This is a genomic window from Vibrio sp. OY15 (assembly GCF_000742455.1).
In the GTDB taxonomy this organism is placed as follows: domain Bacteria; phylum Pseudomonadota; class Gammaproteobacteria; order Enterobacterales; family Vibrionaceae; genus Vibrio; species Vibrio alginolyticus.
The window spans coordinates 230,686-287,582 of the sequence record NZ_JPIL01000006.1 but is presented as its reverse complement, the minus strand read 5'-3'; the positions used below and the strand labels follow the sequence as shown (position 1 = coordinate 287,582).

The window sequence follows — 56,897 nt, the reverse complement described above, 5'->3', positions numbered from 1 at the left end:
CCACGGTACTGCATTAGATCTGGCAGGGACAGGTCAAGCGGATACAGGGAGTTTCCGAACAGCGCTCACGCATGCGATAGATTTGGTAGAGAAGAAACAATGAGAAATGATGTCCATTTAGGACACAAAGCGCGTAAACGTTTTGGTCAAAACTTCCTGAACGATCCATACATTATTGATGGAATCGTATCAGCGATTAACCCAAAACCAGGTCAAAACCTGGTTGAAATCGGTCCTGGTCTTGGTGCAATTACTGAGCCAGTAGGTCGTGAAGTAGATAAGTTCACAGTTATCGAATTAGACCGCGATCTGGCAGAACGCCTACGTACTCACCCTGAACTGGCGGATAAGTTGACCATCCATGAGGGTGACGCTATGCGTTTTGACTTCACTCAATTAGTGAAGCCAAACAACAAGCTGCGCATTTTTGGTAACTTGCCATACAACATCTCTACACCATTGATGTTCCACCTTTTTGAGTTCCATAAAGACATTCAAGACATGCACTTTATGCTGCAAAAAGAAGTGGTAAACCGCTTAGCCGCCGGCCCTGGCAGCAAAGCTTACGGCCGTTTAACGGTAATGGCTCAGTACTACTGTAAAGTGGTACCAGTACTGGAAGTACCGCCAACGGCATTCGTTCCACCACCGAAAGTGGATTCTGCCGTTGTTCGTTTAGTGCCTTACGAAGAGCTGCCATGCCCGGCGAAAGATCTGCGTTTGCTCGATCGCGTTTGTCGTGAAGGCTTTAACCAACGTCGTAAAACCGTTCGTAACTGCTACAAATCGTTGTTAAGCACAGAAGTACTAGAAGAGCTAGGTGTTAATCCAAGCATGCGTCCAGAGAACCTGACGCTAGAACAATTCGTCGCAATGGCGAACTGGCTTGCGGATAACCCGCAGCACTAAGAACTCAAACAATGAGCCAAACCCTTGTAGGTTTGGCTTATTATTATTGGGATATTACGTTTCTGAGGAGTGCACATGGACGTCATTCAACCTTGCATCAAAATTCAAGTTCACACCAAATACATCGAAGAACAGTCCAACCCAGAGCTACAACGCTACGTTTTCGCTTATATCATCACCATCAAAAACCTTAGCCAACAAACCGTACAGTTAGTGAGCCGCCGCTGGCTAATCACAGACTCGAATGGCAAGCAAATGACGGTTGAAGGTGACGGAGTGGTAGGCCAGCAGCCCTTTATTCCAAGCAATGATGAATACACGTACAGTAGCGGAACAGCGTTAGAAACCCCTGTCGGCGTTATGCAAGGACACTACAAAATGCTGGATGAAAAAGGGCAAGAGTTCATCACCGAAATTGAACCATTTCGCTTGGCTGTTCCAAATGTTTTAAATTAGTAAATTGGAGATTCAGTGGCTACCTATATTGTTGGTGACATCCAAGGCTGTTTTGATGAATTGCAGCGACTACTAGAAAAAGTATCTTTCTCTGCGAAAAAAGACCAACTTTGGCTTGCTGGTGATTTGGTCGCCAGAGGGCCTAAATCATTAGAAACGTTACGCTTTGTGAAGTCACTTGGCGCAAGCGCAATCGTCGTGCTTGGTAATCACGACCTTCACCTTCTTGCAGTGGCTCACGGGATAAAAAAGGTCAAAGACAAAGATAGAACCGCACCTATTTTCACGGCCCCTGACAAAGAGGAACTACTGACATGGCTAGCTCAGCAACCTCTAATGGCCGAGCATGACGAGTTCGTGATGTGTCACGCTGGCATATCACCGCAGTGGAATCTAAAAACAGCGAGAAAGTGTGCCCGTGAAGTTGAGCGCATCATCCAAAGTGAAGAGCTGCCTTGGCTATTAAAAAACATGTACAGCAATCAACCTGATTCCTGGGATGACTCTCTACAGGGTTTGGACCGATACCGTTATATTATCAATGCTTTTACGCGGATGCGCTTTTGTTTCCCTGATGGTCGTTTGGATATGGATTGTAAATTGCCACCGCAACAAGTTTCCGGTAACGAACTTATTCCATGGTTTGAGGTGCCTGAACGTATCCACTTAAACAAAGCGGTGCTCTTTGGGCACTGGGCTGCACTGCAAGGTTATATGAACAGCGAAGTCATCGGGCTAGATACTGGCTGTGTTTGGGGCGGAAGCCTAACCATGATCCGTTGGGAAGATAAGAAAATTTTTACTCAGGATGCGTTAAGTTAAACACTGAATAACAGTCGATAATCCATAGTAGGAGGAATACCTGTCACTTAACACCTCCTGTAGGGTCATTCCAACGAGCCTTAACGAGACTAGAAATCTAATATCCTCGCGCTGCGAATAGATAGAAATACCTTTGACAACAAAGTACTCGTATAGAGGCTCCTGAATCTCGCTCTTTCGTCGCTTTTCAGGATGACGGTAGGTTGGGATGGCCGCTCGCTGTTATACGAACGGCATTACCGTATTAACTACGCGGTGTTAATCTCGAATTACTTTTCTAACACAGTAAAGCGCATGTTGTAGGCGTTTTTCTCATCGGCTTGATACATTTCTGAGTAAGTTTCCTTAAACTCGTCTCCCCAATCTGGGAACTGAGTATCACCATCAATGGCCGCTTCAATGTGTGTTACATACAGTTTATTGGCCATAGGCAGACAAGTGGTGTAAATCGCACCACCACCAATGATCATCACTTCTTCCACATCACCTGCGACTTCCAGAGCCTGCTCAATCGATGTTACGGTAGTGACACCTTCGATCTTTAGTGTCTCATCACGGCTAATAACAATATTCAAGCGACCAGGTAAAGGGCGACCAATAGACTCATAGGTTTTGCGTCCCATCACAACCGGTTTTCCCATGGTACAACGCTTAAACCAAGCGAAATCGGCGGGAAGGTGCCAAGGCATTTGATTGTCTTTGCCAATGATGCGATTGTCGGCCATCGCGGCAATCATACTAATGATCATGTTAGGTCCTTATACAATAGGTCTGCGGCGATAGAATAACAGCCCTGGAACCGCAAGACCAACTGCTAAACCTGCAATAATAAACATGGCCTTAAGAAAGTTTTCCATACAGGTTGCAACAAGCTCGGGTGAGTAGCCAACATGATTGATCTCTACCATAGCGATCATTGCTTTGTAAGCAAACACACCCGGCACCATCGGGATCAAAGCAGCCACAGTAAACACTTTTGGATGCGCGAGAAAACGGTGAGACCAGTACACACCGATCATCCCAACTAACGTCGCAGCAAAAAAGGTTGCCCACTCAATAGGAATGCCAAACTGCATCATCAAGTAGCGGCTACCATGACCAATCGCACCACCAACAGCGCAATACACTAAAGCTCTTTGTGGCACGTTAAAAACCAATGCAAATCCTACGGCGGGAATCGCCGCAAAAAACATGTCATTCAACAGGCCAAACATCAAATCAAATAAACTCATTAGATAGCCCACCCCCAAATTCCAGTTACACTCATCGCAGCAACGATCCCCAAACATGTCGCCAACGTTAGTAAACTAGCCATCACAAATCGAGCAATCCCCATATTAATGTGGCCTTTCAACATATCTGCGACAGAGTTAATGAGTGGGAAACCAGGTACAAGCATTAATACTGACGATGCCATTGCTACGGTAGGTAGATTACCGATTTGGTAAATTTCCGCCTGTGCTGAAATTAAGGTAGTCACAAAAGCGGTCGCAGCAAAGTTCAATAGAGGGTTGAAATGACGATGACCAATTTCTTGGCGAACGATCATGCCACCAGCTGAAGCTAAAAAGGTCATGATGAAGACTCCCCAATCACCACCAGCTAGATGACTGAATGCCGCACAAGACAAGCCAATCATAAACACCACCAACCAGCGGTTATAACGCTCTGGACTGATAGCGTTCAGCTTTTTCTGCGCCATGGTTGCATCGAGCAAACCACGTTCCATCATGATACAGATTCGTTGAATTTGCGTAATAACGCGCATATTGATGCCACGATCAGCGCAGCTTCGGGTGGTGGTGATGCAATGCCCATCCATTACCGTCGTCACAACCAATGCATTAGCTGATAGTGCTACCGCAACTTCATTCACCCCACAAGCAAGGCCAATACGACGCATAATATCGCTCACAAGAGTACTTTCAGCACCATGAGCGAGTAGCATTTGTCCGGCTTGGGCGACAAGACGAGAAATCGATCGTTGAGTAGATACCGCCAACTCTCTAGGCGGTATGGTTTCTAGAGTCATAAATAAGTCTAATTCCTTTTAGGGTGTTACTCATTCATACGCGCGAGGGCCAAACTAACCCTCAAAAAACACGACGTATCGGTTATTGTGCCGTAAATCACATCACCTAAATATGATTTAGATACAAAAAAAGCCGCAATAAATAATTGCGGCTTAATGAATTATAGGCAAACAGGCATTGTTTGACCGTTCTGATTAGTCACGAACGTAGACAACGTGACCGTCATCTTCTTCATCGTCCCAGTCATCCCAATCGTCGTCGTCATCTTCAGTGATAACGTCTTTACCCGCCATCGCATCTTTATGGTAATCATCCCACATGAAGTTAACTTTATCTTCTTCAGCCACTTCTTCCTCTTCGCGAGGTAGGTTATCCATAAAGTCAGCCAGTTTGTAACAAAGCTCTTTAGTACCGTTACGATTGATCGCCGAGATCTTAAAGTACTCGTCTTCCCAACCTAGTGCGTCTAAGATTTCTTGGATCTTCTCATTCGCTTCTTCTTCAGGCATTAGATCAACTTTGTTGAACACTAACCAGCGCGGCTTACTTGCCAGTTTTTCGCTGTATTGTTCTAGTTCATCAATGATCGTCAATGCATTTTGCACCGGATCGGACTGATCAATTGGCATAATATCGATCATGTGCAGCAATACTCGACAACGCTCTAAGTGCTTCAAGAATCGAATACCAAGGCCAGCGCCATCTGCTGCACCCTCGATCAAACCAGGGATGTCTGCAACAACAAAACTTTTCTCTGGTACGACACTTACGACACCCAAGCTTGGGATCAAAGTCGTGAATGGGTAATCAGCGACTTTCGGTTTTGCTGCTGATACTGCGCGGATAAAGGTTGATTTACCGGCATTAGGTAGACCAAGCATACCCACATCAGCAAGAAGCAATAGCTCAAGGCGAATTTCGCGTACTTCACCTTTTGTACCCAATGTTCTCTGACGAGGCGCGCGGTTTACTGAAGATTTGAAACGCGTGTTACCTAGACCGTGCCAACCGCCTTTTGCGATCATCACTTTCTTACCGTGTTCAGCAACTTCCGCCACGATTTCATTTGTGTGGATATCCACAGCGCGCGTACCCACAGGTACACGAAGAACGATGTCTTTACCACGCTTACCTGTACAGTTACCACCGCGACCGTTTTCACCACGCTCAGCTTCGTAGAAGCGCTGGAAACGGTAATCAATCAGGGTATTTAGGTTTTCATCGGCTTGGATATAAACATCACCACCGTCACCGCCATCACCGCCATCAGGGCCACCTTTAGTGATGAATTTTTCACGCCAGAAACTGACAACGCCACTACCGCCATCACCAGCCTGAACTTTTACTACCGCTTCATCTACGAACTTCATCTTTTACTCCGACTACTTCGTGCGTGGATTAAATCTTACTATGTCATCCGACAATTTTAGCAGATGACAGATCTAAGCTCCCAGATTCAAATCGCTTAGGATCTTAGCGAGAAACTTCGATATGTCGACTGCCACAAATAAAAAACCCCGCCGATTCGGCAGGGCTTTTGAATTCAGCTTAAAGCTATTAAGTAATTTGGTTAAAAACCTAATTACTCAGCTTCGATGCTTACAAACTTACGGTTCTTAGGACCTTTCACTTCGAACTTCACTTTACCTTCAGTAAGAGCGAATAGAGTGTGGTCTTTACCGATACCTACGTTGTTACCAGCGTGGAACTTAGTACCACGTTGACGAACGATGATGTTACCTGCAAGTACAGATTCACCACCGAAACGCTTAACACCTAGACGTTTGCTTTCTGAATCGCGGCCGTTACGAGTAGAACCACCAGCTTTTTTGTGTGCCATTGTTAAACTCTCCTAATAGATTAAGCGTTGATACCAGTGATCTTCACTTCAGTGAACCACTGACGGTGACCCTGTTGCTTACGAGAGTGCTTACGACGACGGAACTTAACGATTTTAACTTTATCGCCACGACCGTGTTGTACAACTTCAGCAACAATTTTGCCGCCCTCTACAAGAGGAGCACCAACTTTGATGTCTTCGCCGTTAGCAACAAGAAGAACTTTATCAAATTCTACAGTTGCACCAGTTTCAACGTCTAATTTCTCTAAACGAAGAGTTTGACCTTCGCTTACACGGTGTTGTTTACCACCAGATTGGAAAACAGCGTACATATTTTACTCCGCTTTTTCCGCACAGCCTTTCTTGAGGGTGTGCGCTAAACTAATCATCAATAGGGCGCAGATTCTACAGAATAGATGCTCCTATGACAAGCCATATTTTGAAAAAATTGGCGAAAAGCTAATCGCCAAAGAAAAGTGCGGCAATCATGCCCTTTAGTAATGTATTAATCAACGTTTTTTAGTGTATTATTCGACAATTATATAAATCGAATAAGCCTTGCAGGGTCTAACTTCAGCCGGATATACGATGGATTTTAAAACTATCCAAGCGCTTACTGCCGATGACATGGCAAAAGTGAATGAAACAATTCAAGCCCAACTTAATTCTGATGTCTCTTTAATCAACCAGCTCGGTTTTTATATCGTGAGTGGTGGAGGCAAACGTCTAAGACCGCTTTTAGCGATACTGTCAGCCCGTGCACTTGGTTACCAAGGCAATGGTCATACAATGGCAGCTGCGTTTATTGAGTTCATCCATACAGCGACTTTGCTGCATGATGACGTGGTAGATGAATCAGACATGCGCCGTGGTAAAGCCACTGCGAATGCAGCATTTGGCAATGCGGCTAGCGTATTAGTTGGGGACTTTATCTATACACGCTCATTTCAGATGATGACGGAACTAGGATCCATGAAGATCCTTAAACTAATGAGCAATGCCGTAAACGTGATCGCCGAAGGTGAAGTACAGCAGTTGATGAACTGTAACGACCCTGACACGACAGAAGAAAGCTACATGCAAGTCATCTACTCTAAGACTGCGCGCTTATTTGAATCCGCAACTCAAATCGGTGCAATCTTAAATGATGCTCCTGAGCATGTGGAAATCGCAATGCAAAATTACGGTAAGTATCTAGGCACTGCGTTTCAGCTCATTGATGACGTCATGGATTACACTTCTGATGGCGAAGACATGGGTAAAAATGTGGGTGATGACTTGGCCGAAGGCAAGCCAACTTTGCCTCTACTCCATGCTATGCGTAATACCACACCAGAAAACGCCATCATGATTCGTGAAGCAATTGAGAAAGCGAATGGCATGGATCGCTTAGAAGAAATTCTTGCGGTCATGAAAGAAGCGGGCTCTCTGGAATACACAACGCAAAAAGCTCTAGAAGAAGCAGACAAAGCAATCGCAGAACTATCAGTGTTGCCAGAGTCTGAATACAAACAAGCGCTTGTTACTCTGGCTCATGTCGCAGTACAACGCACGAAGTAATCAATAGCTACCCATAACGCAAGACTTATAGCAAAAAGGAAGAGCATGCTCTTCCTTTTTTACGTTTGATACCTAATGACGACGCCGGAGGCGCTAGTAATATCTGTCACTACCGCCATGCAGTTGTGGATCATCTTCTATTTCATCAAAGCTAACGGCGAGCTGCTGTTCAGTCCCTTGTTTGGACAACAATACCGTCTCTGCTTCATGGTCGACCACTAATATCGTACCGACGCCTTGTTGGCACTCAACAACCATGCCTTTACGGATTCGACTCGCTTCCATCATCTTCTCCTTCACTACGTGGTTTTATTCGACCATTTTTACGAAGTTGAGAAATCAAGGATCAAAAAAGCCGATCAAAATGATCGGCTTTTTTCTTATATAGGCTTTCTAGATTACTTTGCGAATTCAACACCAATGTTGATGTCGCCATTTAGTGTTTCTAGCATACCGTCTAATGCAGACTTTTCGTAATCGCTGAGTTTGCCGTAGCTTAGTACTTCTTCAACGCCTTCTTTACCCAGTTTCACAGGTTGCGCGAAGTAAGTCGCGTGTTCGCCGTCGCCTTCAACGTAAGCGCACTCAACTACGCCTTCTTCACCTTGAAGAGCACGAACCAGAGACAGACCAAAGCGACATGCAGCTTGGCCCATTGATAGTGTTGCACTACCACCACCCGCTTTAGCTTCTACAACTTCAGTACCTGCATTTTGAATACGTTTCGTTAATGCTTCTACTTCTTCAGCTGTAAACTCAACACCTTCTACTTGAGACAGTAGAGGTAAGATCGTTACGCCAGAGTGACCACCAATAACTGGCACGCGAACGTCACCTGGATCTTTGTCTTTAAGCTCAGCAACAAACGTTTCTGAACGGATAACATCCAACGTTGTTACACCAAATAGACGACGCTTATCATAAACACCCGCTTTTTTAAGAACTTCAGCAGCAATTGGCACTGTTGTATTTACAGGGTTTGTGATGATACCAACACAAGCTTTCGGACAAACAACCGCAATCTTCTCCGCTAGCGATTTAACGATACCAGCGTTTACATTAAATAGATCCGCACGATCCATACCTGGCTTACGCGCAACACCAGCAGAAATTAGCACAACATCCGCGCCTTCTAGTGCTGGAGTAGGATCTTCACCAGCGTAACCTTTGATAGAAACTGGCGTAGGGATGTGGCTAAGATCAGCGGCCACACCAGGAGTTACTGGAGCAATATCATATAGGGCTAGATCAGAACCAGCAGGAAGACGGTTCTTAAGTAGAAGGGCCAGGGCTTGACCGATGCCACCAGCGGCACCAATAACGGCTACTTTCATGTAGTTCTCCTTGAGAGTATTTCTCTTATAAACGTATTCGTAGGGTAGTTTGTAACCAACTTAAATAAAGCTATCGGAATCACAACTTGATTACAATCAATTAACGCTAGCTTTGCGACCTCGCGCAACTCGCTGTTACCGTGCTACAAATGGGGCTTGGATTATTCTTTTATTCTGTTGAAATGACAAGGAATTCAAGAAAACAGATACAGCCCTACTTCAGCGCGCTAAAGAATTCTATGTGGTATATAGTTTACAGTGACGCATCTAACATAATCCTGGGACTCTTTGGCACCGCCTGAATATATATGCGAGAATATGCAAAATTGCTGACCCGTAATAAGAGATTTGTAATGACTATGCGCAATTCAGAAAAACAAGACAACTTAGTTCGCGCCTTTAAAGCCCTGTTAAAAGAAGAAAGCTTTGGCTCACAGGGCGAGATTGTTGACGCACTCAAACAGCAAGGGTTTGAGAGTATCAACCAATCTAAAGTCTCACGTATGCTGACTAAATTTGGCGCCGTCCGTACGCGCAATGCAAAAATGGAAATGGTTTACTGTCTTCCTGCTGAGCTAGGTGTACCAACAGTCAGCAGCTCTCTGCGTGAACTGGTGCTAGACATCGATCGTAATGCAGCGTTAGTGGTAATTCACACCGGCCCAGGTGCAGCACAGTTGATTGCTCGCTTGCTTGATTCACTCGGTAAATCCGAAGGTATTCTTGGCGTTGTCGCGGGTGACGATACCATTTTCATTACGCCAACCATGGCAATTACGACTGAGCAACTCTTCAAATCAGTGTGCGAGCTGTTCGAATATACTGGTTAAGTTCTATAAAGCTTCAATCAGCTAACTCATTGTGGGTTATAAAAGAAGTCTCATTTTGTAGCCCATAATTTATGTAAATTTTTTGCTTACTCCGATCATTCTTTAATCACCTGTTTTGTGATTAACATCACGCAATTGATCTTTTTCATTTCAGTCACCAAACGTTAATTAAGTAATTGTTATAAAAAGAATTAAATCACAAATTGAATCCTATCCCCTGATACAAAATTCAGACTTATCAACTATAACATTTAACAATTGGATAATTTTCTGCCTATTTTTTGTTATGATTCGCTCGCTTTTTCAAACGATTGGATTGAAAAAGGTGCCGTTTCCAAATAGGAAACTCCAGAAGTGATTTATGGTTATTTCCGGGTAAATAATGAATATAAGGAAGGGAAATTCATGGCATTTAACAAACTTCTCAAAGTAGGCGCTATCGCTGCAGCCGTAATGGGCGCAGGCGCAGTTAACGCTCAAGAGTTTATTACCATCGGTACTGGCTCTGTGACAGGTGTTTACTACCCAACTGGTGGTGCTATCTGTAAGTTGGTAAATAAAGGTCGTAAAGACCACAACATCCGTTGTTCAGTAGAATCGACTGGTGGCTCAATTTACAACGTTAACACTATCCGTGCAGGCGAATTAGATTTTGGTATCGTGCAATCGGATTGGCAGTACCACGGCTACAACGGTACGAGCAAGTTTGAAGAACAAGGCCCGTACAAGAAGCTACGCGCAATGTTCTCTCTTCATACAGAACCTTTCAACATCATTGCGCGTGCAGATTCAGGTATTGAAAACGTTGAAGACCTGAAAGGTAAGCGTGTAAACATCGGTAACCCAGGCTCTGGTGACCGTGCAACGATGGGCGTTGTCATGGAAGCGATGGGGTGGACAAACGACAGCTTCAAATTGGCGTCTGAGCTAAAAGGCTCTGAACGCTCTCAGGCACTTTGTGATAACAAAATTGACGCCTTCATTTACATGGTCGGCCACCCGAACGGTTCAATCAAAGAAGCAACCACATCATGTGATGCGAAGCTAGTTTCAGCAACAGGCCCTAAAATCGATAAAATTGTTGCCGACAACCCATACTACGCCTTTAGCTCAGTACCGGCTGGTATGTACCGCGGTACAGACAAAGACGTAAACAGCTTTGGTGTTGCAGCAACAATGGTAACGACCTCTGATGTTTCAGACGATGTCGCTTACAACGTGGCAAAAGCTGTGTTTGAAAACTTTGATACCTTCAAACGTCTACACCCTGCATTCGCAAACTTGAAGAAAGAAGACATGGTGAAAGCTGGTCTTTCTATTCCTCTTCACCCAGGTGCAGAAAAATACTACAAAGAAATGGGTCTAATTAAGTAATTTCCTCAGACTCTACATACAGGCAGGAAAGAATATTTTCTGCCTGTTTGAGCATACAGGTTGTAGCACGTTCTAACTGTATGCTTCATTCGCCAGTTTTCTTCTGATAACTGCGAGCTCATACCCAAGAAAACTTAAACGCCGCCTAACAGAGTATCCAACAATCAACACTTTGAGTTCAGGCAGCAAAATACTCGAAAGCAAACTTCGCTCCATTCACTACACTGATAGAGGCGAAGTGTGGTTCTCGATAAAAATCAGACAGGACCATCAATAATAAGGAAAAAGTACATGGCGACGAATCAAGCTCCGTCACAAGATGTGCAAGAAATGGTGGCTCAGGCAGACACAGGTGCACGTAGCCCTTCGGGAATGCAAGGACGAATCCTTTGGTTTGTTCCTCTGTGTTGGTCACTATTTCAATTATGGTACGCATCCCCGTTACCATTTATTTTCAATTTTGGCGTACTGAACGACACGGAAGCGCGATCTATCCACCTTACTTTCGCGATCTTTTTGGCTTTCACTGCTTATCCAGCGATGAAGAATTCTCCTCGCGATCATATCCCTCTTGTTGATTGGATACTCGCGTTGGCTGGCAGCTTTTCAGCAGCCTATATATACCTTTTTTATACCGAGCTAGCAGGACGCTCAGGCGCACCGACAACGGTTGATATCGTTGTTGCTGTTATCGGTATGCTCCTCCTTTTAGAAGCAACACGCCGAGCACTTGGTCCACCATTAATGGTCGTGGCTGCTGTTTTCCTTACTTACACCTTTGCAGGCCCTTACATGCCTGACGTTATCGCGCACAAAGGGGCAAGCTTGAACAAGGCCATGTCTCACTTGTGGCTAACAACTGAAGGCGTATTTGGGGTTGCGCTAGGTGTTTCTACCTCTTTTGTCTTCTTGTTTGTATTGTTTGGAGCAATGCTGGAACGCGCTGGTGCTGGTGCTTACTTCATTAAAGTTGCCTTCTCGTTACTTGGCCATATGAAAGGTGGTCCAGCTAAAGCGGCCGTTGTTGCATCAGGTTTATCTGGTCTGGTTTCTGGTTCTTCAATCGCAAACGTAGTAACAACTGGCACCTTTACGATTCCACTGATGAAGCGTGTTGGCTTTCCCGGCACAAAAGCGGGTGCGGTAGAGGTAGCGGCTTCAACCAATGGTCAGTTAACACCGCCAATCATGGGTGCAGCAGCATTTTTGATGGTGGAATACGTCGGTATCTCCTACGTTGAGGTGATTAAAGCCGCCCTACTTCCAGCGCTAATCTCTTATATTGCTTTAATTTACATTGTTCACCTTGAAGCGTGTAAAGCAGGCATGACAGGGCTTCCTCGTCGCCACAACCCAACACTCGTACAAAGTCTGCTGTCCTTTACTGGCACAATCTTAGGATTGTGTGTGATCAGCGCATTGGTTTACTACGGAGTGGGTTGGACAAAGGACGTCTTTGGTGATGCCGCGACACCAATTGTTACCGTCGCACTATTAATCGCGTACGTTGGGTTGGTGAAAGTCTCAGCAAATCACGTGCAAGATGGCGCAATTGAGATTGATGCAGAATTAACAGAAGTACCTGATCCTGGCCCAACCGTTAAGTCAGGCTTGCACTACCTACTCCCTATCGTCGTATTGGTTTGGTGTTTGACTGTCGAACGTTTCTCACCTGGCCTTTCGGCATTCTGGGCAACGGTGTTCATGATTTTCATTTTGCTGACTCAACGTCCGTTGATTGCACTGCTGTCAAAGCAAGGTGACATGCTTCAGCAAACCAAAGATGGCTTTGTCGATCTTGCCGAGAGCTTAGTTTCTGGTGCGCGCAATATGATTGGTATCGGCGTTGCAACCGCGGCAGCGGGCACCGTTGTTGGTGTTGTTACACTAACGGGTATCGGCCTAGTGATGACCGACTTCGTCGAGTTTATCTCTGGTGGCAGCATCATTCTTATGCTGCTGTTTACCGCCATCATTAGCTTGGTTCTGGGTATGGGTCTGCCAACCACGGCGAACTACATCGTGGTCTCTACGCTAATGGCGCCGGTTATTGTTACGCTCGGCGCGGCGCATGGCTTGATTATTCCGTTGATAGCGGTGCACTTGTTCGTTTTCTACTTTGGTATTTTGGCCGACGATACCCCACCTGTAGGCCTTGCGGCTTTTGCAGCAGCAGCAATTGCGAAATCAGATCCAATTCGTACTGGTATCCAAGGTTTTACTTACGATATTCGAACCGCTATTTTGCCGTTCATGTTTGTGTTCAATACCCAGCTATTGTTAATGGGGATCGACTCTTGGTGGCATTTGGCACTCACGGTCATCTCATCGATCATTGCAATGCTGATTTTCTCTGCGGCAACTCAAGGGTGGTGGTTCACGCGTAACAAGTGGTGGGAAACAGTCCTATTATTAGTACTGACGTTTTCGTTTTTCCGTCCAGGTTTTTGGTGGGACATGCTGTACCCAGCGAAAGTTCTTTCTCCTGGCGTTGAGGTAGCTCAAATCACGGAAACACTAAATGTAGGAGAATCATTGGAGTTACGTGTTGCCGGTGAAAACCTTGAGGGCGACTACATTGAGAAAACGGTTCGTCTTCCATTCGAAGACAGTGCGACAACAGCAGACGCACGTATTTCATCTATGGGTCTGATGCTGACCGAAAGTGACAACAAAATGATTGTCGATATGGTTGAATTTGGTAGTCCAGCAGAGTCCGCAGGTATCGACTTTGATTGGGAAATCAAGTGGGTTATCCAGGATGCAGACCGTCCGATGAAAGAGTGGGTGTTTGTACCATGCTTAATGATTTTGCTGGTGCTTGCAATGAACCAAAAACGTCGTGCTCGTAAGGAACAATTGAGCGCATAACCGATTTGGCCCCGAGGATAAAGGAGCCTTAATGAGAGACATTGAATGTACAAACAAATTCTTGTTCCGGTTGATCTAAATGACCAAGGCTTTTCAGACCGAGCGGTTGAACTAGCGGTTTGGCAGGCAAAGCAAGCAAATGCTCAAATCCATCTTCTGACGGTACTACCTGGTATTCACATGTCGATGGTTGCCACATACTTTCCGAAAGATGCTGCGGCCAAAATGAAGCAAGACGTGAAGCAGCAACTAAAAACTTTCGCTAATGAGCATATTGCTGAAGATGTGGTTTACCAAGTGCATGTTGCTGAAGGCAAGGCCTACGCGACCATTCTTGATTATGCAGAACGCTTAGGCGCTGATCTCATCATTATGCCAAGTCACAAGCGCTCTAAAATCAATAAAGTAATGCTTGGCTCCGTCGCGAGTAAGGTTGTGGAATATTCTCCAATCAATGTGATGGTCGTAAAACCGCAAGGCTAAGTAAATACAAAAACGAAAAAGGACGCTAACATTAGCGTCCTTTTTATATTAAACAAGTAAGGGTTATGCCATCACTGGGTAATCGGTATAACCTTCTGCTCCACCCAAATAAAAGTGTTCTGGTTTCGCCTCATTAAGAGGTGCATTTTTCTTAAATCGCTCGACTAAATCTGGGTTTGCGATAAAGGGAACGCCAAATGCGACCACATCAACTTTGTTTTCTGCAATTGCTGTTGCCGCTTCTTGTGCACTGTAGCCCACGTTCGCCATTAAGTGACCTTGATAGTTTTCGCGTGCTGGCTTGAGAACATCTGCTTTTTGTACGCCTTTCAGATCCGCACGCATCACGTGCCAATAAGCAAGATCGAAAGAATTAAGTTGCTCTGCTAAGTAACGCACCAAGCCAACTGGATCACTGTCTTTCATGTCATTAAATCCATTTAGCGGAGATGTACGTAGACCGACTCTTCCAGGTCCCCACACCTCAACGACTTCTTTCACTATCTCAAGTAAAAATCGAGCACGATTTTCAACCGAACCACCGTATTCATCGGTACGTAAATTTGAACCGTCACGAAGGAAGTTATCAATAAGATAACCATTGGCGCCATGTATCTCGACCCCATCAAAGCCTGCTTTCTTGGCGTTTTCTGCACCTTGTTTAAACGCCGCAACAATGGAAGCTATCTCATCCACTTCGAGTGCTCGTGGTACCGTATATGCTTGCTTACCCGAAGGGGTATGGACTAATTCATCACGAATGGCCAATGCGCTCGCCGCTACAGGTGTTTTTCCTTCATTCAGATCAGGATGACAAGCTCGTCCCGCATGCCAAATTTGCAGTACAATCTTACCGCCTCTCTCATGAACCGCATCCGTTACCTTTTTCCAAGCTGCGATTTGCTCTTCGTTGTAAATACCCGGCTCTGCCATGAAAGCAGACGTACCTTCCATCACCATGGTGCATTCAGCAATGATAAGTCCGGCACTCGCACGTTGAGCGTAGTATTCAACCATAAGGTCATTAGGAATATGGTCTGCGCCAGCACGAGCTCGCGTTAAAGGCGCCATAATGGCACGGTTATCTAATGCTAATTGACCGAGTTCGATAGGAGAAAATAAGTCTACAGAGTTGGACATGTTGTTTACCTCAAATGACAATAACTTGATGGCTAAGGATGAGGTGCCAGACTATAATCAGATTAATATTGAAACAATATGGATAATTGAAAGTGATTGTTCGCAATTTAGAAACAATTGACTTTAGAACGCTTTCTATCTTTGTCACAAGCTGTCGACTACTGAGCTTAACCAAGTGCGCGCTGGAGTTAAACCTACCGAAATCTACTGTTAGTAAAGCCATAACCAAACTCGAACAACACTTTGAAGCCAAACTCCTAGAGCGCACAACCCGAAAGTTAGTGATCACCGAAGCTGGCCAAATGGTTTTAGAGCGTGCTGCAAGCTTAGTTGAGGAATTCCACTCAATTGGCCATGACGTACAGGAGATGGAACAACAGATCCAAGGCCGGCTGCGTATTTCCGCGCCACCAGCGTTGGATGCGTATATGGCGGAACACATCTTTTTGCCATTTTTAAAACAATGGCCAAAAGTACAAATTGCGTTAGAAGCATCGAACGATTTTGTTGATCTCTTTTCACACGGCTTTGATATGGCAATTCGAGTCGGTCAGATAGTTGATGATCGATTGATCGCAAAAAAATTAGGCTATACCACTCGAGTTCTGGCTGCTAGCCCTGAGTATTTAGCTGAGTTCGGCGTACCTGAAACGCCAGAAGACCTGACAAAACACAACTGTTTGAGGTATCAATATGTTTCAGAAATAGGGCCTTGGACGCTGATCTCACACGATAATACCGTCAATGTTTCAATAACCAGTAACTTCTCAAGTACAACTGTAGAAGCAATATTGAAAGGCGCACTTAAAGGACTAGGCATCGCTAACTTACCTGTGCAGAACATGACGCAAGAGCTAGAAAGTGGCACCTTAGTCAGAGTGTTACCGCAATGGCACACGGTACCAATGCCTATTTATTTAGTCTATCGTCCTGGAGCAAACCGCCCACGGCGTGTACAAGCAATGATTGACCATATCATGAGCTTAAGATCTCAATTTGAATTTGGCCCTCGGCATGGTTTGTGTTGCGGAGAAGCATAACCTAGCAACTATCAGGCACTAGCATGCTGCTCGGATAAATGCCGCAAGCTTCTCACTAGCATGCTGTTCACTCAATGCAGACATATCACCCGCGGCTTCCACTTTACCATCTGCCACAAACACAAAGTGGCTGGCAATCGCTTTGGCATCGCTTAAATGGTGCGTGACCATCAATACAGTTATTCCCCGCTCTGCTGCGAGTTTTTTTACCAAGCTCAGCATCTCTTCACGCAACACCGGATCAAGCGCCGAGAACGGCTCATCCAATAGCCACATGGGATGAGGCTGAACAAAACAACGCGCTAAGGCAACACGTTGACGCTGGCCACCAGAAAGATGCTCTGGCAAACGGTCGAGGTACTCTGCAACACCAACTTGCTGCGCGGCTTGTTCAATCTGACGATTTTGGTCCACCGTAAGCTTTAGCCCTGGGTGTAAGCCCAAACCGATGTTGTCACGCACCGATAAGTGAGCAAACAAATTGTGCTCTTGGAACAACATAGAGAACGGACGCAGATAAGGCTCTTTACGAACAATGGACTCACCATCAACACAAATATCACCACGGTCAGGATGGATAAATCCTGCCACCAACGCCAGCAAGGTTGACTTCCCTGCCCCACTTGGTCCCATCAGCGACACAATCTGTCCTTGCTCAATCGTTAAGTCAAAACGAAACAGTTCACGTTGGTAGGTGTACTGCACATCATCCAACACTAACATTACGCTCTCTCCTTCGTTTTCAATACTTTCTCAATCAAGGCAAAACAGCCCACACTCAACAACAATAGGGTCACCGATACCACCGCAGCCGCGTCCATCTGATAGCTGCCAAGCAGCTGGAATAAATACAGAGGTAAAGTGCGGAACTCTTGTCCGCCAAACAACGCAATAGCACTTAAATCGCCAATCGCAAACATAAAGCTGATCGCAAACGCATGTGCAAACGGCTTGCGTAGCGCCTGCCACTCCACCACTTTAAACCGTTGCCAGCCACGCATGCCTAAGCTGGCACATACATACAGATACTGTTGTTCAATGTGCAGCATTGGCTGCGCTAGCGTTTTGATCACGTAAGGCAAAGCCATCAAACCGTTCACCAAAATCACGACAAAAAATGCCAAGCTAAAAACATCGGTAAATGCGCGCAGTAGTAAGAATAAACCGGTGCTGATCACCAGACCTGGAGTCACCAAAATAACGGTGCCGATTAACTCAATCTGATCGGCTCGCGTGTTTTTGTACTGCAACCGCCAACGGCGACTGGTCAATAGTATGGACACCCCTGCAGCGACCGCAAGCGCGCTAGCGACACAGGCGACTTTGAGGGAGTTCAATAGCGCAGACCAAAAACGCTCATCGGTTAATACTGTCCAAACTTGTTGGTTGATGCCACTCAGTAACACCATCAATAACGGCGGTATTACCAGTAAAAAGGCACCTATGATCCAAAAGCTATCCCAAGCTTTTGACCACCCATGATCCTTCGTTAAATATTGCTGTACCGATGTGCTTCCAGCACTGATAGAAACAGGCCTTGTTAACTTCTGCACTCCAATAGCAAGCAGTCCACATAACAGCATCTGCCACAGCGCCAATAACGCCCCAGCTTGTAAATCAAAATCAAACTTAATCGCTTGGTAAATGGCCAATTCAATGGTGGTGGATTTTGGCCCGCCCCCCAACGCCATTACAGTGGCAAAACTGGTAAAGCACAACATAAACACCAACCCACAAACGTGGGGAAGCTGCTGCCTTAAACGCGGCCATTCTACCCAGCGAAACTTATCCCAATGGCTCATCCCAAGATGCGCGCAAAGCTTATGCTGCTCGGCAGGAATAGACTCCAAGGCTTGCAGAAGCAATCGTGCCGCGTAAGGTAAATTAAAGAACACATGGGCGAGTAAAATGCCGTTCAAACCGTAAATAGAGAATGGCAGTTTAGTGTCGAAACTTTGCAACCACTGCGCCAACAAACCACTGTTGCCATAAATCGCTAACAGCCCAAAAACACCAACCAAAACCGGCAAAACCAGTGTCGATGCAAACAGCTTAAGCAGTAACGATTTACCAATAAATTGGCGACGCGAAAGTGCGTGCGCTACTGGAATGGCAAAGCCAACACTGAGCAATGTGGAAAGAAACGCTTGGTAGAAACTGAACTTGGTGACATGTTGATAGTACGGGTCGCCCCATACCACAGACACATCAAGTGAAGGGGCTTGAACAATCAAAGCACCTAGGGCAGAAATAACAAAGGTCGCGATGATCATCGCGACCCCTAAACCTATTTTTGGAACAGAATTCAAAGGTAAAACCTATCTCATTCAGATGAGGATGGAAACGTCAGCTAAAACGTCAATGCGCTTTGCCATTCGCGAATCCAAGACTTACGCATTTTTGCCACTTCATCAGCACTAAAGCTCAACGACTTGCTTGGAACACTCAAAGTTTCAAAACCTTTAGGTAACTCAACGTCAGTGACTGGGTACATCCAGTTACCCGTTGGCATCGCCGATTGGAACTCATCACTTAAAATGAAACTCATAAATTGATCAGCAAGTTCTGAATTTTTTGCCCCTTTCACTTTGGCGGCTACTTCAACTTGCATGTAGTGGCCTTCAGCAAAATTCGCCGTAGCAAACTTCGAATCGTTTTCCGCAATTAAGTGGTACGCAGGTGAAGTGGTGTAAGAAAGCACTAAATCGGACTCACCATTGAGGAACATAGAATACGCCTCAGACCAACCTTTCGTGACCGTTACGGTTTTGCTCGCTAGCTTCTGCCACGCTTGCGTCACATCGTCGCCATAAATAGATTTCATCCATAGCATTAAGCCTTGGCCCGGCGTTGAAGTCCGCGGATCTTGGTAAATCACTTTCAGATCGTCGCGCGTTTCCACCAGCTCTTTCATGCTTTTCGGCGGATTAGCCAGTTTCTCTTTGTTGTACACAAATGCGAAGTAGCCGTAATCGTACGGTACAAACGTCGTGTCGCTCCAGCCGTTTGGTAACACTGTGTTGGCCGTATCCACATTGTGCTCGGCAAGCAGACCGGTTTTCTTCGCTTCTGCCATCAGATTGTTATCCAAACCTAATACGATGTCCGCTTTGCTATTACCGCCTTCAAGACGAAGACGATTCAGAATCGACACACCATCGTCCAACGCTACGAAGTTAACGTCACAGCCACATTTTGCTTCAAAAGTTTGCTCGATTTTAGGACCCGGGCCCCAATCTGCGGCAAAAGAATCGTAGGTATAGATGGTTAATGTGTTTTCAGCGGCAAACGCTGAAGTAGAGGTGATTGCAGCTAGGGCAATCAGATTTAAAGTGGGTTTCACTGCTCGCTCTCCATGAGTATTTCAGAGAAATAAGTTGAGCGGCACAGGGTTTGAGGCGGCTATTAAGGACTTCCAATATCCAGACTCAATTCCTACGCCAGCATTATCTGGTTCAGGTAATACGGGTCCCTAGTTAAACACTTAGGTCTCAGCGCCCCAATGCATTGATTGACTCAATGCTAAATGGGTTTGCTCCCCGATGAGTTGGATGGATTGTAAAGGTATTTGAGTGGTTACACAATCAGCTCACGAGCGCTGGTCATAACCCCAACGAGGCACCAAACCTTGCTCAATACCTAAGTGGTCGAGAATTCTCGCCACCATAAAATCCACTAAGTCTTCAATGCTCTTTGGCTGATGATAGAAGCCCGGAGCCGCTGGCATGATGGTGACGCCCATTTGCGACAGTTTGTGCATGTTCTCCAGATGCAGCGTTGAGAATGGTGTTTCGCGAACCACGAGCAACAGCTGCCCGCGCTCTTTCATTACTACATCAGCGGCCCGTTCGATCAAGTTGTCCGACATACCGTGTGCTATGGCCGCAACGCTTCCCGCAGAGCATGGGCAAACCACCATTTGCTTTGGTGCAGCAGAACCAGACGCAACCGGTGAGAACCAGTCATCTTTACCGCAAACGGTGATGTTATCGGGATTGCAGTTCAGGTGCTCTACCAATGCTTGCTGCGCCGCTTCTGGGCCACTTGGTAGCTTAAGATTATGCTCGGTTGCCATCACAACACGAGCTGCCGAAGAAATCAGAACGTAGACATGATAATCCGCCGCAACCAAGCATTCTAAAAGACGAAGGCCGTAGGGAGCACCAGAAGCACCCGTTAATGCCAACGTGATGGCTTTTTTATGAGAGGGTTGTGTTTTGTTTTGCATATCAATCAGGCTTTTTGTTTTAACTGCTCAAGAAGTTTTCCGTGAATACCACCAAAGCCACCGTTGCTCATGACTAGAATTTGGTCACCTGGTCGCGCACGTTCGACGATCTTGGCTACAAAGTTATCTATATCCGCATCGACAAACGCTGGCTGTGTGCATTGGTCGGCAATGTCTTGCACAGACCACTCGATATTATCTGGCTGGAACAAGAAGACTTCATCTGCACTGTGTAGTGACTCTGCAAGTGTGTTTTTGTGTACACCTCGCTTCATGGTGGCAGAACGCGGCTCCAACACAGCAAGGATGCGTTTTTCACCTACCTTGTTACGCAAACCACCGACAGTAAGTTCAATTGCCGTTGGGTGATGCGCAAAATCATCGTAAACCGTCACACCTTGTTCTTCACCTTTCAGCTCTAAACGGCGCTTGGTATTGATGAAACGCCCTAATGCCTGGCAAGCAAGATCCGGAGTGACTCCAACATGTCGTGCAGCAGCGATTGCCATCAGCGCATTATCCACATTGTGGTCACCCACCAAATTCCATTCGACGGTACCAACCTTCTCACCTTGCAACGCAACGTCAAATTTTGAGCCATCAAGCACTAATTTGTGCGCTTGCCAGTCACCATTCTCACCAGAGAACTGTTTTTCAGTCCAGCAGCCACGCTCTAATACATCCGCTAACGCCTGATCTTTTCTCGGCGCTAAGATCAATCCATTGCCCGGTACAGTTCGCACTAAATGATGGAATTGGCGCTTGATCGCTTCTAGATCATCGAAGATATCAGCATGATCAAACTCAAGATTGTTCATGATTAAAGTGCGAGGATGGTAATGCACAAACTTAGAACGCTTATCGAAAAAAGCACTGTCATATTCGTCGGCTTCAACGACAAAAAACATGCTTTCACCCAAACGAGCAGACACTCCGAAGTTACCGAGTACCCCACCGACTAAGAAACCCGGTTGATAACCACAATCTTCAAGTATCCAAGCAAGCATGCTCGACGTGGTCGTTTTCCCATGTGTACCCGATACCGCCAATACCCAACGATCATGCAGCAAAAACTCGTTGAGCCACTGCGGGCCAGAGGTGTAACGCATGTTAGTGTTGAGCACATGCTCGACACAAGGGTTGCCACGGCTCATCGCATTACCAATCACCACAAGATCTGGTTGAGGGTCGAGTTGAGACGGGTCAAAGCCTTCAATAATTTCAATACCTTGAGACTCAAGCAGTGTGCTCATTGGCGGATAAACGTTGGCATCAGAACCAGTGACTTTATGTCCTAATTGGCGCGCTAGAATCGCTGCGCCGCCCATAAATGTGCCACAGATACCCAAGATATGAATGTGCATAAACTAAACCTTGTAATGCGTTTTTTAATGCTTTCATTATCGCGATTACCGCCTGAAAAGCGAGTGACTTTAGCCTTCTTCTTGCAGTCCCTTTCACAAATATGACAAGGTTGAACACAGACTGTACAACCTCTTGCTTACTGATGAATCCCTCAAACAAGTCTACAAATAAATTGAGATCTCAAACAGTTACTTCATTACCATTAAAAAGATCTGCGACTTAAACTTACATCCAGCGCAATCGTTTAACATCCATAAAGAGATGCTCACTTGCGCACTACCCCCAATGAAATGAAAATGTAAGGATTAACCATGTCAGGACTGCGCACCCTAGGCGAGTTCATTGTCGAAAAACAAGCGGATTTCCCCCACGCTAGCGGTGATCTATCATCCCTTTTAGCCTCCATTCGTTTAGCTGCAAAAATCGTTAACCGCGAAATCAACGCAGCGGGTCTCGGTGATATCACTGGTGCTGTAGGCACGGAAAATGTCCAAGGTGAAGATCAGCAAAAGCTCGATGTTTACGCGAACGATAAGTTCAAAGCCGCGCTTGAAGCTCGTGATCAAGTGTGTGGCGTTGCCAGTGAAGAAGAAGACGAAGCAGTTGCGTTCAATAAAGAACTCAACCAAAACGCCAAATATGTAGTACTGATGGACCCACTTGATGGTTCTTCTAACATCGATGTGAACGTCTCTGTTGGTACTATCTTCTCGATTTACCGTCGTGTTTCTCCAATCGGTACTCCACCAACTGAAGAAGACTTCCTACAACCTGGTCACAAACAAGTGGCTGCGGGCTACGTAATTTACGGCTCCTCCACCATGTTGGTATACACAACTGGTAACGGCGTAAACGGCTTTACTTACGACCCATCTATCGGCAGCTTCTGTCTTTCTCATGAAAACATGATGATTCCTGATGATGGTAAGATCTACTCCATCAACGAAGGTAATTACATTCGTTTCCCTCAAGGGGTGAAGAAGTACATCAAGTACTGCCAAGAAAACGTGCCAGAAGACGGTCGCCCATACACTTCTCGCTACATTGGCTCGCTGGTTGCTGATTTCCACCGCAACCTACTGAAAGGTGGTATCTACCTTTACCCAAGCACACAAAGCCACCCACAAGGCAAGCTACGCCTGCTTTACGAATGTAACCCTATGGCATTCCTCATTGAGCAAGCTGGCGGCATTGCATCGGACGGCGTGAATCGCATTATGGACATCAAGCCTACTGAGTTGCACCAGCGTGTACCTTTCTTTGTGGGTTCGAAGAACATGGTTCGCAAAGTTGAAGAGTTCCTTGAACTGCACCGCGACGAAGAATAATTTCAGACCTTTGTCCAACGCGGCAGGTGTTTACCTGCCGCGTTTTTGTCGCTAAAGTGAAACGCGAATTTATCATCAGATGAAGCCGCTTTTGTGTGACTCATCGTTAATGAAAAGGAATATTCTAATGAGCTTAAACCATGTACCAGCAGGCAAGTCGCTGCCTGAAGATATCTATGTCGTTATCGAAATTCCTGCAAATGCAGATCCAATCAAGTACGAAGTAGATAAAGACTCTGGTGCTGTATTTGTCGACCGTTTCATGTCTGCACCAATGTTCTACCCATGCAACTATGGCTACGTGAACAATACCCTGTCTCTTGATGGCGACCCAGTCGACGTATTGGTACCAACACCATACCCACTCATGCCAGGTTCAGTCATTCGCTGCCGTCCTGTTGGCGTTTTGAAGATGACAGATGAATCGGGTGAAGATGCAAAAGTGTTTGCGGTTCCCCACTCAAAAATCTCGAAAGAGTACGAGCACATCCAAGATGTGGACGATATCCCAGAACTACTGAAAGCGCAGATCACGCAATTCTTTGAGCGTTACAAAGAGCTTGAAGCAGGCAAATGGGTGAAAGTGGATGGGTGGGCAGATGTTGCTGCCGCTAAAGCTGAGATCCTAGAATCTTACGAGCGCGCTCAGAAAAAATAAGCATCACTGCTGATACAAAACTAAAAAGAGCTGCTCTAGGGCAGCTCTTTTGCTTTCATCTTACCTGTGTCAACTAGATAGGTGCGCCTGCTGAAGACATTCGTCCAGCGTCGTAGTCATGTTGAAAGAAGGGGTCAACATCATCACAAATGCCAAAATACGGACGCCCGATAACACCGAGCATATAAGCACTTTGCTCACAATACTCTTGTTTACCTTGCTGGTAACCCGCTTGATAAGCCATTATCAGTTCTGGCGTCGCATGGTTAACATCATCCAGCTTCGCAATTCGCTCCTCAGATAACTCCCGTAATCCATCTAAAGCTGACTGCTTACCAAACACTTGCCAATCGGTCACATTATTCGAAGTCGGTAGTGTTGTTTGTGCGCATGCAGCAAGAAGCAACGCCATTACTCCAATTACGAATGTTTTCATCGTGACTCCTTAGTGTTTAGCTCGTTGCTATTGATAATGTCAGTATAGCTCACACCTTTTGACACCAATCTCCGGAAGCGATTTCTTCAGTTAATTGCTCAGTATCTTGATATAAGTAGATCCAAGCTTGGCCAAACGGCGTAACGATGCTCTCTCGGCGATATTCCACTGGCACATCTTCTAACCTATCTAGCTCGGATAAGGTTTCATCATCAATCAGATACACTTCACCTTGAATCGAGCGTTGCCCATCAGACAACGCTGGATAAGGGCCTAAGTCATACATTGCAAATTGAGCATCCGTTTCATGTAAACCAAGAAACTGCGCCGAGCGCAAATACTGATGGTTGTACTCTCCCTTGCGTAACGTGCCGTAGACAAAAATCAAATGCTGCATAACCACTCCTTAGTCATGACTGTGTATGCTTAGGTTAAAGCACTTTAATCGAACTCAAACTGATAGAGTAGGTCAACGGCGCTATCTACACCTGATACCGCTTCTAAATACAAGTCTTGCATCAATCGGTAACGCACAGTGAACTCACCTAAGGAGTTAAAGATGCCGACACCATATTTCACCTGCAAACCTGGCAGAATATAACCACTCACCGTCACTTGCGAGTCATCGCCCGACCCAGCAGTGTCCAGCTGTAAATCCTGTACGCCAAAGGCTTCACCGATTTCACCAACCACACGCCCACTCTTCGCCAAGCTTAAACCAATTAAGGTAGTCGTCATTGCATTACCACCAGCTTCACCATCAATATCTTGACCACGAAGTAGATAAGAAAGTGCATTGGCTTGGTTCATCGCGGGCTCTGAGAAAATTTCTATACTCGGATCAGATGCTGGGCCCGACACTTGTACCCCCGCAATGACATCATCTTGGGTATTGTCTGGATTACGAATCGCTTTGATAGACAAGTAAGGTTGATCTGGTGGACCATTCATCAGAATCTTACCTTCTTTAATCAATAAGTCCTGACCAAACGAACGATAAGAACCGTCGACAACATTCACTTCACCAACGATGAAAGGACCTTTGTCTTTTTGTGTCACGTTTAGGTTCCCTTTCAACCCACCTTTTAAACCAAAAGCGGCAAGTTGGAAGTCATCACCAATTTTAATGTTGATGTTCGTTTCCACATCAAACGGCATCGCAGCCACATCGTCCACTGGCTGCAAGTTTTTATCGAGAATAACGGTATCACTCGATACGCCTACCGCACTTGGTGGAAGCTCTTCGACGACAATTCTGCCCCATGGCAAATTAATATCACCCTCAATTTTCGCAAGCTGAGGAGTCACATCTATTGTCATGTCAGGCTCAACTTTGATTTTTACCATTGGAGGCAAATCAACATTGAGCTCTTTAGCAAATACACGCGCTTTAGTACGCCAGTTCTGTAAGTCCTGCCAGTCGGCATCACCGGTAACGTTCAACTCACCATCCGGGGTTAGAATTCCGGCATCCAAGTCCGCTTGATGGCCTTTAAAGTTGATGACGACCTGCCCTGAGTTTATATCTATCGGTGTGACTTCACCCTGTAGCTTCATTTGGTCAATCAAGAACTGACCATTCACCTTCGGATGCATGACGTCACCTGATATCGCTAGGTCAGTATTCATGTTTGCTTTAAACAAGCTGTACTCACCAATCAACGGTGCCAAGAAATCCAAGTGGAACGTAGAGAGTGAAACCTTACCATCAATAGTGGGCTTTTCAGACGAGACATTCAGTAAAGAAACCTTACCAGACAAGTCACCGTTATCTTTCACATCAAATAGCCACTCGGCATCAAGCTTGTCTTTCGCTAATGCTGCTTTAAAGTTGAAGCTTTCCCAACCGACTTTAATTGGCTGTTCAAGCGCTTGTTCAACTTGGCCTTTTGGCATATTGACACTTAAGGTTACTTCAGGCTTTTTCTCTGGTGCCCATTTAGCAAAAGCCTGTGCATTAACCGAGCCTTGCAGCTTGGTTTCTGGCGGCAGGAATTGTTTGATTTGGTCAAAATCAAAATCATTGATGGCTAACTTCGCCTGGCCACTCTTACCGACACTAATGTCTTCGGTTAGACATACGCTCGACTCCGCTTGCAACCAACAATGCGCTTGAACGTTCGCGATCTGTTTGTCGATATTGACCTTCACCGCGGTCGATTTTTGCAACGCCCACGGGCCTTGTTGCGAGCTCAGCGTCAAGCGGCGCAGCGCCCCATCCCAAATCATTTCTGGTTTCTGCTGGAATGTCCCTTCAATTTCTAAACTGGTCGACACCAGGTCAGATACTACATCGAGCGTCAGTTGATGCAGTTTTTCATCCCCAGAGACTTCAAGGTCAGCACTATCAACTTTTATGTCGTCATAGGTAATGTTGTTCGCAATTAGGCTTATGTTCGCTTTTGGTGCTGGCAGAGGCTTCACATCACCCTTTAAGGTGATCGTTTCTACGTTCGCCTGTTGCTGCCAGTTTATCTGATTTAAAGCGAGATCAAGATTGATGTCTGGTTCTTTCAAGCTACCACGTAGTGCGACTTTACCTTGCATCTTACCTGCAAGGTCCGGAACACTTTTCGCAAAATCAGGGAAGTTAACCTCAACATCCATCAGAATTTGCTTATCGATCTTACCCTTTGCACTCAGTTGGTTCGGGCCATGAGAAAGCGCTAAACCCTGAGTGGTAAGTTGGATGTCTTCGCCTTTGCCGTTCTTATCAGACGCTTCAAGTTGCCCTTCAACATTCAGCGGATAACCTCGTAAAATGCCGTCAATGTCTAACTTAGGCAAACTGACTTGCCAACCGCCTTGTTCTGTTAACAACCCCGAAGTCGAAAGATTACCGCTGATATCCCCTTCGGCTTCTTTCCACTGCAATCCTGGTTGAATGTTCTTCAGGTTTAAGTCAGCTTGCCAGTTGATTGGCGCGGCCCAATTGGCCATGACTTTCCCAGAGAGTTCGCCCCCTAAGGTTTTCACTACAAGGCTTTCGAGGTCAATTTGCTCTAGCGTACCTTTGCCGTTTAGTGCGACATCAACGGCGGGAATATCTTTGCCCGAAGCTTTGGTTTCTAATGCGACTTCGTAGCCATCAAGTGAGCCTTTTGCCGCCAAGCTTGGTACAGAAACCTGGTAATCGCTTTGTCCAAATAGCGGCCATTGCGCCTGTACATTTTTAATCGCGACATCAAACGGCAACTGTGTTTTAAGCGGTTGAATATCACCTTTGATCTCCGCTTGTACAAGCTCAGAAAGCGTAGCATTTAGTGACAAATCACCAACCGAACCCGAGACCGAAAGCGACAGTTTTTGTCCCTTCGCATCCGCTTGCTTCACTAACGCGTCCAATTGCGCTTTGATAGGGTAATCAGAAGAAAGCGTCACTTGTGTGCTCAACTTGCCTTCCACTTCTGGCATGTCGAGCTCTAACGTTTTGACATCAACACGTTCACCGCCTGCTCTTGCAACCAAACCAAGATGATTGACGATCACTGGCGTTTCACCCGCCAGTTTGAAATTGTGAATATCAAGACGACGCGCTTCAACCGTCAGTGGAATCCATACTTCGGGTAACACAATATCTTGCGGCGTAACGTCAGTTTCTTTCGGCTCCTCGGCAGCCGCTTCAGGTTTAGCCTCACTTGGTGCTAAAGCCACATTAATGTCTTTCAACGCGGTAGGTGCGATCACCAAACGATCACCCTGCATCGACAAAGCGGTCGAGAATGTTTGCCAATCAATTTGATTGCCCAGCACATTGACATTGATGTCATTAAAGCTGACTTTATTAACAAAAATTGGCACTGGCGTACTGATAGAACGCAGTGGTGGCGTTTCCTCTTGCTCCTCGCTTGCTGGCGGTAGCTCTGGCATCTTAAAGTCAAGCCCCTGCAGTCTTAACTCATCGACACAGACCTTAGGGTCAAAGAAACAGCGGAAGTTCACTGCCAAAGCTAAACGCTCGACTTTGGCGTCGATATTCAAAGACTCATCGACAAAACTGACGTTATGCAGTTCGAAGCGAGGAAACAATGAACCCTGCACTTTTTCAATCTGCAATTGTGGTAGTGCTTTTTCGGCTCCCCACAAGGCAAATTTGAGGCCTGGGTGGGTAAATAAAACTGTCGCGACAATAATGATGAGCAACAGCAATAGACCAATCAAACTGAGCGACAGCCATTTGGTCCACTTAAACATCATTTTGATCATAGCTCAGGCCCCAATGAGAAGTGGATACGAAACTCTCGTTCTGGTTTTGCATCCAACCCCCATGCAAAATCAAAACTAACAGGGCCCACCGGAGACGCCCAGCGGATACCAACACCAGCACCTGATTTCCAATCTGGTGTTTCATTAAACGCATCACCAATATCGTAAAACGTTGCAGCCCACCAGTTTCCATAAACACGATATTGGTATTCTAATGTACTGCTAACAATGTATTTACCCCCCGTCAGGGCGCCACTCTCATCCACAGGTGAAATAGATTCATAGCCGTAACCACGAATATTATTGTCACCACCAGCGAAGAAACGCAGCGACGGTGATAGTTTTTCAAGTTCATCGGTAATATTCGCACCACCTTCTAAGCGGAACAAACCACGATGATTCTCTCCAATACCACGAATCCAAGAAGTCGAGCCAATTAAGCGGAGCACTCTAGTTTCAGAAAGCATAGCGGTATCACCATACTCAATAGTGATGCTTTGCTTGTCTCCCCACATTGGCATATTGCCCCCTCGAACCCTAGTCCGAGAAAATGTCGCACCTGGAAGTACGAAGTTGAATTCATCATCTTGTAAACCTTGCGTAAAGCTCTCGTACAAATGACGAACATAAACGGTATTATGCCAACCACCGTCTGCTAACCAATGACGCTCCACTGCAAGGTTAGACTCGATACTCTGCGTGTCACGGTTGTCTAGGTTTTTAAGCCCATATTGAACTTGATAATAATCGTTAGCGACATCTTCTAAAGGAATTTTGTAAGAAGCAGTCACGGTTTGCTCTGGCTTAGATAGGGATAAAGCAGTGTTGAAACTGTGTCCTCGGGAGCTCACCCAAGGTTTCTTCCACTTCAACGTTCCTCGAACGCCGACATCCGTTGAGTAACCAATACCCGTCTCGATCTGATTCTTAGAAGCAGGAGATAAAGACACTTTAATTGGCAAGTCTCGGCCATCATCAAGCCTATCCAATTCAGGCTCAACAAAAACTGAGGAAAACCACTCCGTATTTGATAGCTTCTGGTTAAACTCGCCCAGCTTCGAAACGTTGTATGGGTCCCCTTCTTTAAAAGGTTGTAGTGATGCGACACGGTCTTCCCAGATGTGGTTGCCAATAAAAGAAACGTCGCCAAAATTGAAACGTATTCCACTGCTGTAGTGCAAACGGACATTAGCTTCGTTCAGATCAGGGATAACCTCTAATCGACTTAGCGTAAACTCACCATTGAAGTAACCACGCTGAAGCGCCAAGTTACGAATGCCTGACTTAAGGCTGTCGTATTGGCCTTGATTCAAAACTTGGCCAACTTTGAGCGGAGAGCGCTCAATAAGTTTTGCAAATTCTTCATCGTCCTTGGCCTCTCCAGTGATGACCACATCCATGACTTTCACTTTCACTGGCAAGCCCGGCTTGATGAGCACAATTAACTCATCATTCGCTTCAGGAATAGAGTATGAAATTTTTGCATGATAATACCCAAGCGCGTTAAGCGCTTCAGTGATACTTTGATCTAATCTCGCTTGAAAACGCAGAGAAGTGGAGTAATCCTTCTCTGGAATAGATGATAGATACGCACTGACATTCTCTTCTAAAGCGCCATCAATGCCTTTCAAAGTCAAAGAAACATCGGCATAGGCACCATGAGAAAAGGCAAACAGGCCAACAATGGTGGGGAGAGCTTTTTTTATCATGCTTTTATGGCTGAATGAGGTTAAGTAAACGTAAATAATGATAACGCCAATTAGATTCTAAGTCTGTAATATTAATAGGTTTAACGCGGTCTATGTCATCACAGCATCAGATACAGACGAAATGAAAAAGTTCGCAAATTTAAGACACGTATTGAAGGACAAATACCATGCTCAACAAACAAACATTGATCAGTATAGAAGATGCCTTGCCAGGTAGAGATCAACCAATGCAGATTGACGATCATCATTTTGTAAATAAATCTAACCTAAAGGCGCCTCTTGCGTCACACCAACAGCAGATTTTGCTCGGAATGGGCTGTTTTTGGGGCGCTGAGCGCGTATTTTGGCAACTCGACGGCGTTGTATCTACTTCGGTCGGTTACGCTGGGGGGTACACACCCAATCCCACGTATGAAGAGGTCTGTACAGGTAAAACGGGTCATACAGAAGTCGTACGAGTCGTTTTCGATGAACGCGTCATCTCATTAGAAAAGCTACTGGCTGTTTTTTGGGAAAAACACGACCCAACTCAGGGAATGCGTCAAGGTAACGACTTAGGTACTCAATATCGTTCTGCAATTTACACTTATTCGACGGAGCAGCTCGAGAGCGCAGAGAAATCGAAACTCTTGTATCAGCAAGCACTGCAAGAAGAGCAGCGCGCGAACATCACCACCGAAATACAACCAGCAGGTCCGTATTACTTTGCGGAAACCTACCACCAGCAATATTTGGCGAAAAACCCTGATGGTTACTGTGGTATCGGAGGAACGGGAGTTTGCTTCCCACCAAGCCTCCAAGGATAAACCTAGCCAGCAACAAAAAGAGCGACCGATATGTTCGCTCTTTTCTAAATCTAAGTGGGTACCAAGCTAACTAAGCCGATAATGATGCTATCACTTGGTTGACTTCTTTAAAGATGGTGAGCCTTTTATGATCGTTGACGTCAGGTAGTAACACTTTGCCATTGTCGAACTGAAAACAGCCAACCCCAACAATAAAAAATTGACCTTTGAACAACGTTTTAACAAAACGGGCCACTTGTAATGGTCGATATACAGCAAACTCACGTAGCATAACTCACCTCAATTCCTTTGAGAAAACACGGATTGCTTATTTTTCCTCTGCAATCTTAATGCGCAATTTGCGACGGAACTCATTTTAGCAAATTCTAAATATAACGCAAGATTACACCACTCCATACGTTAAATAAATGTTATAAACGGTCCTACAAATTTCTAAGATCTGGATATATACTGGAAGCTTCCAAACCTCGTACGGAATATAACAATATGAAAACTAAGACTCTCCTACCTCTACTACTGGCCTTAACGCCAAGCTTGACCTTTGCACACAACTTGTCAGTGGGTAAAAGCGTTCCTCCTGTCAATGTTGCCGCTTACGGCGAGATTGTTTTACAAGGCGAAGGCGTTGCATACCAACCCTGGGCAACTCAACATATGCAAGGCAAAGTTCGTGTTATTCAAGCCATCGCAGGCCGTAGCAGTTCAAAAGAGATGAATGCCCCTTTAATGTCGGCAATAACAGCGGCAAATTTTCCACAAGAAAGCTACCAGACGACGACTATCATCAACCAAGATGATGCAATTTGGGGGACAGGCTCTTTCGTGAAGTCTTCAGCTCAAGACAGCAAAAAAGAGTTCCCATGGTCATCCATGGTTCTTGATGAAAATGGCGTAGTTGCTAATACTTGGGACCTGAAAGAAGAAAGTTCGGCCATTATTGTTCAAGACAAAACGGGCAAAGTTCTGTTTGTCAAAGAGGGCGCACTTGAGCAAGATGAGATAACAAAAGTCATTGAGCTTATTAAACAGAACATCTAGCTTCATTGAATGGCTCCTTGTTCCTGTTGTAAGGAGCTATATGAATTTGATTAGAAGCATGGGCAGTGATAACTCTGCTCTTTATAAGTGCGACACTTCCATCAGAGAGTATTACCAATATTTTTCGGCACGTATGTGTTGAGTTAAATTTTTCTGCTAGCCAACAAAAGAGTGAACTTTTATTCATTATGGGTGTTATATTATAACAGTCGGTAAGAGGAGCTCAGATGTACCACCACCAGCAAAAAATACTAAGATATTGGTATCGCACTGCTTTATTTTTCAGTGTTGCGTTGCTGATCGCTTGGAACTTTGCGGTTGTACTTCATCAAGTTGATCTGACGCCCGACCATCATACCCATCATCATTGCCAATTATTTTCTGGTGTTCAGCACGGTATAGCAAAGGTACAACCTACCCTCTCTACACCGACTTTTACGCGCGCCCAGCATCATCATGTTTTTTTGCACCTCGTGTACGGCGAAGAAGTTCTTGGCGCTGCTCGTGCCCCTCCTTATTTTGCTTAATTTCCAAACTATTCCACACTCAAAATTATTGAGTTCATTTCCGCACCTAGTGTGTCAGGGAACAATAACTTAGTGAAACTCGAATCTGAGCAATACCGCCTTTGGTTAATGCCAGTAAAATTAGGAAAAATACAATGTCATCAAAACACGTTTTAGCCCTTGCTATTGGCCTCACTTTATCGACAGCAGCGAATGCAAACGAATACCGCCAGCATGGTGCTCATGTGCATGGTCACGTCGAGTTTAATATCGCCCAAGATGGCAAAGATCTGTTAGTAGAGATCACAGCTCCTGGAGCTGATGTTGTGGGTTTCGAGCATGCTCCAGAAAACGCGCAACAAGAGCAAGCGCTTAAACAAGCCGTCGCTACACTCGAAGACAGCAACGCATTGTTCGCTATTAACTCACAAGCTGATTGTAATATTGAAGAAGCTTACGTGAGCCACAACCTAAGCGAAACTCATGAGGAACATGATCATAGTGAGCACGACCATGATGACCATGCACATCACGATCATGAAGGGCACGAACACCATGATCATAATGAACATCATGATAAACATGACCACCATGACGCTCATGATGAGGCGCACGATCATGGCGGTCACGGTGAATTTTCGGTGCAATATCGCTTCAGTTGCGAACAAGTTAATCAGCTTAGCCAAATCCAAACCGATTGGTTTAACCAATTCCCAACTACAGAGTCCATCAGCGTCAATATATTCACTGATACCATGCAATCAGCAATTAAATTAAGCAAAGATAACACCCAAATCGTAATCAAATAACACGAGTGGCGTGTAAGTACCCACTTACACGCCACAGCTTTGGTGATTTAATATGACTGAAACCACACCAAATGTTGTCGAGCTAGAGGATGCCCAATTTTTCTGGCCCGGTTCAACCAACCCAACCATCCACATCCCCAAATTACACATTACACAAGGCGAGCATGTGTTTATCAAAGGTCCAAGTGGCTGCGGTAAATCGACCTTGCTCGCTTTGTTGACGGGGATTAACACATTAACTTCAGGCTCTCTATCTGTTCTCGATACTGACCTTGCTAGTTTAAGTGCCAGTCAGAGAGACCGCTTTCGCGCCAATCATATTGGCTACATCTTTCAACAGTTCAATTTATTGCCGTACCTTAACGTACTTGAAAACGTATTATTGCCATGTCAGTTCAGTAAAATACGACGTGACCGTGCCCATTTAGGTGCCTCATCTCAAGCGTTAAATGAACAGGCTCAGGCCCTACTAGAACGACTGCACTTGCCAAACGAGCTTCATACACGCCCTGTCTCTGAATTGAGTATTGGTCAACAACAACGTGTGGCTGCGGCTCGAGCTCTGATAGGACATCCAGAGTTAGTGATCGCTGACGAACCAACCTCAGCTTTAGACTATGACAATCGTAAAGCATTTATTGAGCTCCTTATGGAGCAAGCGAATCAAGCCAATGCCACACTGGTATTCGTTAGCCACGACCCAACACTCGAACCCTTATTCGATCGCACGCTCAATCTACCCGACATTAATCAAGTATCTAGCCTAGGAGCCATATCATGAGTGCTGTAGTAAAGCTCGCCTGGAAAAGCTTGATGAACCGCAAAGCGACGGCAATTCTAACCATCATGACCGTTGCGATTTCAGTGGTACTCCTCTTGGGCGTCGAGCGTATCCGAACTCAAGCCAAGGATAGCTTCGCCAATACAATTTCAGGCACTGACCTCATTATTGGTGGACGCTCTGGGCAAGTGAACCTATTGCTCTATTCTGTGTTTCGTATTGGTAATGCGACCAACAACATCGATTGGAAAAGCTACCAAGAGTTTGCCAATCATCGTTCAGTCGATTGGGCTATTCCAATCTCGCTTGGCGACTCGCATAAAGGCTTCCGAGTTATGGGAACCAATCACAGTTACTTTGAGCATTACAAGTTTGGAAGTAAGCAACCACTAACATTTAGCAAGGGTAGAGAATTCCATGGTTTATTTGAAACCGTGCTAGGTTCTGATGTCGCTAAACAACTTGGTTATGATATCGGTAGCGAAATCATCATTGCCCACGGCATTAGCGACGTTGGCTTTAGCCGTCATGACAATCTGCCATTTAAAGTTGTCGGTATCCTTGCACCTACAGGAACACCAGTCGACAAAACTGTCCATGTATCATTGGAAGCCATCGAAGCCATTCACGTCGGATGGGAAAGTGGTGCGCGTTTGGGCCCGACACCCAAGGCACAAGATCTCAAAAACAGAGACTTTCAGCCCAAACAAATTACCGCTATGCTCGTTGGTTTGAAATCTCGTATTCAAACTTTCGCCCTGCAAAGACAAATTAACACCTACCCCAAAGAGCCGCTCAGCGCCATTATGCCCGGCGTTGCGTTGCATGAGTTATGGGGAATGATGTCGGTTGCAGAGCAAGCCCTAATGGCAGTATCTGGTTTTGTCGTGATCGCAGGGTTGTTAGGTATGTTAAGCAGTCTATTAACTAGCCTACAGGAACGCCGCCGTGAAATGGCGATTTTGCGTGCCATGGGAGCAAGGCCTCGTCATGTTTTCTCACTCTTAATTAGTGAAGCCAGCTTGCTTACTGCTGCTGGTATTATTACTGGCGTTACTGGGCTGTATGCCATTCTTGCTATCGCGCAGCCGATCATCCAACAGCACTATGGAATACATCTCACCTTAAGCATCTTATCTACTTATGAGTGGATGCTATTAGGTTTCGTACAATGCGCTGGTATTGTGATTGGTTTCATTCCCGCACTCCGCGCCTACCGACAGTCACTGAGTGACGGAATGACAATAAGGATTTAATAAAATGTGGAAAAAAATACTCGCAAGTTGCTTGCTGGTCGTCGCATTCACAGCGCCTGTTATGGCCAGCGAAGAACCATTGAAGCTTGACTGGATTGACCTTGTTCCAGAAAAAGAGCGTAAATTGTTCGACAGTATAGGCATGCCCGCATCTGATCACAGTGGTGGTGCAGCCCAGCAGTCCAAGATTGGTAACGTTCGACCAGAACTGAACGGAAGCCAAGTTAAAATTCCGGGGTTTGTTATCCCACTTGAAGGTGATGCCGATACCGTCACCGAATTTTTATTGGTGCCATATTTTGGAGCTTGTATTCACGTGCCACCACCGCCTCCAAACCAGATCATTTACGTGAAGTTTCCGAAAGGCGCGCCTGTTCAAGAGTTGTGGGATGTCATATATGTGGTTGGAACGTTGAAAACCGAGACGATAAACCACGAACTGGCAGAAACGGCTTACGTTATTGAGGGATCAGAAATAGAAGCCTACGACGATATGTAATTTAAGTCGTCGATAAGCCTCGCTACACCTAAGGCGTCACACTGGCGCCTTTTTTAGCTTTGTGCTACACGATATAACGAGATAAATACGCTAATACGCCCACATAAATAACCAAAAGAAACGCTATCGACAGGTGCTTTTTGAGTTTACCTGCTTCTGAGAACTTCATAGCCCCTCCAAAATAACGATAACAATTTTAACAACTCATTATCATTTTGAATAGCCCTATTCGTTCAAAAACTGAGAACTCCTGTCTGGTCGCTTGGTCAGATAAGGTGTAAATTTAAACGTGCGAACCGCGCAGTTCTTGGTAGGAAAACGAATGGCAGACCCGACAAAGCAACCTGTTGTCATCGAACATCAGTCAGACACAAAAAAAAATACGCAACAAGAAAAGAAACAAGGCTACATAAAAGACAGTGCTAGTAAGGTAAAAACCATAGCCCAAATACACGGTCTTGACGCCTTACTGCAAACCGAACCGCCAGCCAAATCTGCGTTTGAAAGAGCCCAATTGCGAGAGCAAAGACGCCAAGAACAGCGACAAAAAAACTTAGAACAGATTTTAAAATTAGCGCACAGTTCATGCCGAGATGAGACAGCGGGAGAGCCAGACCAAGATTGGTTGCATCGATTTTTTGAGATGGCTCAAGACATCCATAACAGCGCGATGCAAAAGCTATGGGCTCAAGTGATGAAGCGTGAAGTGACCAATCCGGGTTCAACATCCATGAAAGCGTTGAAAACCCTCAAAGATATGTCACCAAAGGAAGCACAAACTCTGCAAAGAGCCGCCTCTTTAGCGTGCAGTTTTGGAGGGGATCACAGCAGAAAACTGCTGATTGGTTACAAAGCGCAAGGAGGCATATTTAGCTTCGGCAAGCGAGACGTCGCCAACAGCCTAAATATGGGAAGTTTTCAACTGCCGTATTCAAGCTTGTTGCTCTTAATTGAATTAGGGCTGCTTCACAGTGCCGAACTTGAATCTGGCGAAATTAGTATCGAGACACCGTTGGTCCTCACCTACCAAGGTAAAAACTTGTCGCTGAACGTAAACAGTAAAGGTGTCCGCCTTTTATATTACCGCTTCACACCCACAGGCAATGAGCTCTGTACCTTGCTCGGAAACAAACCACATGCCGAATACTACGATCAAATGCTTGCACTGTTAAATCATAGATTTAGTGTCCATAGTGAAGCTAAAAGTACGGTTCATCATACTGTCTAGCCAGTTGGAGAAGCATTTGACCACCTATGATCCAAATACTTCTCCAGCCGCTCAAAGAGCTTTAGGTCACCTATGATCTACATGCTTTTTTATCGGATCACACCGCGTTGTTTAAGATCGATTAAGCACAAATCCACCAACTCCTCGACACTCTTTTCTCCTGCGGGCAAATCGATTTCAGGGTTCTCTGGCGCTTGATATTCCGAATCAATACCAGTGAAATTAGGAATCTCTCCCGCACGGGCTTTACGGTATAAACCCTTAGGATCTCGACCTTCGCAAACCTCTAGAGATGCATTGACATACACTTCAATAAACTCGCCTTCTGGCAATAAATCGCGCACTAACTTCCGCTCTGCACGATGCGGTGAAATAAACGCCGACAGAACAATTAAACCCGCATCTGCCATCAACTTCGCCAGTTCACCAATGCGACGAATGTTCTCGCGACGGTCCTGTTCAGAAAAACCTAAATCGCTACACAAACCATGCCGTACATTGTCACCATCCAATAAATAGGTGTGGTAACCCAATGCTGCAAGGCGATTTTCCAACGCCCCTGCTACGGTTGATTTACCCGCTCCAGATAAACCAGTGAACCACAATACGGCAGGTTTTTGCTTCTTTAATTCAGCACGAAACTGTTTATCAACCGAATGCTGGTGCCAAACAATGTTTTCATCTTTTACCGTCGTTTCGGCAGTCATAACGTATCCTTGTAAATATCGGAATTAAAACGGGAAAAAGACCGGGATCAAAGTAAGTACTAATACAGAGTACACAATCGAAATTGGCACTCCAATTCTCACGTAGTCGGTCAATTTGTAATTTCCTACGCTGTACACCAGCAGGTTAGTTTGGTAACCGTAGGGAGAGATAAAGCTCGCACTCGCGCCGAACAAAACCGCCATGATGAATGGCATCGGATCCACGCCATAACCCACCGCCATGCTATAGCCGATAGGAAAAGAAAGCGCAGCCGCGGCATTGTTTGTCACCAATTCAGTGAGTACCAATGTCATGATATAAGTCGCCACCAAGGCACCAAATACTCCCCAGCCATTAAACGCTTCAATAAACATCACTCCCATTCTTTCTGACAATCCAGAAGAGATCATCAGTTGAGCAATAGACAAAGCGGAACCGACAATCACGACGATATCGATCGGAAAACGGCGGCGCAGTTCTGAAATCTGCACAATACCAAACGCAATAAGCGCGATAAGGTACACAGCTAGACCTTTAATAATCGGCACTAACTCTAATAGAGCGCATCCAATTACGGCTGCAAAGCCCAGTAATACAATGGAAGACTTATTCGTATCAAGCCGAGCGCTAGAGTCCAAGTCATGCACTAAAACAAACTCTTTACGATGAGCTCGGCGTTCAGACTCAAAACGCTTTCCTGGAACCAGAACTAACGTGTCTCCTGGCGCTAAGGTAATACTACCCAAGCCACCTTCTAGGCGTTCGTGGCCTCGGCGAATCGCCACAACAACGGCATCGAATCGGTCGCGGAATCGGCTCTCTTTGAGGGTTTTGTAGCAAAACGTCGCCGACGAGCTCACCACAACTTCGATAAAGTTTTGCCCATTTAAGTGCTGCTGACCAAACAACTTGAGGCCCGGAATTTCTTGCAGGGTCGCGACGCTCTCAACATCGCCACAAAATAACAGGCGGTCTTTTGCGTTGAGCACAAAATCCGGTCCCACAGAAGAAACAGTAACACCATCGCGCACCACTTCTGCAAGAAACAGTTTGCGCAGCGCACGTAAATTATTCTCGCTGATCGTACGCCCAACTAGCGGTGATCCAGGCTCAACGCGAGACTCAAGAAAGTAAGGTAAATCTTCTTGGTTTTGATCATCATAATTCGGTAGCAAGTAGCTGAGCGGGATAAGAATCAGCATCCCTCCCACCAGCACAGCCAAACCTATCATCGTAGGTGTAAAAAAGCTCAGGCTCGGTAAGCCTGCGTCTTCGACAAAGCTGTTGATGATTAAGTTAGTCGACGTACCAATCAAAGTTAACGTGCCACCAAAAATGGCGGCGTAAGACAAGGGAATAAGTAATTTCGAAGGTGCATGCTGCTGATTACGCTTAATCGCCCCAATCAATGAGACAACCACAGCGGTATTATTCGTAAATGAAGAAAGCAAGGCGGTCGACACACCGAGCTTAGCAATCACGCTGCCTAACTGGCCCTCAGAGATACTTCGGCTCACCCAACTGATCAGCAGTGTTTTTTCTAGAGCACAGGATGCAAGAATCAATAGAACCAGGGTTAACAATGAAGAGTTGGTAAAATTGGATGCGATAGTGGCTGAATCCATCATCCCAGCCATGAATGCAATAAAAGCGGCACCCGCAAAGACATAACTAGGCTTAATTTTCGTGACAAGCAAGCAAGTGATAATGCCAAGCAAAATCGCTAACACAAACCCTTGTTCCCACATAGCCTTTCCTTACCAAATAGCCCTAAAGGGCACAACAACGACTCATTTATCCATGAATCACCGACAAACGAGCAAACAGACAAAAATCAGCGCAAGCGAAAAGAACATCAGAATGCTCGGTTTCTTGGGCTCCACCGAAGCATTCTGGTATTAGGAGAATACCTAACGACATTTCGCAATTCAGTTAGGTAGCGACGCCCCAAGTACAACAGCAGACAGAGCCTGAAATTATCGTACTTGGGTAAGCCAGTTACTTTTTCAGAAACTGGCTGACGTCTTTTGCTTCCCAGTGTGGGAAGTGTTTACGGACAAGCGCATTAAGCTCAACTTCAAACGCAGAGATGCCCGTCAAATCGCGCTCAACCACGGCGAGGCTCTCTTTAACCATGCCAGCACCAACCGTCACGTTTGTCAGACGATCGATAATGATAAAGCCACCGGTATCTGCACAGTCTTGATAATTGTCCAGCGCGACTGACTCATTAAGAGACCATTCACACAAACCAATACCATTCAATGGCAGCTCTGCCGAGCTATGAGTCGAGAGATTATTAATGTCATATTGATGACGAATCGCTTCAACATGACCTACGGTTTTCTTACCTGCGATTTTGATGTCATAGTCACGACCCGGTTGCAGGGGTTGCTCTGTCATCCATACCACATCGGCAAGCAAATGGTTTGTGGTTTCCACTTGAGCATTATCTAGAACAATCAAATCGCCACGGCTAATATCGATCTCATCGCTTAGCGTCAGAGTGACAGCTAATCCGGCACGAGCTTCTTCGATATCACCATCAAATGTCACAATACGTGCCACAGTTGACGTTTTACCCGATGGCAATGCTTTAATGGCATCACCGACTTTGATCGAACCAGAAGAAATGGTCCCCGCAAAACCACGGAAATCGAGGTTAGGACGATTAACGTATTGCACAGGGAAGCGGAATTCACCCGCGCCTTTTTCTTGATCCACATCGACCGTTTCAAGAAGCTCAAGCAATGATGGGCCTTTAAACCAAGTCAGGTTTTGGCCTTTATCCACCACATTGTCCCCTTCAAGCGCTGAGATCGGGATGATTTGAATATCAATATCCCCTGTCAGATTCTCAGAGAACTTCAGATACTCGTCGCGGATCTCTTCAAAGCGCTCTTGGGAGTAATCCACTAAGTCCATCTTGTTGATCGCCACAACAAAGTGCTTCAAACCCAACAGGTTGGAAATGAAAGAGTGACGACGAGTTTGATCGAGAATGCCCTTACGTGCATCAACTAGAATCACAGCTAAGTCACATGTCGATGCACCTGTAGCCATGTTACGTGTGTACTGCTCGTGTCCAGGAGTATCTGCAATGATGAATTTACGTTTCTGCGTCGAGAAATAGCGGTAAGCTACATCAATCGTGATCCCCTGCTCGCGCTCAGCTTGTAAGCCATCGACCAACAACGCAAGGTCAGGCTTTTCACCCGTGGTGCCCACACGTTGGCTGTCTGAATGCACTGCCGCTAGCTGATCTTCATAAATTTGTTTTGAGTCATGGAGTAAGCGACCGATTAATGTACTTTTACCGTCATCCACCGAGCCACAAGTCAAGAATCTAAGTAACGACTTGTACTGGTGTTGTGTTAAATAGCCTTCGATACCAAGCTCGGCTAATTGAGCTTCAACTGCACTGTTCATTATCTTTCCTTAGATCCTTTAGAAGTAACCTTGACGTTTCTTAAGCTCCATCGATCCTGACTGATCGTGGTCGATCGCTCGGCCTTGGCGCTCACTCGACGTTGCCACTAGCATCTCTTCAATAATGCCAGTTAAAGTGTTTGCTTCAGACTCGATGGCCCCGGTCAATGGATAACAACCAAGGGTACGGAAGCGCACACTCTTCTCTTCAATCACTTCACCCGGTTGAAGCTCCATACGATCATCATCAACCATGATCAGCATGCCATCGCGTTCAACAACTGGGCGTTTGTCCGCGAGGTAAAGCGGCACGATCTCGATGTTTTCTAAATAGATGTATTGCCAGATATCAAGCTCAGTCCAGTTAGACAGCGGGAATACACGAATGCTCTCACCCTTATTGACCTGGCCGTTGTACGTCTTCCATAGCTCAGGACGTTGGTTTTTAGGATCCCATGTATGGTTCTTATCGCGGAATGAATACACGCGCTCTTTCGCCCGTGATTTCTCTTCGTCGCGGCGCGCACCACCAAAGGCCGCATCAAAACCGTACTTGTTCAGCGCTTGTTTTAAGCCTTGAGTCTTCATGATGTCAGTGTGCTTAGAAGAACCATGAACAAACGGACTACAGCCCATGGCTAGACCTTCTGGATTCTTATGTACCAAAAGCTCAAAACCGTATTTGGCCGCGGTGCGATCACGAAATTCAATCATCTCGCGGAACTTCCAATCGGTGTCGACATGCAGCAATGGAAATGGAATCTTACCTGGGTAAAAAGCTTTACGCGCTAGGTGCAGCATCACTGATGAGTCTTTACCAATCGAATACATCATGACTGGGTTATCAAACTCAGCCGCAACTTCGCGGATAATATGGATACTCTCCGCTTCGAGTTGTTTAAGGTGAGTTAAACGTTGTTGGTCCATGTTTTGTATTTCCTTTTTAAGCTTGAAGGCGCATTACGTCTCTAATCTTTGGTCTGAAATTATATGGAGTTGGCAATAGCACTTTTGTTGAATTCAGTACTAGACAAAAACCAGTCTAACTTTTGAGACAGTCGCACTACCTCTCCGACAACAATCAAAGATGGCGATTGTGCTTCCTTCGATAAATCAGAGAGTTGGGAGAGTTCTCCCGTAAATACTTTTTGTTGAATCTGCGTGCCACGCTCAATAATGGCAATCGGAGTCAACGCTGAACGGCCATGCTTAATGAGTTGATTCTGAATATAGTGTGATTTCATCAGCCCCATGTAGATCACTAAAGTCTGATTCCCACGCGCCAACGTGGACCAATCCATCTCATCACTTTCTTCTTTCAAGTGGCCAGTCACAAAGATGGCCGATTGCGCATAATCACGATGAGTCAGTGGAATACCAGCATAAGCGGTTGCGCCAGCTGCTGCGGTAATGCCAGGGACAACTTGAAAACGAATGCCAGCATCTGCAAGCACTTCTAACTCTTCACCACCACGACCGAATACAAACGGATCACCACCTTTAATGCGCACTACTTTGTAGCCCTGCTTGGCAAAATCCACCAAAAGCTGATTCGTCTTCTCCTGCGGCACACTGTGATGCCCAGCTCGCTTCCCAACGCACACCAAAATCGTATCGCTTGGAATCAATGCCATGATTTCTTCAGACACCAAATAGTCGTACAAAACCACGTCAGCTTGCTGCAAGCAGTTCAGTGCTTTCACCGTCAGAAGTTCAGGATCGCCTGGTCCTGCACCTACTAAGGCGACTTCACCAGGCTGTAGCGATTGCTTTGCAAAACGAGTAACACCCACGACTGGGTTGTCAGAAACTAACCGGGGCTTTGGTTTAGGAAAAGAAGTGACTGAATCGTTCGTTGCCATGTGCTTGCTCATCGTCCATTGATATCGTTATGCAAGCATTATGGCGGGGCGTTTATATTACCTGAAATTCTAAAATTTCATTTTTTATTCAAAAATCTGCTAAGAAGTTTTTGTTTGGTCTCATTCAAAAGCGTGAAAAAGTCGGCGGTTAATATGAATAAGGTTCAGTAAACTGATTAATGTTCACAGTTTTCTGTATCTTTATCATCGAGTTGCATCTGTGTTTGATACATTACGCAGTACGATTTCCCCTTATCATTGAATTGGAGCACCAAATGAAAGTGGCAGTTCATCCTATTTCCCTCGCAGTATTAAGTGGCATGCTAACGCTTGCTGGCCCAGTAATGGCCGATACCATCAAGCTTCGTATTATCGAAACCACCGACATTCACACCAACGTGATGGATTACGATTACTACAAAGACCAACCATCACAGCAAATCGGTTTAAGTCGCGCAGCGACAATAGTGAAACAAGCTAAGTCCGAGACAGAAAACACGGTACTAGTAGATAACGGTGATTTAATTCAGGGCAGCCCAATGGGCGATTACATGGCGGCAAAGGGGATTAATCCCGGCGACGTGCACCCAGTCTACAAAGCGATGAACAAGCTAGACTACGATGTGGGCAACATTGGCAATCATGAGTTCAACTATGGCTTAGATTTCCTACAAACGACGTTGAAGGGGGCAAACTTCCCTTACATCAATGCAAACGTATTTGATAAACAAACCGGTGAGCATTACTTCAAGCCTTACCTCATCAAAACTCACACATTTAAAGACACAGACGGCGAAGCGCATCAAATAAAAGTGGGTTACATCGGCTTTGTACCACCACAAATTATGGTGTGGGATAAGAAGAACTTAGAAGGCAAAGTCTTTGCTAAAGACATTAAGGAAACAGCAGAGAAACTGATTCCTCAAATGAAGAAAGAAGGCGCAGACGTGATTGTGGCGATTCCACACTCGGGCATTTCTACTGATCCATACAAACTAGGCGCTGAAAACTCTGTTTACTACCTCACAGAAGTTGAAGGTATTGATGCGATTGCTTTTGGTCACTCTCACGCCGTCTTCCCAGGGAAAGACTTCGCAAACCTACCTGGTGTTGATATAAATAAAGGGACCATCAATGGTGTAACGTCCGTGATGCCGGGCCGCTGGGGAAGTCACGTAGGTGTGATGGATTTGATGCTGAAAGAGAAAGACGGCAGATGGCAAGTCGTCGAAGGCCAAGCAGAAGCACGCCCTATCTTCGATAAAGTAAATAAGAAGTCATTAGCTAAAGCCGATGCTGATATTGTGAAAGCGTTAGAAGAAGATCACAAAGGCACTCGTGAATTTGTAAACCAACCAATCGGCAAAGCAAATGATGTCATGTACAGCTTCTTGGCATTAGTGCAGGACGACCCCACCATTCAAATCGTTAACCTTGCTCAGAAAGACTACGTAGAACGCTTTATTCAAGGCGACCCAGACCTTTCTGACATTCCAGTACTGAGTGCGGCAGCACCATTTAAAGTCGGCGGTCGTAAGAACGATCCGAATAACTTTACAGAAGTAGAATCCGGTCAGCTCACCTTCCGTAATGCGGCCGATCTTTACTTATATCCAAACACCTTGGTTGCGATGAAAGTGAAAGGTAAAGAAGTTCGCGAATGGCTAGAGTGCAGTGCGGGTCAATTCAACCACATCGACATCAGCAATCCTAAACCGCAATCTTTGATTGATTGGGATAATTTCCGTACTTACAACTTCGATGTTATTGATGGGGTTAACTACCAAATCGACGTTACCCAACCGCCGAAGTACGATGCGGATTGTAAAGTGATTAATCCAGATTCTCAGCGTATTGTGAACCTGACGTTCAATGGTAAGCCTGTCAATCCGAAGCAAGATTTCATCATCGCAACCAATAACTACCGTGCTTATAGCAATACTTTCCCTGGTACAGGCCCAGATTTCATTGCGTTTGACGCACCAGATGAAAACCGCTCTGTCGTCGCCACTTATATTTCTCGCGTGAGTGAAGAAAAAGGAGAAGTGACACCAAGCGCTGACAACAACTGGTCTTTCGCACCGATTAAGTCCGATAACAAGCTAGATATTCGTTTCGAAACCTCCCCTAGCGATAAAGCGGCGCAGTTCATCAAAGAGAAAGGACAATACCCAATGAAACGCGTGTCAACAGACGACATTGGTTTCGCAATTTATCAAATCGATCTGAATAAATAAGGTTGATTTGACAGCAACACTAAGCGGCTCTCATGAGCCGCTTTTTTGTTATCAATAAAACCAGTTAAAATAAAGAAAACCGTTTCCGAGTTATCACATGCACAGCGATCTTTTTTCAGACTTAGTCAATCATGGCTTTTTAGAGACAGAAGCAAACCAACTTATTGAAAATGGTGAGTTGCTCGAACTGCCTACACGCCACATTCTTAATCACCAAGGAGAGTTGAGCTCACACCTTTACTTCATCATTGAGGGGTTATGTCACGCAAGCTATCTCACTGAGCACGGCAAAGAATTCAGTAAAGAATTTTATTGGGAGAAGGACTGGGTTATCGGGTTTGAGAGCATAATAAAGGACCAACCTTCGCCTTACTTATTGGAAACGCTGAGCGCTTGTCAGCTATTTTGCTTGCCAATTGAAACGTTGCATCACTGGCGAGCAGAAAAGCACGCCATTTACTTAAAGCTACTCGAAAACCAACTGGTTAATAAAGAGAATAAAGAACGCTTTATGTTGCTCTACTCTCCAGAGGAACGATATCAATTATTTTGCGCTCATTACCCAGATTTAAAGCAACGTATTACCGATAGTCAAATTGCGGCCTACCTGGGCATTACGCCAATCAGTTTGAGTCGAATCAAAGCACGCTTAACCAAAGATCACACTCTCAAATAAACTCAAAAAAGAAAAAAGCTCTTCAAACGAAGAGCTTTTTCTCTGCTATTTGAGCTATTTAAGAATTCGCGCCCGGAACTGGCGCCCTTTCATCTTGCCGTTACTAATGGTTTGTAGAGCCTTTTTAGCCACAGATTTTTCGACGGCAACATAAGCGCGCACAGGGAACAGGTGAATCTTTCCGACTTGAGAGCCTGGAATACCATTTTTTCCTGTCAAACAACCTAAAATATCACCCGGTCGTACTTTCTGTTTCTTACCGCCATCAATGTTAATCGTCACCATCTTCGCTTGGTATGGCTGCTGATTTGATTTGGCAGGCAATGTTGCTGGTACCACGTCCATCTCTAGGTATTCTTCAATACGAGCTACACGTAAACCGTCTTTCTCACCAAAAAAGCTGAACGCTAAACCTTTACTACCCGCACGACCTGTACGACCAATACGGTGCACATGAACCTCAGGATCGCGCGATAGCTCAAAGTTAAAGACAGCATCAAGATTATCAACGTCCAAACCACGCGCCGCAACGTCTGTTGCAACAAGGATAGACACACTCTTGTTAGCAAACTGCACCAATGCTTGGTCGCGTTCACGCTGCTCTAAGTCCCCATGGATATCGATAACGCTGAATCCTTTGTGATGCAACTCATCTGCGACACTTTGCACTTCTTTTTTGGTATTACAAAAAACAACCGCGGACTCTGGTTGGTGAGTCAGCAGCAAATTCGCCAACGCTTCATCACGCGCTTCCGAGCCTTCAACTTTATAGAAGTACTGCACAATGCTTGAAGTATCATGCGTCGATTCCACCTTAATCACTTCCGGTGTCTGCATTATACGCTGCGCAATTTGCTCAATTTTTTCTGGAAAAGTAGCACTGAAAAGTAGAGTTTGACGCTGCTTTGGCGCTGCATCGATGATTGCATCTAATGCGTCTTGGAAACCCATGTCCAACATGCGATCAGCTTCATCTAGCACCAAGGTATTCAGTTCGCTAAGATCAATTCGGCCTTTTTCAAGGTGATCCAAAATACGACCAGGAGTACCAACTAGGATATGCGCACCATGCTCTAACGAACCAATTTGTGGCCCCATTGGCATCCCACCGCAGAGAGTAAGCACTTTAATATTATGAATGCCGCGACCTAAAGTACGAATTTCCTTCGCTACTTGATCTGCAAGCTCACGTGTTGGACACAATACTAATGACTGGACACGAAAGCGTTTGACGTTGAGGTTCGATAAAACCCCTAAACCAAATGCAGCGGTTTTACCTGAGCCCGTTTTACCCTGCCCGATGACATCACGATGTTTTAGGATTGCAGGCAAGCTCAAAGCTTGAATTGGCGTCATGTGGGTATAGTTCAGGGAATCAAGTGTGGCGAGTAACGCTGGGTTAAGCCCAACTTGATCGAATGTTTGTTTGCTCACGGGGATATCCTCAGGTGAGATGGAAAGAGGGCACATTATCACCAGATTTGGTGGGAAAACCAGTGCTAATTAACCTTTGTTAATGAGTATGAGCTCAAAACAAAGTAAAGTCAGTCACTCTATTCTCATTACGGATAACAACATGCTCACTTGGATTACTTTGCCCTTTGCTCAGCTAACAACCACACAGCTGTATGAAATGATGAAATTGCGTGTGGATGTATTCGTTGTTGAACAAACCTGCCCTTACCCTGAACTTGATGGTAAGGACACACTGGAAGGCGTTTATCATCTAATAGGCTATCACGGTGATGAACTGGTTGCTTGCGCACGATTACTGCCCGCAGGCACCTCGTATGACAATGTGAGTATTGGTCGAGTGGTGACAAAGCAGACCGCGCGAGGCGGTGGCTTAGGCCATAAGTTATTGGACAAGGCCTTGGCACAATGCGAAACATTATGGCCAGGACAGACAATAGATATAGGTGCTCAAGAACACCTCATCCAGTTTTATGCAAGTCATGGATTCAAGGTTATCTCAGAGTGCTATCTTGAAGATGGTATCCCTCATGTGGATATGCGGAAAGAATCCGTAGCGCTATAAGCTTCAATTCGATTGGTTACTATGAAAACTAATCGCTATGAAAAACCGACTAAAAAGACGCGATATTCGCGTCTTTTCATTTGAAGCGTTTACTTGTTACGCCCAAAGGACCCATCCGATAAACGGAAAAACATAACGGACCGCCCGCTTTTTTCCAGCTGTAGCATATCTAACTCGCCTTCGTCACTAAGCTTAAAGCGAATCAACTGTCCCTGCTTTATTTGGCTTAGCGGCTTATCACTGCCTTCTATTTTGACTAGAGCGCTAAGATCCGCCATAGAGAGCTGATTACTTCTGAAAACCTGCGCTAATGTATCACCATTTTTAACCGTGTACTCTTTCCAGTCTTCAGATTTCGGTCCAGAGTTCTGAGAGGTTCTCTGCTGGCTTAAACTCTGCGCGTTTAGCTCAATCGCTACGCGTTGATGATCGACCTCAGTCTGCTCAACTGGCTGGTCTGTTTTATTCGGCAAAGGAATAACAAGGAGTACCAGAATCAATGGCACTAAGACCATCAAAGCACGCTGATGAAATTTAGGCAGACGCAACCAAAACTGCTTAACAGGCTGTATACGCTCCAACCATTGCTCTTTGTTGAACGGCTGCTTCCAGTCGATAGCAGCGAATTTTTGTTTAACCAATTCGACATAGTCGACTTGCTGCTTTTTCTTTCTGCGACGATTCATTGTAATGAGTCCCTTAATACTTCTACGGCCAGTATAAAAATACCGACGCGGAGAGTATATGTTTTTCACCAAACTAAAATGGAATTGGGATTAAATTAGCAGAAATTTCACTTGGAGTAAGAGATAAGTCACAACCTGACCGCCTCAATTAAGCATTCGGTCGCAATCATTTAAACCTAAGCTCGAAACTGATATCCTGTTACCTTTATCACTCCTAATAAGAGCGACATTCATGTCTGAAATTAAATTTGAAACTGCAGAACAAAAAGCAAGCTACGGCATTGGTCTGCAAATGGGTCAGCAACTTGCAGGCTCTGGTCTTGAAGGTCTTAGCGTTGATGCTATCGCAGCAGGTATTGCAACAGCACTAACTGGTGACATGCCATCAATCGAAATTGATGAAATCAACAAAGCACTACAAGAACTTCACACTCGTGCAGAAACAGCTCGCCAAGAAGCAGCAAAAATTGCGGCAGCAGAAGGCGAAGCGTTCCTAAAAGACAACGCTCTACGACCTGAAGTTAACGTTCTAGACTCTGGTCTTCAGTACGAAATCATTTCTGAAGGTACTGGTGCAGTTCCTACAGCAGAAAGCTCAGTTCGCGTTCACTACCACGGTGAGCTAACTGACGGTACTGTATTCGATAGCTCTGTATCTCGCGGTCAACCTGCTGAATTCCCTGTTACAGGTGTAATCAAAGGTTGGGTAGAGGCACTACAACTAATGCCTGTTGGCTCTAAGTGGAAGCTATACGTACCACAAGATCTTGCGTACGGTGAGCGTGGCGCTGGTGCGGCTATCCCTCCATTTGCAGCTTTAGTTTTCGAAGTAGAACTATTAGATATTATCTAATTGAAACCATTTTCAATTATGATTAAATAAAACGGCGCACTAGCGCCGTTTTTTTGTCTAAACTGAATAGACTTTCTCACCTCTGAACCTTTCACTCTGATAGCCTTTAAAAATAAAATCACTTTTAAAAAACGCTCAACCTTTGGAGGTACTATGCGTAAAACACTCCTAACTCTAGCACTCCTATCAATCAACATTGGTAGTGCGCACGCATTCTTAGATTCAGTCACTCAAAAAAGTAAAGAAAGTGGCCTGATGGACATGGTCGGCAGCAGCTTGAACACCGAGTCATCTCCATTAACAGACATGCTAACTAGCCAATTACCAGTATCCACTGAGCAAGCAGCCGGAGGCAGTGGTGCGCTACTCGCTTTGGCTCAAAGCCAGCTTTCGCAAGAAAATAGTAGTGAATTACAGTCTTTGATTCCTGGACTTTCAAACTTGCAAGGAGCACAAAGCTTACTAGGAAATATTGAGAATATCAGTGCAGTCAAAAGTGCATTCGATACGTTAGGTTTAGACCCATCTATGATCAGTCAGTTTGCTCCAGTCATCTTGGATTACTTGAACAAGCAAGGCGCTAGCGAAGGGCTTCTAAGTTCGTTGGGCGGGTTGTGGAATACTAGTAAATAAGCGTAAGTGATAATCACTTTTTAAATTGCCAGTCTGCATGGGTTGAAATAAATGCAGGCTGGATATAAAGGTTTACTGAATTACAGATACAAAAAAGCCGAGCTAATGCTCGGCTTTCTCGTTCTTACGAACTGATTACTCAGCAGCTTCTTCAGCAGCTGGGCGATCTACAAGCTCAATGTAAGCCATTGGAGCTTTATCACCAGCACGGAAGCCAGCTTTTAGGATACGAGTGTAACCGCCCTGACGAGCAGCAAAACGTGGACCTAGTTCGTTAAATAGTTTTGCAACTACTTCGTTGTCACGAGTACGTGCAAATGCTAGACGACGGTTAGCAACACTGTCAGTCTTAGCTAGTGTAATCAAAGGCTCAACTACGCGACGTAGCTCTTTTGCTTTTGGCAAAGTAGTCTTGATAACTTCATGACGTACTAGAGAGCTAGCCATGTTGCTGAACATCGCTTTGCGATGTGAGCTGTTGCGGTTGAGTTGACGACCACTCTTACGATGGCGCATGACCTAATCCTTCTAACTAGTATCGATTAATCTTCAGCGATTGATGCAGGTGGCCAGTTTTCTAGGCGCATGCCCAGAGACAGACCACGTGACGCAAGTACGTCTTTAATCTCAGTAAGAGATTTTTTACCAAGGTTAGGCGTTTTAAGTAGCTCAACCTCAGTACGTTGTACTAGATCACCGATGTAGTGAATCGCTTCTGCTTTCAAACAGTTAGCAGAGCGAACTGTTAGTTCAAGATCGTCTACAGGACGCAGTAGGATCGGATCGAATTCTGGCTTCTCTTCCTTCTCCTCAGGAACTCGTACATCACGAAGATCTACGAATGCATCCAATTGTTCAGCTAGGATTGTAGCTGCACGACGGATTGCTTCCTCAGGTTCTAGAGTACCGTTTGTTTCCATATCGATAACAAGCTTGTCTAGATCAGTACGCTGTTCTACACGAGCTGCTTCTACAGCGTAGGCAATTTTGTCTACTGGGCTGTAAGTAGCATCTACTAGTAGGCGACCGATAGGACGCTCGTCTTCTTCGTTATGGATACGCGCAGAAGCTGGAACATAACCACGACCACGTTCAACTTTGATACGCATTGCGATCTCAGCGTTGTCATCCGTCAGGTGACAAATTACGTGTTCAGGGTTAGCGATCTCTACATCACCATCATGGGTGATGTCACCTGCAACCACAGGGCCCGAGCCTGATTTGTTCAAAGTAATGAACACTTCATCTTTGCCTTCGGCAACGCGCACAGCCAAACCTTTAAGGTTTAGAAGAATTTCAAGAATATCTTCTTGAACGCCTTCTTTCGTGCTGTACTCATGAAGTACGCCTTCAATTTCTACTTCTGTTACAGCACAACCTGGCATAGAAGATAGAAGGATGCGGCGAAGTGCATTACCCAGAGTATGACCAAAGCCACGCTCTAATGGCTCAAGAGTTACTTTTGCGTGAGTCGAGCTGATTTGTTCGATGTCAACTAGACGTGGCTTAAGAAATTCTGTTACAGAACCCTGCATTGTGTCCTCTCTTTAGTTTAAACCTTACTTAGAGTAAAGCTCGACGATCAATTGTTCGTTGATGTCAGCTGATAGATCAGAACGTTCAGGCATACGCTTGAATGTACCTTCCATCTTGCCACCATCTACTTCAATCCAAGTTGGTTTTTCACGTTGTTCAGCAACTTCTAGAGCTGCTTTGATACGAGCTTGCTGTTTAGCTTTCTCGCGAATAGAAACAACGTCATTAGCCGCTACTTTGAAAGAAGGAACGTTTACAACTTTACCGTTTACTAGGATAGCTTTGTGGCTAACTAGCTGACGTGCTTCTGCGCGAGTTGCGCCAAAGCCCATGCGGTAAACTACGTTATCAAGACGACCTTCAAGAAGCTGAAGTAGGTTTTCACCAGTGTTGCCTTTTAGGCGAGCAGCTTCTTTGTAGTAGTTACGGAATTGTTTTTCTAGAACGCCGTACATACGACGTACTTTTTGCTTCTCACGAAGCTGAACGCCATACTCAGATAGACGACCGCGACGAGCGCCGTGTACACCTGGTGCGTTATCAATTTTACACTTGGTATCGATCGCGCGAACACCAGACTTAAGGAATAAGTCAGTGCCTTCACGACGGCTAAGCTTCAGCTTAGGACCCAAATATCTTGCCATGATTCTTCTCCAATTGTCCTAGAAACGTTATACGCGACGTTTCTTAGGTGGACGACAACCGTTATGAGGGATTGGTGTAGCATCAACGATGTTTGTGATGCGGAAACCAGCGGCGTTTAGTGCACGAACAGTAGATTCGCGACCTGGACCAGGACCCTTAACCATAACTTCCAAGTTCTTTAGGCCGTATTCTTTAGCCATTTCAGCACAACGCTCAGCAGCAACCTGTGCAGCGAACGGAGTAGACTTACGAGAACCACGGAAACCAGAACCACCTGCAGTAGCCCATGCAAGAGCGTTACCTTGACGGTCAGTAATGGTTACGATTGTGTTATTGAAAGAAGCATGGATGTGCGCAACGCCATCTGCAACTTGCTTGCGTACGCGCTTACGAGCGCGAGTTGGTTGTTTAGCCATTGTACTCTACCTTCCCGATTATTTCTTGATCGGCTTACGCGGACCCTTACGGGTGCGAGCGTTGGTTTTAGTACGCTGTCCACGTAGTGGTAGACTGCGACGATGACGAAGACCACGGTAACAGCCAAGGTCCATAAGACGCTTGATGTTCATAGATACTTCACGACGTAGATCACCTTCTACAGTGTACTTAGCTACACCATCACGCAGTTGATCGATCTGCTCTTCAGTTAGTTCACTGATCTTAACATTTTCAGCAATACCCACTTCAGCTAGGATAGCTTGAGAGCGAGTTTTACCGATGCCGTAGATCGCTGTTAGAGCGATTACTGCATGTTTCTGATCAGGAATGTTAATGCCTGCTATACGGGCCATTATTCACTCCTAAGTGTTTCTATAAAAGAATTAGCCGCAGCAAAGCCCGTTATGGATACGCTGCGGAATACTACTTCTTTTGCACGCAAAAGGTAGGCCGAGGAATATACTCGACCCAACCTTCATTTTCAAGTAAAAATTTCTGCTAATTAGCCTTGGCGCTGTTTGTGCTTTGGCTCACTGCAAATCACGCGAACGACACCGTTACGCTTGATTACTTTACAGTTACGGCAGATTTTTTTAACGGAAGCACGAACTTTCATTGCTAAACTCCGTAAATGAAACTGAGTCTACCGCCGGATTAACGGCCGTAGCCTTTCAGATTCGCTTTCTTCAACACAGAATCATACTGTTGAGACATCAGATGAGTCTGTACCTGTGCCATAAAGTCCATAATTACAACAACTACGATTAGTAGCGATGTACCGCCGAAGTAGAAACGTACGTTCCACGCGACCATCATGAACTCGGGAATCAGACAGATAAAGGTAATGTACAGTGCACCAGCAAGGGTTAAACGTGTCATTACTTTATCAATGTATTTCGCTGTCTGCTCACCTGGGCGGATACCGGGTACGAATGCACCAGACTTCTTCAAGTTATCTGCTGTTTCACGCGGGTTGAAAACCAACGCCGTGTAGAAGAAACAGAAGAAGATAATTGCTGCTGCATAAAGCATTACATACAACGGTTGACCTGGGCTAAGAGCCAAAGACACGTCAGTTAACCAACCGAACGCGCTGCTCTCACCGTTTTGACCAAACCACTGAGCCAATGTTCCTGGGAACAAGATAATACTTGATGCAAAAATCGCTGGAATTACACCTGCCATGTTAATTTTAAGAGGCAAGTGCGAGCTTTGCGCAGCAAATACTTTACGACCTTGTTGACGTTTCGCATAGTTAACGACGATTCGGCGTTGACCACGTTCCATGAAAACAACGAAGTAAATTACTGCAAAAGCTAATACCGCGATTAGCAACAGAAGAAGTACATGCAATTCACCTTGACGCGCTTGCTCGATTGTTTGACCGATTGCAGAAGGCAATCCAGCAACAATACCTGCAAAAATCAGTATCGAAATACCGTTACCAATTCCGCGCTCTGTAATTTGTTCACCTAACCACATCAAGAACATGGTACCGGTTACTAAACTTACGGTAGCAATTAGCGTAAACATGGTTTGGTTGATAACAACCAGATTGTCGACCATGTTTGGTAGGCCAGTTGCAATACCTATAGCTTGGAAGGTTGCAAGTACAAGCGTGCCGTAGCGTGTATATTGGCTTATCTTACGACGGCCTGCTTCACCCTCTTTTTTGAGTTCAGCTAACGCTGGATGAACTACAGTTAGCAATTGGACAACAATAGATGCCGAAATATACGGCATGATGCCCAATGCTAATATAGATGCACGCTCAAGAGCACCACCGGAGAACATGTTAAACATTTCAACGATGGTACCTTTTTGCTGTTCGAACAAATCGGCAAGTACAGCAGCGTCAATACCAGGAATCGGCACAAAAGAGCCGGCTCGGAATACTAAAAGTGCACCAATTACGAATAACAAGCGCGACTTTAGTTCACTTAAGCCGCTCTGAGCACTACGAAAATCTTGTCCTGGTTTCTTAGCCATCTGTACCTCGTTCCTCGAGATTATTCCTCGATTTTACCGCCTGCAGCTTCGATTGCAGCTTTAGCGCCTTTAGTCACACGTAGACCTTTAACAGTCACTGCTTTGTTGATTTCACCAGAAAGAACAACTTTTACAAATTCGATGTTCTTAGTGATGATGTTAGCAGCTTTAAGACTGTTTAGATCAACTACGTCACCAGAAACTTTCGCTAGCTCAGCTAGACGAACTTCAGCAGACACTAGGCTCTTACGAGAAGTGAAACCGAATTTTGGTAGACGTTGTTTCAGAGGCATCTGACCGCCTTCGAAACCTGGACGAACACTGCCGCCAGAACGTGATTTTTGACCTTTGTGACCACGGCCACCAGTTTTACCTAGGCCTGAACCGATACCACGACCTACTCGCTTCGCAGAAGTTTTCGCGCCAGCAGCCGGTGCTAGAGTATTCAAACGCATTCTGATTACTCCTCAACTTTAACCATGTAGTAAACCTTGTTGATCATACCGCGAATACACGGAGTATCTTCAAGTTCTACTGTGTGGTTGATTTTACGAAGACCTAGACCGCGCAAAGTAGCTTTGTGCTTTGGCAGACGACCAATTGAGCTTTTAGTTTGAGTTACTTTAATAGTTGCCATGGTGTTCTTACTCCGAAATAGATTCAACAGTTAGACCACGTTTAGCAGCAACCATTTCTGGTGACTTCATGCTACCTAGTGCATCGATCGTTGCACGAACGATGTTGATAGGGTTCGTAGAACCGTACGCTTTAGATAGTACGTTGTGTACACCAGCAACTTCTAGTACTGCACGCATCGCACCACCTGCGATAACACCAGTACCTTCTGCAGCAGGCTGCATGTAAACTTTAGAGCCCGAATGGCGACCTTTCACTGGGTGGTGAAGAGTGCCTTCGTTTAGAGCGATCGTAGTCATGTTACGACGCGCTTTTTCCATTGCTTTTTGAATCGCTGCAGGTACTTCACGAGCTTTGCCGTAACCGAAACCTACACGACCGTTACCGTCACCAACTACTGTTAGTGCAGTGAAGCTCATGATTCGACCACCTTTAACCGTTTTAGAAACACGGTTAACTGCGATTAGCTTTTCTTGCAAATCATTCGCTTGAACTTGTTGTTCTTTAGCCATCTTCCAACCCTACCTTAGAATTTCAGACCAGCTTCGCGAGCAGATTCTGCTAGCGCCGCTACTCGACCGTGGTATTGGAAACCAGAACGATCAAATGCAACTGCAGTTACGCCCTTCTCTAGAGCGCGCTCAGCAATAGCTTTACCCACTGCTTTAGCTGCATCAACGTTACCAGTGTATTTCACTTGCTCACGGATCGCTTTTTCTACAGTAGAAGCTGCTGCGATAACCTCAGAGCCGTTAGCCGCGATAACCTGTGCGTACACGTGACGAGGAGTACGGTGTACAACTAGGCGAGTCGCACCCAGTTCTGCAATCTTACGACGTGCACGTGTAGCACGACGGATGCGAGATGCTTTCTTATCCATAGTGTTACCTTACTTCTTCTTAGCTTCTTTAGTACGCACATTTTCATCTGCGTAACGAACACCTTTGCCTTTGTATGGCTCAGGCTCACGGTAAGAACGAATGTCA

63 protein-coding genes and 1 riboswitch (2 of these 64 only partly in view) are annotated in these 56,897 nt (G+C 45.4%); of the genes, 25 read left to right on the top strand and 38 right to left on the bottom strand.

All coding sequences use genetic code 11. The annotated features are described in order from the left end of the window. The 4 genes from pdxA to apaH form a co-directional block, all read left to right on the top strand. On the top strand, positions 1–103 hold the 3' portion of the coding sequence (pdxA, locus tag IJ23_RS08535) for a 4-hydroxythreonine-4-phosphate dehydrogenase PdxA (protein WP_005383085.1). It extends 896 nt beyond the left edge of the window; only the last 103 of its 999 coding nucleotides appear in the window; its start codon lies off the left edge, out of view; it ends in the stop codon at positions 101–103. Continuing rightward, a complete protein-coding gene (gene rsmA / locus IJ23_RS08530; RefSeq protein WP_005379669.1) occupies positions 100–909 on the top strand; it encodes a 16S rRNA (adenine(1518)-N(6)/adenine(1519)-N(6))-dimethyltransferase RsmA in 810 nt (269 codons plus the stop codon). The genes pdxA and rsmA overlap by 4 nt, the downstream gene beginning before the upstream one ends. A 75-nt stretch (positions 910–984) precedes the next feature. Beyond that, positions 985–1,365 (top strand): Co2+/Mg2+ efflux protein ApaG, encoded by a 381-nt coding sequence (apaG, locus tag IJ23_RS08525; protein WP_005379668.1) that lies wholly within the window; start codon positions 985–987, stop codon positions 1,363–1,365. Positions 1,366–1,380: 15 nt separating this feature from the next. Next, positions 1,381–2,187, top strand: coding sequence for a bis(5'-nucleosyl)-tetraphosphatase (symmetrical) ApaH (gene apaH / locus IJ23_RS08520; RefSeq protein WP_033906026.1), 807 nt, complete (start codon positions 1,381–1,383; stop codon positions 2,185–2,187). Positions 2,188–2,456: 269 nt separating this feature from the next. On the opposite strand, the gene folA is transcribed toward apaH, so the two are convergent. The 6 genes from folA to rplU form a co-directional block, all read right to left on the bottom strand. Continuing rightward, entirely contained in the window at positions 2,457–2,936 is a 480-nt protein-coding gene (gene folA, locus IJ23_RS08515; RefSeq protein ID WP_005379666.1) for a type 3 dihydrofolate reductase, read from the bottom strand. 9 nt (positions 2,937–2,945) lie between these two features. Further along, complete coding sequence (locus tag IJ23_RS08510; protein WP_005379665.1) at positions 2,946–3,419, bottom strand: threonine/serine exporter family protein; 474 nt, start codon at positions 3,417–3,419, stop codon at positions 2,946–2,948. Continuing rightward, entirely contained in the window at positions 3,419–4,219 is an 801-nt protein-coding gene (locus IJ23_RS08505; protein WP_005383089.1) for a threonine/serine exporter family protein, read from the bottom strand. Before IJ23_RS08505 ends, IJ23_RS08510 begins: the two co-directional genes overlap by 1 nt. 195 nt (positions 4,220–4,414) lie before the next feature. Then, on the bottom strand, positions 4,415–5,590 hold the full coding sequence (gene cgtA, locus IJ23_RS08500; RefSeq protein WP_005383091.1) for an Obg family GTPase CgtA: 1,176 nt from the start codon (positions 5,588–5,590) through the stop codon (positions 4,415–4,417). A gap of 212 nt (positions 5,591–5,802) precedes the next feature. Next, the gene (rpmA, locus tag IJ23_RS08495; protein WP_005383095.1) at positions 5,803–6,060 is read right to left on the bottom strand and encodes a 50S ribosomal protein L27; all 258 of its coding nucleotides are present in this window, start codon (positions 6,058–6,060) and stop codon (positions 5,803–5,805) included. 20 nt (positions 6,061–6,080) lie between these two features. Next, positions 6,081–6,392, bottom strand: a complete 312-nt coding sequence (gene rplU / locus IJ23_RS08490; protein ID WP_005383096.1) for a 50S ribosomal protein L21 — start codon at positions 6,390–6,392, stop codon at positions 6,081–6,083. Between the two features lie 256 nt (positions 6,393–6,648). On the opposite strand from rplU, the gene ispB reads away from it, so the two are divergent. Then, positions 6,649–7,620, top strand: coding sequence for an octaprenyl diphosphate synthase (gene ispB, locus IJ23_RS08485; protein ID WP_005383097.1), 972 nt, complete (start codon positions 6,649–6,651; stop codon positions 7,618–7,620). 93 nt (positions 7,621–7,713) lie between these two features. Here ispB and IJ23_RS08480 read toward each other — a convergent pair whose 3' ends face one another. Continuing rightward, positions 7,714–7,905, bottom strand: a complete 192-nt coding sequence (locus tag IJ23_RS08480; RefSeq protein ID WP_005379661.1) for a hypothetical protein — start codon at positions 7,903–7,905, stop codon at positions 7,714–7,716. 113 nt (positions 7,906–8,018) lie between these two features. Then, entirely contained in the window at positions 8,019–8,954 is a 936-nt protein-coding gene (gene mdh, locus IJ23_RS08475) for a malate dehydrogenase (protein WP_005379660.1), read from the bottom strand. Positions 8,955–9,313: 359 nt separating this feature from the next. Between mdh and argR the strand changes: the two genes are divergently transcribed. From argR to IJ23_RS08455, 4 genes are all read left to right on the top strand, one after another. Beyond that, positions 9,314–9,784 (top strand): transcriptional regulator ArgR, encoded by a 471-nt coding sequence (gene argR, locus IJ23_RS08470; protein WP_005379659.1) that lies wholly within the window; start codon positions 9,314–9,316, stop codon positions 9,782–9,784. A 405-nt stretch (positions 9,785–10,189) separates the two neighbouring features. Beyond that, on the top strand, positions 10,190–11,158 hold the full coding sequence (locus tag IJ23_RS08465; RefSeq protein ID WP_005379657.1) for a TAXI family TRAP transporter solute-binding subunit: 969 nt from the start codon (positions 10,190–10,192) through the stop codon (positions 11,156–11,158). A 291-nt stretch (positions 11,159–11,449) separates the two neighbouring features. Further along, positions 11,450–14,029: a TRAP transporter permease gene (locus IJ23_RS08460; protein WP_017820274.1), complete on the top strand. Its 2,580-nt coding sequence runs from the start codon at positions 11,450–11,452 to the stop codon at positions 14,027–14,029. Positions 14,030–14,074: 45 nt separating this feature from the next. Further along, a complete protein-coding gene (locus IJ23_RS08455; protein WP_005379654.1) occupies positions 14,075–14,512 on the top strand; it encodes a universal stress protein in 438 nt (145 codons plus the stop codon). A gap of 63 nt (positions 14,513–14,575) precedes the next feature. Here IJ23_RS08455 and IJ23_RS08450 read toward each other — a convergent pair whose 3' ends face one another. Next, the gene (locus tag IJ23_RS08450; RefSeq protein ID WP_025768366.1) at positions 14,576–15,652 is read right to left on the bottom strand and encodes an alkene reductase; all 1,077 of its coding nucleotides are present in this window, start codon (positions 15,650–15,652) and stop codon (positions 14,576–14,578) included. 92 nt (positions 15,653–15,744) lie between these two features. On the opposite strand from IJ23_RS08450, the gene IJ23_RS08445 reads away from it, so the two are divergent. Next, on the top strand, positions 15,745–16,692 hold the full coding sequence (locus tag IJ23_RS08445) for a LysR family transcriptional regulator (RefSeq protein ID WP_005379650.1): 948 nt from the start codon (positions 15,745–15,747) through the stop codon (positions 16,690–16,692). A gap of 18 nt (positions 16,693–16,710) precedes the next feature. Here IJ23_RS08445 and thiQ read toward each other — a convergent pair whose 3' ends face one another. The 5 genes from thiQ to mpl form a co-directional block, all read right to left on the bottom strand. Next, a complete protein-coding gene (thiQ, locus tag IJ23_RS08440) occupies positions 16,711–17,415 on the bottom strand; it encodes a thiamine ABC transporter ATP-binding protein (protein ID WP_005379648.1) in 705 nt (234 codons plus the stop codon). Next, on the bottom strand, positions 17,415–19,001 hold the full coding sequence (gene thiP, locus IJ23_RS08435; RefSeq protein ID WP_081886408.1) for a thiamine/thiamine pyrophosphate ABC transporter permease ThiP: 1,587 nt from the start codon (positions 18,999–19,001) through the stop codon (positions 17,415–17,417). The genes thiQ and thiP overlap by 1 nt, the downstream gene beginning before the upstream one ends. A gap of 41 nt (positions 19,002–19,042) precedes the next feature. Then, complete coding sequence (thiB, locus tag IJ23_RS08430; RefSeq protein WP_033906023.1) at positions 19,043–20,035, bottom strand: thiamine ABC transporter substrate binding subunit; 993 nt, start codon at positions 20,033–20,035, stop codon at positions 19,043–19,045. 72 nt (positions 20,036–20,107) lie between these two features. After that, a riboswitch (TPP riboswitch) is annotated at positions 20,108–20,244 on the bottom strand. Between the two features lie 37 nt (positions 20,245–20,281). Continuing rightward, positions 20,282–20,920, bottom strand: a complete 639-nt coding sequence (locus tag IJ23_RS08425; RefSeq protein ID WP_033906022.1) for a flavin prenyltransferase UbiX — start codon at positions 20,918–20,920, stop codon at positions 20,282–20,284. Between the two features lie 5 nt (positions 20,921–20,925). Continuing rightward, the gene (gene mpl / locus IJ23_RS08420; protein WP_033906021.1) at positions 20,926–22,284 is read right to left on the bottom strand and encodes a UDP-N-acetylmuramate:L-alanyl-gamma-D-glutamyl-meso-diaminopimelate ligase; all 1,359 of its coding nucleotides are present in this window, start codon (positions 22,282–22,284) and stop codon (positions 20,926–20,928) included. A 312-nt stretch (positions 22,285–22,596) separates the two neighbouring features. Between mpl and fbp the strand changes: the two genes are divergently transcribed. Both fbp and ppa read left to right on the top strand, forming a co-directional pair. Next, on the top strand, positions 22,597–23,613 hold the full coding sequence (gene fbp / locus IJ23_RS08415) for a class 1 fructose-bisphosphatase (protein WP_005383114.1): 1,017 nt from the start codon (positions 22,597–22,599) through the stop codon (positions 23,611–23,613). Between the two features lie 127 nt (positions 23,614–23,740). After that, positions 23,741–24,271 (top strand): inorganic diphosphatase, encoded by a 531-nt coding sequence (gene ppa / locus IJ23_RS08410; RefSeq protein WP_005379635.1) that lies wholly within the window; start codon positions 23,741–23,743, stop codon positions 24,269–24,271. Between the two features lie 73 nt (positions 24,272–24,344). On the opposite strand, the gene IJ23_RS08405 is transcribed toward ppa, so the two are convergent. Genes IJ23_RS08405 through tamA form a run of 4 tightly spaced genes read right to left on the bottom strand, consistent with a single transcriptional unit; the run spans position 24,345 to position 30,622 of the window. Continuing rightward, positions 24,345–24,707 carry a DUF2799 domain-containing protein gene (locus IJ23_RS08405; protein WP_025768360.1) on the bottom strand — a complete coding sequence of 121 codons (363 nt, stop codon included), beginning with the start codon at positions 24,705–24,707 and terminating at the stop codon, positions 24,345–24,347. Between the two features lie 49 nt (positions 24,708–24,756). Beyond that, on the bottom strand, positions 24,757–25,104 hold the full coding sequence (locus IJ23_RS08400; protein WP_033906019.1) for a gamma-glutamylcyclotransferase family protein: 348 nt from the start codon (positions 25,102–25,104) through the stop codon (positions 24,757–24,759). Positions 25,105–25,148: 44 nt separating this feature from the next. Further along, positions 25,149–28,913 (bottom strand): autotransporter assembly complex protein TamB, encoded by a 3,765-nt coding sequence (gene tamB / locus IJ23_RS08395; protein ID WP_033906018.1) that lies wholly within the window; start codon positions 28,911–28,913, stop codon positions 25,149–25,151. Continuing rightward, on the bottom strand, positions 28,910–30,622 hold the full coding sequence (gene tamA / locus IJ23_RS08390) for an autotransporter assembly complex protein TamA (RefSeq protein WP_005383121.1): 1,713 nt from the start codon (positions 30,620–30,622) through the stop codon (positions 28,910–28,912). Before tamA ends, tamB begins: the two co-directional genes overlap by 4 nt. Before the next feature lie 167 nt (positions 30,623–30,789). Between tamA and msrA the strand changes: the two genes are divergently transcribed. Then, complete coding sequence (msrA, locus tag IJ23_RS08385) at positions 30,790–31,428, top strand: peptide-methionine (S)-S-oxide reductase MsrA (protein ID WP_005379620.1); 639 nt, start codon at positions 30,790–30,792, stop codon at positions 31,426–31,428. 70 nt (positions 31,429–31,498) lie between these two features. Here msrA and IJ23_RS08380 read toward each other — a convergent pair whose 3' ends face one another. Then, entirely contained in the window at positions 31,499–31,699 is a 201-nt protein-coding gene (locus IJ23_RS08380; RefSeq protein WP_005379612.1) for a DUF1107 domain-containing protein, read from the bottom strand. Between the two features lie 215 nt (positions 31,700–31,914). Between IJ23_RS08380 and IJ23_RS08375 the strand changes: the two genes are divergently transcribed. The 7 genes from IJ23_RS08375 (at position 31,915) to IJ23_RS08350 (ending at position 37,545) form a co-directional block, all read left to right on the top strand. Next, on the top strand, positions 31,915–32,466 hold the full coding sequence (locus IJ23_RS08375; protein WP_005383122.1) for a YtfJ family protein: 552 nt from the start codon (positions 31,915–31,917) through the stop codon (positions 32,464–32,466). A gap of 227 nt (positions 32,467–32,693) precedes the next feature. Continuing rightward, a complete protein-coding gene (locus tag IJ23_RS24075) occupies positions 32,694–32,993 on the top strand; it encodes a DUF2607 family protein (RefSeq protein WP_080996158.1) in 300 nt (99 codons plus the stop codon). A 134-nt stretch (positions 32,994–33,127) separates the two neighbouring features. After that, positions 33,128–33,781, top strand: coding sequence for a zinc uptake protein ZrgA (gene zrgA / locus IJ23_RS08370; protein ID WP_033906016.1), 654 nt, complete (start codon positions 33,128–33,130; stop codon positions 33,779–33,781). A gap of 52 nt (positions 33,782–33,833) precedes the next feature. After that, positions 33,834–34,562 (top strand): ABC transporter ATP-binding protein, encoded by a 729-nt coding sequence (locus IJ23_RS08365; protein ID WP_033906015.1) that lies wholly within the window; start codon positions 33,834–33,836, stop codon positions 34,560–34,562. Further along, positions 34,559–35,818 (top strand): ABC transporter permease, encoded by a 1,260-nt coding sequence (locus tag IJ23_RS08360; RefSeq protein ID WP_017820287.1) that lies wholly within the window; start codon positions 34,559–34,561, stop codon positions 35,816–35,818. Before IJ23_RS08365 ends, IJ23_RS08360 begins: the two co-directional genes overlap by 4 nt. 4 nt (positions 35,819–35,822) lie before the next feature. Beyond that, a complete protein-coding gene (locus tag IJ23_RS08355; protein WP_005379600.1) occupies positions 35,823–36,317 on the top strand; it encodes a DUF3299 domain-containing protein in 495 nt (164 codons plus the stop codon). Positions 36,318–36,639: 322 nt separating this feature from the next. Beyond that, positions 36,640–37,545, top strand: a complete 906-nt coding sequence (locus IJ23_RS08350) for a TIGR03899 family protein (protein WP_005379599.1) — start codon at positions 36,640–36,642, stop codon at positions 37,543–37,545. Between the two features lie 89 nt (positions 37,546–37,634). Here the strand turns inward: IJ23_RS08350 and cysC are convergent, their stop codons facing one another. The 5 genes from cysC to cobA all read right to left on the bottom strand — a co-directional run bounded on the left by cysC (position 37,635) and on the right by cobA (position 43,544). Then, entirely contained in the window at positions 37,635–38,252 is a 618-nt protein-coding gene (gene cysC, locus IJ23_RS08345; protein WP_033906013.1) for an adenylyl-sulfate kinase, read from the bottom strand. 24 nt (positions 38,253–38,276) lie between these two features. Next, positions 38,277–40,001 carry an SLC13 family permease gene (locus IJ23_RS08340; protein WP_017820289.1) on the bottom strand — a complete coding sequence of 575 codons (1,725 nt, stop codon included), beginning with the start codon at positions 39,999–40,001 and terminating at the stop codon, positions 38,277–38,279. Between the two features lie 250 nt (positions 40,002–40,251). Further along, positions 40,252–41,682, bottom strand: coding sequence for a sulfate adenylyltransferase subunit CysN (cysN, locus tag IJ23_RS08335; RefSeq protein ID WP_017820290.1), 1,431 nt, complete (start codon positions 41,680–41,682; stop codon positions 40,252–40,254). 18 nt (positions 41,683–41,700) lie between these two features. Then, complete coding sequence (gene cysD / locus IJ23_RS08330) at positions 41,701–42,609, bottom strand: sulfate adenylyltransferase subunit CysD (RefSeq protein WP_005379592.1); 909 nt, start codon at positions 42,607–42,609, stop codon at positions 41,701–41,703. Positions 42,610–42,668: 59 nt separating this feature from the next. After that, complete coding sequence (cobA, locus tag IJ23_RS08325; protein ID WP_033906012.1) at positions 42,669–43,544, bottom strand: uroporphyrinogen-III C-methyltransferase; 876 nt, start codon at positions 43,542–43,544, stop codon at positions 42,669–42,671. Positions 43,545–43,819: 275 nt separating this feature from the next. On the opposite strand from cobA, the gene cpdB reads away from it, so the two are divergent. Then, positions 43,820–45,781: a 2',3'-cyclic-nucleotide 2'-phosphodiesterase gene (cpdB, locus tag IJ23_RS08320; RefSeq protein ID WP_033906010.1), complete on the top strand. Its 1,962-nt coding sequence runs from the start codon at positions 43,820–43,822 to the stop codon at positions 45,779–45,781. A 97-nt stretch (positions 45,782–45,878) separates the two neighbouring features. Beyond that, the gene (locus IJ23_RS08315) at positions 45,879–46,457 is read left to right on the top strand and encodes a Crp/Fnr family transcriptional regulator (RefSeq protein ID WP_033906009.1); all 579 of its coding nucleotides are present in this window, start codon (positions 45,879–45,881) and stop codon (positions 46,455–46,457) included. A gap of 54 nt (positions 46,458–46,511) precedes the next feature. On the opposite strand, the gene dbpA is transcribed toward IJ23_RS08315, so the two are convergent. Then, complete coding sequence (dbpA, locus tag IJ23_RS08310; protein ID WP_033906007.1) at positions 46,512–47,891, bottom strand: ATP-dependent RNA helicase DbpA; 1,380 nt, start codon at positions 47,889–47,891, stop codon at positions 46,512–46,514. A gap of 142 nt (positions 47,892–48,033) precedes the next feature. Between dbpA and IJ23_RS08305 the strand changes: the two genes are divergently transcribed. Next, positions 48,034–48,495 (top strand): GNAT family N-acetyltransferase, encoded by a 462-nt coding sequence (locus IJ23_RS08305; protein WP_033906124.1) that lies wholly within the window; start codon positions 48,034–48,036, stop codon positions 48,493–48,495. 89 nt (positions 48,496–48,584) lie between these two features. Here the strand turns inward: IJ23_RS08305 and IJ23_RS08300 are convergent, their stop codons facing one another. Next, positions 48,585–49,181, bottom strand: a complete 597-nt coding sequence (locus IJ23_RS08300) for a LysM-like peptidoglycan-binding domain-containing protein (protein WP_033906006.1) — start codon at positions 49,179–49,181, stop codon at positions 48,585–48,587. A 232-nt stretch (positions 49,182–49,413) separates the two neighbouring features. On the opposite strand from IJ23_RS08300, the gene IJ23_RS08295 reads away from it, so the two are divergent. Next, entirely contained in the window at positions 49,414–50,034 is a 621-nt protein-coding gene (locus tag IJ23_RS08295) for an FKBP-type peptidyl-prolyl cis-trans isomerase (protein ID WP_005383137.1), read from the top strand. Positions 50,035–50,187: 153 nt separating this feature from the next. Beyond that, a complete protein-coding gene (locus tag IJ23_RS08290; protein WP_017820297.1) occupies positions 50,188–50,667 on the top strand; it encodes a DUF2780 domain-containing protein in 480 nt (159 codons plus the stop codon). 135 nt (positions 50,668–50,802) lie between these two features. Here the strand turns inward: IJ23_RS08290 and rplQ are convergent, their stop codons facing one another. From rplQ to rplF, 12 genes are all read right to left on the bottom strand, one after another. After that, positions 50,803–51,183, bottom strand: coding sequence for a 50S ribosomal protein L17 (gene rplQ / locus IJ23_RS08285; RefSeq protein WP_005383141.1), 381 nt, complete (start codon positions 51,181–51,183; stop codon positions 50,803–50,805). Positions 51,184–51,209: 26 nt separating this feature from the next. After that, entirely contained in the window at positions 51,210–52,202 is a 993-nt protein-coding gene (locus IJ23_RS08280; protein ID WP_005383143.1) for a DNA-directed RNA polymerase subunit alpha, read from the bottom strand. A 24-nt stretch (positions 52,203–52,226) separates the two neighbouring features. Next, entirely contained in the window at positions 52,227–52,847 is a 621-nt protein-coding gene (gene rpsD, locus IJ23_RS08275; RefSeq protein WP_005383146.1) for a 30S ribosomal protein S4, read from the bottom strand. A gap of 27 nt (positions 52,848–52,874) precedes the next feature. After that, complete coding sequence (rpsK, locus tag IJ23_RS08270) at positions 52,875–53,264, bottom strand: 30S ribosomal protein S11 (RefSeq protein ID WP_001118870.1); 390 nt, start codon at positions 53,262–53,264, stop codon at positions 52,875–52,877. Positions 53,265–53,282: 18 nt separating this feature from the next. Further along, positions 53,283–53,639, bottom strand: a complete 357-nt coding sequence (gene rpsM / locus IJ23_RS08265) for a 30S ribosomal protein S13 (RefSeq protein WP_005383154.1) — start codon at positions 53,637–53,639, stop codon at positions 53,283–53,285. Positions 53,640–53,788: 149 nt separating this feature from the next. Beyond that, complete coding sequence (gene rpmJ, locus IJ23_RS08260) at positions 53,789–53,902, bottom strand: 50S ribosomal protein L36 (protein WP_000868186.1); 114 nt, start codon at positions 53,900–53,902, stop codon at positions 53,789–53,791. A 38-nt stretch (positions 53,903–53,940) separates the two neighbouring features. Continuing rightward, positions 53,941–55,275 carry a preprotein translocase subunit SecY gene (gene secY / locus IJ23_RS08255; RefSeq protein WP_005379562.1) on the bottom strand — a complete coding sequence of 445 codons (1,335 nt, stop codon included), beginning with the start codon at positions 55,273–55,275 and terminating at the stop codon, positions 53,941–53,943. Between the two features lie 20 nt (positions 55,276–55,295). After that, positions 55,296–55,730, bottom strand: coding sequence for a 50S ribosomal protein L15 (rplO, locus tag IJ23_RS08250; RefSeq protein WP_005383155.1), 435 nt, complete (start codon positions 55,728–55,730; stop codon positions 55,296–55,298). A gap of 5 nt (positions 55,731–55,735) precedes the next feature. Continuing rightward, complete coding sequence (gene rpmD, locus IJ23_RS08245) at positions 55,736–55,912, bottom strand: 50S ribosomal protein L30 (protein WP_005379565.1); 177 nt, start codon at positions 55,910–55,912, stop codon at positions 55,736–55,738. Between the two features lie 7 nt (positions 55,913–55,919). After that, a complete protein-coding gene (gene rpsE / locus IJ23_RS08240) occupies positions 55,920–56,423 on the bottom strand; it encodes a 30S ribosomal protein S5 (protein WP_004745894.1) in 504 nt (167 codons plus the stop codon). A 14-nt stretch (positions 56,424–56,437) separates the two neighbouring features. Then, complete coding sequence (rplR, locus tag IJ23_RS08235; protein ID WP_005379568.1) at positions 56,438–56,791, bottom strand: 50S ribosomal protein L18; 354 nt, start codon at positions 56,789–56,791, stop codon at positions 56,438–56,440. Positions 56,792–56,800: 9 nt separating this feature from the next. Continuing rightward, positions 56,801–56,897 carry the 3' end of a 50S ribosomal protein L6 gene (rplF, locus tag IJ23_RS08230; protein WP_005379570.1) on the bottom strand. The gene runs 437 nt beyond the window's last position, so the window shows 97 of its 534 coding nt (coding positions 438–534); its start codon lies beyond the right edge, outside the window; the stop codon is at positions 56,801–56,803.

Excerpts from the sequence above, each read along its gene's own strand:
- secY (WP_005379562.1), bottom strand. The coding sequence starts at position 55,275 with ATGGCTAAGAAACCAGGACAAGATTTTCGTAGTGCTCAGAGCGGCTTA.
- IJ23_RS08450 (WP_025768366.1), bottom strand. The coding sequence starts at position 15,652 with ATGTCCAACTCTGTAGACTTATTTTCTCCTATCGAACTCGGTCAATTA.
- IJ23_RS08505 (WP_005383089.1), bottom strand. The coding sequence starts at position 4,219 with ATGACTCTAGAAACCATACCGCCTAGAGAGTTGGCGGTATCTACTCAA.
- cpdB (WP_033906010.1), top strand. The coding sequence starts at position 43,820 with ATGAAAGTGGCAGTTCATCCTATTTCCCTCGCAGTATTAAGTGGCATG.
- IJ23_RS08405 (WP_025768360.1), bottom strand. The coding sequence starts at position 24,707 with ATGAAAACATTCGTAATTGGAGTAATGGCGTTGCTTCTTGCTGCATGC.
- rplU (WP_005383096.1), bottom strand. The coding sequence starts at position 6,392 with ATGTACGCTGTTTTCCAATCTGGTGGTAAACAACACCGTGTAAGCGAA.
- msrA (WP_005379620.1), top strand. The coding sequence starts at position 30,790 with ATGCTCAACAAACAAACATTGATCAGTATAGAAGATGCCTTGCCAGGT.
- ispB (WP_005383097.1), top strand. The coding sequence starts at position 6,649 with ATGGATTTTAAAACTATCCAAGCGCTTACTGCCGATGACATGGCAAAA.
- rpsM (WP_005383154.1), bottom strand. The coding sequence starts at position 53,639 with ATGGCCCGTATAGCAGGCATTAACATTCCTGATCAGAAACATGCAGTA.
- IJ23_RS08455 (WP_005379654.1), top strand. The coding sequence starts at position 14,075 with ATGTACAAACAAATTCTTGTTCCGGTTGATCTAAATGACCAAGGCTTT.
- rpsK (WP_001118870.1), bottom strand. The coding sequence starts at position 53,264 with ATGGCTAAACAACCAACTCGCGCTCGTAAGCGCGTACGCAAGCAAGTT.
- cgtA (WP_005383091.1), bottom strand. The coding sequence starts at position 5,590 with ATGAAGTTCGTAGATGAAGCGGTAGTAAAAGTTCAGGCTGGTGATGGC.
- rplQ (WP_005383141.1), bottom strand. The coding sequence starts at position 51,183 with ATGCGCCATCGTAAGAGTGGTCGTCAACTCAACCGCAACAGCTCACAT.
- tamA (WP_005383121.1), bottom strand. The coding sequence starts at position 30,622 with ATGATAAAAAAAGCTCTCCCCACCATTGTTGGCCTGTTTGCCTTTTCT.
- thiQ (WP_005379648.1), bottom strand. The coding sequence starts at position 17,415 with ATGTTAGTGTTGGATGATGTGCAGTACACCTACCAACGTGAACTGTTT.
- rpmA (WP_005383095.1), bottom strand. The coding sequence starts at position 6,060 with ATGGCACACAAAAAAGCTGGTGGTTCTACTCGTAACGGCCGCGATTCA.
- rplR (WP_005379568.1), bottom strand. The coding sequence starts at position 56,791 with ATGGATAAGAAAGCATCTCGCATCCGTCGTGCTACACGTGCACGTCGT.
- IJ23_RS08300 (WP_033906006.1), bottom strand. The coding sequence starts at position 49,181 with ATGAATCGTCGCAGAAAGAAAAAGCAGCAAGTCGACTATGTCGAATTG.
- IJ23_RS08460 (WP_017820274.1), top strand. The coding sequence starts at position 11,450 with ATGGCGACGAATCAAGCTCCGTCACAAGATGTGCAAGAAATGGTGGCT.
- cysC (WP_033906013.1), bottom strand. The coding sequence starts at position 38,252 with ATGACTGCCGAAACGACGGTAAAAGATGAAAACATTGTTTGGCACCAG.
- mdh (WP_005379660.1), bottom strand. The coding sequence starts at position 8,954 with ATGAAAGTAGCCGTTATTGGTGCCGCTGGTGGCATCGGTCAAGCCCTG.
- IJ23_RS08480 (WP_005379661.1), bottom strand. The coding sequence starts at position 7,905 with ATGGAAGCGAGTCGAATCCGTAAAGGCATGGTTGTTGAGTGCCAACAA.
- IJ23_RS24075 (WP_080996158.1), top strand. The coding sequence starts at position 32,694 with ATGTACCACCACCAGCAAAAAATACTAAGATATTGGTATCGCACTGCT.
- rpmJ (WP_000868186.1), bottom strand. The coding sequence starts at position 53,902 with ATGAAAGTTCGTGCTTCCGTTAAAAAAATCTGCCGTAACTGTAAAGTA.
- IJ23_RS08365 (WP_033906015.1), top strand. The coding sequence starts at position 33,834 with ATGACTGAAACCACACCAAATGTTGTCGAGCTAGAGGATGCCCAATTT.
- rsmA (WP_005379669.1), top strand. The coding sequence starts at position 100 with ATGAGAAATGATGTCCATTTAGGACACAAAGCGCGTAAACGTTTTGGT.
- rpsD (WP_005383146.1), bottom strand. The coding sequence starts at position 52,847 with ATGGCAAGATATTTGGGTCCTAAGCTGAAGCTTAGCCGTCGTGAAGGC.
- rpsE (WP_004745894.1), bottom strand. The coding sequence starts at position 56,423 with ATGGCTAAAGAACAACAAGTTCAAGCGAATGATTTGCAAGAAAAGCTA.
- IJ23_RS08350 (WP_005379599.1), top strand. The coding sequence starts at position 36,640 with ATGGCAGACCCGACAAAGCAACCTGTTGTCATCGAACATCAGTCAGAC.
- IJ23_RS08340 (WP_017820289.1), bottom strand. The coding sequence starts at position 40,001 with ATGTGGGAACAAGGGTTTGTGTTAGCGATTTTGCTTGGCATTATCACT.
- IJ23_RS08400 (WP_033906019.1), bottom strand. The coding sequence starts at position 25,104 with ATGCAGCATTTGATTTTTGTCTACGGCACGTTACGCAAGGGAGAGTAC.
- rpmD (WP_005379565.1), bottom strand. The coding sequence starts at position 55,912 with ATGGCAACTATTAAAGTAACTCAAACTAAAAGCTCAATTGGTCGTCTG.
- IJ23_RS08355 (WP_005379600.1), top strand. The coding sequence starts at position 35,823 with ATGTGGAAAAAAATACTCGCAAGTTGCTTGCTGGTCGTCGCATTCACA.
- IJ23_RS08425 (WP_033906022.1), bottom strand. The coding sequence starts at position 20,920 with ATGCAAAACAAAACACAACCCTCTCATAAAAAAGCCATCACGTTGGCA.
- IJ23_RS08315 (WP_033906009.1), top strand. The coding sequence starts at position 45,879 with ATGCACAGCGATCTTTTTTCAGACTTAGTCAATCATGGCTTTTTAGAG.
- rplO (WP_005383155.1), bottom strand. The coding sequence starts at position 55,730 with ATGCGTTTGAATACTCTAGCACCGGCTGCTGGCGCGAAAACTTCTGCG.
- apaG (WP_005379668.1), top strand. The coding sequence starts at position 985 with ATGGACGTCATTCAACCTTGCATCAAAATTCAAGTTCACACCAAATAC.
- IJ23_RS08465 (WP_005379657.1), top strand. The coding sequence starts at position 10,190 with ATGGCATTTAACAAACTTCTCAAAGTAGGCGCTATCGCTGCAGCCGTA.
- zrgA (WP_033906016.1), top strand. The coding sequence starts at position 33,128 with ATGTCATCAAAACACGTTTTAGCCCTTGCTATTGGCCTCACTTTATCG.
- IJ23_RS08510 (WP_005379665.1), bottom strand. The coding sequence starts at position 3,419 with ATGAGTTTATTTGATTTGATGTTTGGCCTGTTGAATGACATGTTTTTT.
- cobA (WP_033906012.1), bottom strand. The coding sequence starts at position 43,544 with ATGGCAACGAACGATTCAGTCACTTCTTTTCCTAAACCAAAGCCCCGG.
- IJ23_RS08280 (WP_005383143.1), bottom strand. The coding sequence starts at position 52,202 with ATGCAGGGTTCTGTAACAGAATTTCTTAAGCCACGTCTAGTTGACATC.
- IJ23_RS08380 (WP_005379612.1), bottom strand. The coding sequence starts at position 31,699 with ATGCTACGTGAGTTTGCTGTATATCGACCATTACAAGTGGCCCGTTTT.
- tamB (WP_033906018.1), bottom strand. The coding sequence starts at position 28,913 with ATGATCAAAATGATGTTTAAGTGGACCAAATGGCTGTCGCTCAGTTTG.
- mpl (WP_033906021.1), bottom strand. The coding sequence starts at position 22,284 with ATGCACATTCATATCTTGGGTATCTGTGGCACATTTATGGGCGGCGCA.
- IJ23_RS08305 (WP_033906124.1), top strand. The coding sequence starts at position 48,034 with ATGCTCACTTGGATTACTTTGCCCTTTGCTCAGCTAACAACCACACAG.
- cysD (WP_005379592.1), bottom strand. The coding sequence starts at position 42,609 with ATGGACCAACAACGTTTAACTCACCTTAAACAACTCGAAGCGGAGAGT.
- IJ23_RS08290 (WP_017820297.1), top strand. The coding sequence starts at position 50,188 with ATGCGTAAAACACTCCTAACTCTAGCACTCCTATCAATCAACATTGGT.
- argR (WP_005379659.1), top strand. The coding sequence starts at position 9,314 with ATGCGCAATTCAGAAAAACAAGACAACTTAGTTCGCGCCTTTAAAGCC.
- IJ23_RS08295 (WP_005383137.1), top strand. The coding sequence starts at position 49,414 with ATGTCTGAAATTAAATTTGAAACTGCAGAACAAAAAGCAAGCTACGGC.
- cysN (WP_017820290.1), bottom strand. The coding sequence starts at position 41,682 with ATGAACAGTGCAGTTGAAGCTCAATTAGCCGAGCTTGGTATCGAAGGC.
- folA (WP_005379666.1), bottom strand. The coding sequence starts at position 2,936 with ATGATCATTAGTATGATTGCCGCGATGGCCGACAATCGCATCATTGGC.
- IJ23_RS08360 (WP_017820287.1), top strand. The coding sequence starts at position 34,559 with ATGAGTGCTGTAGTAAAGCTCGCCTGGAAAAGCTTGATGAACCGCAAA.
- fbp (WP_005383114.1), top strand. The coding sequence starts at position 22,597 with ATGTCAGGACTGCGCACCCTAGGCGAGTTCATTGTCGAAAAACAAGCG.
- IJ23_RS08375 (WP_005383122.1), top strand. The coding sequence starts at position 31,915 with ATGAAAACTAAGACTCTCCTACCTCTACTACTGGCCTTAACGCCAAGC.
- ppa (WP_005379635.1), top strand. The coding sequence starts at position 23,741 with ATGAGCTTAAACCATGTACCAGCAGGCAAGTCGCTGCCTGAAGATATC.